The organism is Arthrobacter sp. E3, from assembly GCF_017353415.1.
Lineage (GTDB): Bacteria > Actinomycetota > Actinomycetes > Actinomycetales > Micrococcaceae > Specibacter.
The window spans coordinates 1-57,671 of sequence record NZ_JAFMPX010000014.1; the positions used below are offsets into that span (position 1 = coordinate 1).

Consider the following 57,671-nt stretch of genomic DNA (forward strand, 5'->3'; position numbering starts at 1 on the left):
CGACCGGAACCATGCCCGCAGTTCGGGCAATGATCCCGGAAAATCCCGGCCCTCCACTGGCACATCCATCATGAGCCACACAATACGCGCAGCCCCCGACATCACGGCAGTTACATGGATAGCCAATCTCTGTGATTTCCGGTTCCAAGGAGACCCGCTTGATCATTGTGGGTGCCCCGAGTTTCTCCTTGAACACGTCCAAGGTGTATCCCGCGTGAAGACTCTGGAGCGTGTCCGCCGCACGAACTCGAGGAAAGGCTGTGTTGAAGGCCATCGGTGCAAAGGCCAAAATGGCAGTAATTGCTGTGGTTATCGCGGCAACGCCCAGAATGAACTTGAACGCTGGGGATATTGTTTTCGCGTACGTATCTTTAGTCCCCTGGAAAAAACGAATATATGCGGGTCTGACCTCTCCAGCAACAGGAGCAGAGTTGCCGTCAACGACAGTCTCGGGAGAGGTCGAACCATCGATGTTGGGCCTGCTTGCTGGCGTATCTTGGTTGTGGGTCACCACGAACTCCTCCAATGGTCTGCATCTTGCGACTTGGTTGCGTTAAGACTGCAGGCGGCATACATCCGAATCCTAGCCTGGGTCTGCCCACTTTCACCTGCGCGTCAGAAAGTCACAAGTCAGATGTTGTGTCGTAGAACCACAAGCTTGCGAGAATCTCATAGCTGCCGTACGCGTCATCAGTGATTGGCTCAAGCTCACGGCAGAGCCGGGACTCGTTCATGTTCTGCATCGTCAAGCCGGGCTCCACCGGTCAGGAGGTAATGCTCAAGTCGAAACGGGAGAAGTATGGGAGCGAACTATCGCGCGCGATGCGTGGCGCCATGGTGAAGTTGGTGGCGCCGTACACAAGCGTGACGTTGCGCACTCTCCTCCTCTCAGCCGCCCACGAGTGCTCCCGTCCCTGCCGCAATGAATCCGAAGATCAAGATGTCTTGGCAGAAGTGAATGAACCACGCCCAGAATAGGCCTCCTGTTTCCAGCATCGACTTGCCGAGGAGCCAGCCCAGAACGCCGGCCATGAGTACCCCCACTATCCCGTAGGGCATCCCGTAGAAGTGAGCGAAGCCAAAGAAGGCCGCCACCAGCAGCAGCCCCTGCGTGCGCCCAGCGGGGCCCTCCAGAACCGACAGGAACGACGACTTAAAGGTCACCTCCTCGTTGAAGGCGTTAGACGCAGCAGTCAACACAATCACAGGAATGAGTGGAACCAAGCCTGGCAGCACATCAACCGAGGGTCGCCCCGCGATCAACAGAAATGCCAACGTACCAAGGCTGATGAAGATGGCAAGGTTTCGCCCAAAAACATTCCAGCGCAAGGTTGGCTTCGTTCCTAACAGTCGCACCGGAGTCACCGGCGCAGCGAGGTATCCCCGGGTGAGGTAGAAAGCTGAAGCCTTCATTTTTGAGGATGAACAAGAGGACGATGATGATGCCAGTGACCGTAAGCCTCATCGACTGATCCACAATCATCCGGACGGTGAACGACGTGTCTTCCATCCATGACTGCAGGAACGGCAACTGGGCGATTCTCGTGTAGACCCACCACTGACTCACGACCAGCACGAGCAGCAGGCCGAAAAACTCGCGCAATCTCCGTATCGATTTCCAAAGAAACGTCAGCGCTAGACCGGCAAAGGCAACTCCCACGGGGAACGCGATCCGCAATCCCTCAGAGGGAACGTAGTGGAACATCTCCCGCAGGATAATTTCGGGCAAGGAAACCGCAAGAATCGTTATCCAAGCGACAATGACCACGGTACGACTTTGGGAGTGGACCGCGCGTTCCATGTTCTCGGATCGGCTCATCGATTCATCCTAAAATGGTTTCGGTATCCACACCCGGAGCCCGAGGGGCGACGTTGGTGGCACCCGTAGAAGGCTTGGTCCGGCGGTGCCAGGTTTTTGAGTCAATCTCTAGCCGGCAAGTCGGGTTTCCTCCATGGGGTGGTCGAGGCATCCTAGCAGGCGCGGCTTACTGCCTTCAATACGACCGCACCATCACATGCGCAAGCAGTACGGTTTCGCAGGGGAGCGCTGGCCATCAACTGACCAGGAACGGACTTCGCAATGCCGCTGGTGTTTGAAGCGTCTATCCCGTCTGTGATCGATTGGACCTGAATCCCCCGTGCCCGGAAGTCTGCACGCTTCACGGTTTCTGGGCGGTCAAGTTCCTCATACTGCTCGTAGCGTGAACCAATCTGCTGTGAGGTTCAACCCGCTCCCAGTACCAAAGTGGCTAGATTCTGCTGTTTATTGTCTCGGGACACCGTGAGGCTGTAGGTTCCAATGCGTGGAGCCTACGCTCGCAACGGTCCGCTCCCCCATTCCTCCCTTCTCCTATCCGGTTCAGGGACAATTTCACCACGTTCTCCGTCGTCAGTGGCGAGGCAGCCCACCCCTGGCTGCTGGGCATCTCCACGGCGCGGGAGAACCAGCTGCCCAACCTGCGCGAGTCTGGCCTGGGGCCCAGGATTGCCTAGCAATGCACCAGCTTCGTGGCCGTGCGTGGCCGTGTGTGGCATGGTGGCCCGCGGTCTGGGCTGCCTGGGGTGCCGCTGGCCATCGAGGGGAAACCGACCAAAGCAACATCTGCTTCTTCACCCCAGCCGACCAAAAGACAAGCCCCGGAAACTAGTAGCCCGCTACCGGGTCTACCACCCCGGCCAGCTCCTGTCCGCTGGCAAACAGGCGGACATTTTCCGCCACACGGGCGGCCAGCAGTGAGGCCACCATTTCGAACGTGTCCGCGCTGTGGGGGGTGATCAGCGCCTTGGGCTCAGCCCACAGCGGGTGGCCGTCGGGCAGCGGCTCAGGGTACGTGACGTCCAGACCGGCCCCGGCCAACCGGTCGGCCGCCAACGCGGCGCACAGTGCATCCGTGTCGATCAGGCCACCCCGGGCAATGTTCACCACCACGGCGCTTGGCTTCAATAGAGCCAGCTCCGGTGCGCCCAACAGCCAGCGGGTGTTAGGCGTCAGCGCGGCCGCAAGGACCACCACATCCGCTTCAGGCAGCACCTGCACCAAGGCCTCCGAGGTGACGGTGCGGTCCGCGCCGGGAACGGTAATATTCTGTCGGCGGACCACCGTGACATTGGTGTTGAAGGCCTTCATCAGCCGCACAATTTCCATGCCGATGCCGCCCGCGCCGACCACCAGAACGTTCAGTCCGTGCAACGACGTTCCGGCCTGGGGGCCCCACGAGGTGGCCCGTACCCGCTCCGGCAGCTGGCGCAGCAGGGCCAGCGTCAGGGCAAGAGCGTGTTCGCCCACGGGTGGGGCATAGGCACCTTTGGCGCTGGTCCATATTTTTTCCGGGTACGCCGCAATTGTGTCCATGTAGGACTCAATCCCGGCGGATGGCAGCTGCACCCAGCGGATCGTCGGCCGCGTGTCCAGGATGGTTTTGAGTGCGGCCCGGTCCGGATTGAAGCCGACCACCAGCCCGTCGGGATTGTCAGCAAGATCGGTCAGCACGCCGCCACCGTCCGTGACGGCCGTGGCAAACAAGGGGTGGGAGTCGGGCAAAACGCTAATGCGGGGGGCAAACTGTGTCATGGTGGCAGCTTAACGCACGACGACGACGGCTGGGGAGCCGCCGCCGTCGCACGTTAACCTCGAGAGATCATGGCGTCCGTTTATAGTCCATATTTACTGTCGCGGTCGGACGCGTTTGTGGTCTGGAAAGAATCCGTGCTCAAGTCCCCAAAGGATGGCGTTGGAGCGGTCCGTTACGCCGATACGGCGGTAGCAGCTACGGATAAACGTCTTGACGGTGTTGATGGATAGCCGGGCCCTTTCTGCTATCTCCGCGTTACCCAGACCTTGGGTGATGAGGGCAAGAACTTCAGCTTCCCGTTGGGTCAGGCCTTCTTCGCGGCCGGGCCAATCACCGAGGGTAGATTTCGACTGGCCACTGGGCCCTTGGAAAACTTGGCTTTCACCCCGGTGGATATCGTGGAGGGCACTAACAAGGTGGGCCGCGGGAAGGCCTTTGGACAGGTACCCGCTGGCGCCGTTAGCCAGTGCAGCTTCGATCCGTGTTTCATCAAGGTCCCACGAATAGACAACCACCTTGCCGGCCAGCGGATTGCTTGCCAGTTCGTGCACATCCGCACCGTCTCCCGGCGTCGCCGCGAACGTGTCGTAGAGCGTGAGATCAACCGGTTCGGCCACATTTCGATTGAGGTCGAGTTCGATGACCTCAACGGTATCCCCATAGGACCGAAGCATCATCTCCAGCCCTCGAAGCACGATTTCATAGTCATCCACGAGGGCGACGCGCAGGTTTGCCATTTTCTCACCATACGGTAGGTGGGGGGCGCAAGAGTTCACCCCTTGGGGTGAAGACGTTACCCCCTTCGATAATTAGGCTTTGGGGATGAATTCAGCCCAAACCATGAACAGAAGCACGCCGGAGGACGACGATCTCCACCAGGCGACTGTTCGGGAGCTTATTGTTCAATTGGCTCTGGCCGAAGATGAACACCGGAACACCGACGATCCCAAACGCATCGCAGCCTTGACCCGACGCGAGCAAGCAATCGTCGCGGCCATACACCGCTATGGGCTCGGGCACACAGCCCCGGACAGCCCACAACCACTTGGGCCGTCACTAACCGCCTCCTCTGAAAACCTGGCGGTCAAATAGTGCCAACCAGGACCACGCAACAGGTAACTCCAAGTCAGGTTGAGCATCCTCAGACCCGATCATCGGCTGACTTGCAGGCAACGGCCGCGAGGGTGGTGGTCAGGGATGGCGGCATCGAGATCCACGGATACGTGGTTGCCCACGAGGGGAACCACGTCCGCGTCATGTGGGTTGTAGCGTCCGGCCGGCACCGCCAGCGCACGTTCTCAGCCGAGACGGTATTCCTGCCAGGGCACGACCACCGATGGGATGGGTACCTTATTCCTTTCGAAAAGCTCGCTGTCATCCGTCTGGCAGCCCGCTGAACGCGGCGGACGTGTGCGACATCATGTACTCGCACACTCAGCGGCCCAGAACTCCTCCGCTGTTCCGTGACTCCAATCCCGGAGATACGTTGCTGGAATCAATCTCCCGAACTCTCACACTCGGGCTTTCCCCTGACGGCATTCCCCTCTCGCCACAACCACCAAGGTTAGAGTCCGGGATGAGTGCTGATCAGTTGGTGCTTCAGTTCGTGGGGCTAGCCGACGCTCTCTCGCGCCGCTACAACGCCCCGGGGTGTGAGGCCGAAGACTTGCAGCAGGTAGCCCGGCTCGGACTAGTGAAGGCTGCCAAGAGGTACCGTGACTTGGGAAATCATGGGTTCATGGCCTTTGCAGTGCCGACCATCACTGGGGAGCTCAAACGACATCTCAGGGATCATTCCTGGGTGGTGAGGCCACCGAGGTCCCTCCAGGAAGCCAGGCTCAAGATCAGGCAGGTACGCCCCGAGCTGACTCAGCATCTGGGAAGGTATCCTTCAATCGCCGATCTGAGTTTGGCCGTTGGCATGTCAGTGACGGAAACGACGCTGGCATTGATAGCCGAGACGGCCATGGTCGCCCAACCGATCGAGCAAAATGATTCACCAACGAGCTTCGAGGACCGAGGGCACGACGTCCTTCTAGCTGCGGAGGACCCCGGCTATGAACGCGTTGAGCAGAAGCTGACCCTTGAAACGGCTCTCAGCGACACGAGCGAGCAAGACCGGCTGCTACTTCATCTGCGCTTTGTCCTGGAGTTGTCGCAGGGGCAGATCGCCCAGGAACTCGGTGTCAGTCAAATGCAGATTTCCCGACGCCTCAAACAGTTGCTCGACCGTCTCGGGCGTCGCCTGACCGAGCCCGCGGAAAAGTAAACGACAGCGCTGGATAAAACGCGAGGTGGCCCCGTCCCGCGTCCCCCTTGGAGGACGCGGGACGGGGCCACCTTAATTTCACGCTAGAAATAGCACTTGGCCGATGTGCTTGTCACAGGAATCCTTGTCCAACTCTTCGATCTATCGAGATCTGAATAGGGCCCGTGTGCTCGCCTCGTGTCAGGCGCGGCGCCGCACAATGGCGCCATAGATGCCCAAGACGACCAGTGAGCCCACGATGGCGACCAGCCAGGTTTGCAGGCTCCAGAAATTCTCAAGCCCGACGCCGAAGATCGCCCCACCGATCCATCCACCGATCAAGGCCCCCACGACTCCCAGGAGCATGGTGATAAGGATCCCACCACTCTGACGGCCGGGCAGAATGGCTTTCGCTATTGCACCAACGATGAGTCCCAATATCAGGAACGCGATAAAACTCATGAACTAACTCCTTTTGTTTCAACTTCTCAGATCGAGTGGGGGCGTACCCACTCTGGGCGTGCCCCGGTGACTCCGCGACGATTAGCGGCCAGTGACGTCCTTGGCAGCATCCTTGACGTGCTCACCAGCCTGCTTGATACCGGCCTTGGCCTGGTCCCCTTCGCCTTCCGCTTCAAGGCCCTGATCGTTCGTGGCTGCACCGATATGCTCCTTGGCCTTGCCCTTGAGCTCCTCGGCCTTATTTTCAAACTTGTCTGCGATACCCATGTGTGTCTCCTTCAGGGAACGATAAGCACGAGCGGCCGCCCGGCCGCTGCGCTTCGGTCCGTTTACCGGGCTACGCAGCAATGGCGCCACGAGCCTCACCCTTTACAATTCCCCCAACCGGGGAATTCAAACATTTTCGCTACCAGTTTCTTTTGCATAGAGTGCTTTTGTAATCGCAGGGCCGCGTCCACGGCCGCCCGGTACGGCAAAGAGCCGGAACAGCACCGTAACCTCGGCGGAATCGCCAGAGTACCCGTCTTCGACGTGTGCCGTGGTGTTAACGGGCAGGCGGCACAGCTGCTGCGCCAGTGCCGCGGTGGCCGCCTTGCTGGACCGGCCGCCGTCGGACAGACCTGCACTTGCTGCGATGCCAAATCTGGTGGCGCGAAGGGCACGAGGCTCAAAAGATTCCTTGTCCGTGTCAAGCCTCGTGCCTGACTTTTATGCACTGACTGCCCTTCGGATCATGGTGATCAGGCTGCTAACCAGTCCCGGCAGCGCGTCGTCGTCCGGCTGCTGTGCCATGAGCCAGATATCCATTGCCTGGCCCATTCCCATCACGACGGCGATCAGCAGGGACGGTGGCAGATCCTCGCGCACTGCCCCCACGCCTTGACCGGTAGCGAGGGCCTGCTCGATCCAGGGCAGTGAGGCCTGCTCAAGGTCAGCCTTTGCCGTCTCGAACGAGGGAGTTCTCGAAGCAGCAGTCCAACCGCGCAGCAATGCCGCCAGTTGAGGGGACGCAGCAAGCGCCCGCAACAAATTCAGGTAGTAGCCTTCCAGCACGGCCCAGAACTCATCTGCACCACCCACGTCCAGCTCCGGCAGCGGCCCCACACGGACAAAGAGCCCGGCCAAACCGGTGCGCGCAACATAGGCATAGAGATCCTCTTTGCCGTCGAAGTAGTAGTACATCGTGCCCTTGGAAATACCGGCCGCCTCGATCATCCGGTTCAGGGAAGCATCATGGAAGCCGTGGGCGGCAAATTCGTCCAAGGCCGCCTGCACAATGGCCTGCTGCTGCTTCAGCGGCAGTTTCGTAAATCGGGGCCTCACCATCCGCTTACAGCGCTGTCTTCGATGCGGGAAACGCAGGAAGCTCCACCGCGTCGTGGAAGCTTCTCCCCATGACGAGGTCGGCAATCTTGGGAAGGCCCATCAAGCGCATCACAGTGTTCCTTTCAAAAAGCTGGAGTCTGTTCTTCGGCGCGAACGCCAGCCCCAAACCAACGGCGGCATCCTGCTTGGATTGCAGCAGCGGGGCCAGTAGCGCCTGATAGCGAGCGAACGCGTCACCCGCATCACCGCCGGAGGCCAGCTCGGCACCAAGCGTGTAGGCCTCCACCATAGCCAAGGCGGACCCCTGCCCCGCCAAAAACGAGGGGCACGCCGCGGCATCGCCCACCAAAGCCACCCGCCCCGTCGTCCACGATGGCATCCGGATCTGGCTCACAGAATCGAAATAGAAGTCCTTGGCCTTGCCCATGAGATCGAGCATGCAGGGCACCTCCCACCCCTTGGCGGCGAGGGTAGCCCGCAACAACTCTTCCTGTGCTGCGCGATCAGCTGGTACTTCACCCTCATGCCGGACGCTAAACAGGAACAACGTCTTGTCGTCGCGCAGGGAAAGCCGAACAGCCTGAAAGCCGACGTCGGCGTACATCATCGCAACGAGTTCGTCCCGCTGCGGATATCCCGTCGTTTCGAACGCGGCGACAACCATGCCAAGGTACCGCTCGAATCCTTGATCCGGGCCGAAGGCGAGCTGCCTTACCTTGGAGTGGAGTCCATCGGCGCCGACGACCAAGTCGAAGTCTCCCGTCCTCCCGCTCTCAAAGGTGACCCGCACCCGATCGCCGTCGTCGGCAAGCTCTGCCACCGTGTCGCCCAGGATCAGCTCGGCAGCACCGCCAAGGGCTTCGTAGATCACCGCAGAGAGGTCGGAGCGGGCCAGACTCAAATAGGTCTCCACCGATTCCATGATGGCATCGGGCTTGAAGGACGCCACCTTTCGACCTTCGCGATTGACGGCCCTGGCTTCCGTCATGACGTACCCGCGCTCACGCAGTTTGGGCACGATGCCCATCTTCTCCGCCACTTCGAACCCTGCACCCCAAAAATCGATCAGGTATCCGCCGCTGCGCAATTCCTGTGCATGTTCGACGATGGTGACATGGTGCCCCGCCTTGTTCAGCCAGAACGCCAGCGTGGGGCCCGCAATACCTGCACCCACAATTAAGACCTTCATGATGGAACCTCGATCCAACCTTGCTTAGACCACCAGTATAAACCGGTGGTCTACAGATGTCACTGATGCATGTAAGCGGCTGGATTGCTGCTGATAGATGGTCTGGAATCCGCGCGAGAAGCCCTCTGTTTCATTAGGTCTCTCTGCCGACAATGCCTGAACCGCCAAGGTCCCAGACCACGAAAACCACGGGCCAGATGACACTTATGTCATAAATCGCCCAATCGGGACGTCGCGGGATGACACTCGTCACATAGAGCCTGTAATCCTGCACTCCGCCTGTGAGGGGAATCATCATGCGAACACCTGCCCACCACCCCTACCACCGGGCCCCGAGGCGCCGATTGAGCAGGCCGGCCGTCATTGTGACGCTCGCTTTGCTGCTCAGCAGCATCGGCCCGCTGGCAGGGATCAACAACTTCTCCGGACCCGATGCGGCACAGGCCGCAGTACCTGCGAGCGCCACCGACGCGACGAAAGTCCCCCACTACTTCGGTCCTTTCCCCAACTGGGCCAACAGCCCCCAGGTGCTGGCAGACGCCATGGTGAGCATCGGCGTCGGAACCCCCACACCGGTCCTGTACGGCAACCCGCTAACTGAGCGCCAGTACGCGACCGACTACGCCAAGCCGCCGGGTGAAATGGGCCCAGTGCTCATTGTCCTTGACCATGCGAAACTGCCAGCTGGCACCCTCCACGACTTCCAGAGCTGGAACCAAGGCACGACTGGAGGGAGTCCAACCACCTCAGCTGGCAACCTCTTCCACGCACTGGTGTTGCGACCCACAGCCACTGCTGGCGAATACACCGTCGTCTTCGCCAGCGACCAGCTAACAGTCCCGGTACCGGCAGTCGCCACCGGAGAGGTCACCACCTACACCGTGCCAGCCGTGACTGTGCAGAAAAACGACGTGATCGGCTTTTACGGCCAAGGGATTCCAGTTGACACAGGGGTTCCCGCCAATGGCGACACCTTGAGCACACCGGCTAGCGGCGATACGACAATGGCCGCCAACGTTGCCCCAGCCAAGGACTCCACTCTCAAGCTGGGAGCCACGAACTATCCGGACTTCTCACATGACCGCACCTACTCTTTTGGCGCTGACGTCACTCCGACCATCGCCGACCCGGGAACGGGCGCCGAGGCAACAGCCTCGGTGGACCCGAAGACGGGCGCAATCTCAGGTGTGACCGTAACCAGCCCAGGCGCCGGCTACGCAGTTCCGCCCGCGGTGACAATCACGACTGCCGGAGTCACCCCCACCACAGTGGCTAAAGCCACCGCCAAGATCGCCACCGGCGTCATCACCAGCATTGACGTCAACGAGACGGGCTACGGCTTCACCGCCCCCACCGTGACCCTGGCAGGCGGCAACCCTACTGCCGGTTCGGAGGCACAGGCACTGGCCAGCGGGACAGTCGATGACTTGAAACTAACCGATGGAGGCAAGGGCTACGCAGCCCAGCCGTTGGTTAACATCTCCAAGCCTGACCTGGCCGACGGCGTGCAGGCCACTGCCAGCGCAACCATGGACGCCAACGGTGTGGTCACCGGCGTCGAACTTGCGATCGCCGGCAGTGGCTACACGTCCGCTCCGACAGTGACCATCACCGATGCCAGCAAGACCAACCCCACCGTGTGGGCCAGCGTTGTCGCCACCATCGGCGTCACCCGGATCGACATGACCAGCGGTGGTGCGGGCTACCTCTCAGCACCCACAGTGACCATTGCGGACACCGTGGGCATTGCCGACAAGGGTGCCAGCGGAACTGCCAAAGTGGCTGTCAAAGGCTCCGTCACCGAAATTGTGGTGACCACCCCCGGAGCCGGATACCTCACCCCCGGCATCAAGAAGTTCGTCGACACGCTGCCCGGCCAAGGTGAGGCCAACGCCAACGACCTGGGCCAGTACATCCCGGTCGCGGTACCCGACACCACCACCTATCCAGGTACGGACTACTACGAAATCGCGGTGGTGCAATTCCGGATGAAGTTCCACCGGGACCTGCCGGCCACTCTCCTTCGCGGCTACGTCCAGCTCTCCACCAGCGTCGTCCCAGGCAAGAAGGTGGCCCTCGGCAACGCCAACATTGACCCGGCCATCCCCGACAGCCCCATCAGCTTCAACGGCGTGGACAACCCGCATTACCTCGGCCCGACCATCGTCGCCTCGAAGAACAAGCCCGTCCGCGTCCTGTTCCGCAACCTGCTGCCCACCGGTGTGGATGGCGACCTGTTCCTGCCGGTCGACACCTCGGTCATGGGTTCAGGCGCCGGCCCCGACATGATGACGCTCGATCCCGCAACGAAAGTTCCGGAAGACATGGCGCCGGACGAGGGAAGTGTCCTTGACGGCGTGCGCAACCCGATGTGTGGCGAAACGCCGAAGCCGGCCACCTGCTACTCGGAGAACCGCGCCACCTTGCACCTGCACGGCGGCATCACCCCGTGGATCAGTGACGGTACACCTCACCAGTGGGTCACCCCCGGCGGCGAAAACACCGCCTACCCCAAGGGCGTCAGCGTCAGCAACGTCCCGGACATGCCAGATCCCGGCCCCGGTGCCGAGACCTTCTTCTACACCAACCAGCAGAGCGCCCGCATGATGTTCTACCACGACCACGCGTGGGGCATCACCCGGCTCAACGTGTACGCCGGTGAAGTAGCCGGCTACATGATCACGGACGACGCCGAGCAGAAGCTGATGGCCCCCGGCGGAGCCCTTGAGGGGCTCGGCATGGGAACTGAGCTGATCATCCAGGACAAGACGTTCGTGCCTAGCACCACACGGATGGCCCAGCTTGACCCGACTTGGGATGCTAAGAAGTGGGGTGGCGAAGGCAACCTCTGGCAACCGCACGTGTACATGCCCGCGCAGAACCCTGGCGACTCCACCGGCATGAGCGCCTTCGGCCGCTGGTTCTACGGCCCGTGGTTCTGGCCGCCGGCCAAGGACGCCAAGTACCCGCCCATCGCCAACCCCTATTACGACCCCGCCTGCGATGCGAACGTTGCTGACTTCTGCGAGCCAGCCCTGATCCCGTCGACGCCGAACAACTCCGTGGGCATGGAAGCCTTCCATGACACCCCCGTGGTGAATGGCACCGCCTACCCGACGACGACCATGGATCCCAAGTCCTACCGGTTCAGGATCCTCAACGGTTCCGACGACCGGTTCTGGAACCTTTCCTGGTACGTCGCCGATCCAGCAACAGGCACCGAGGTTGCGCTGAAGGCCAGCGAACTCTCGCTGGCACAGACCGACCCGGTCGTCATGCCGACACCGGACACGGCCAAGAGCCCCAAGGGCCCTGACTGGATCCAGATCGGCAACGAGGGAGGCTTCCTGCCGACCCCGGCAGTGGTGCCCGCCCATGAGACAACGTTCATCACGGACGCAACCAGGTTCGACGTCGGCAACGTGGACCAGCACTCGCTGCTTCTCGCACCGGCTGAACGCGCCGACGTGATCGTGGACTTCTCCGCCTACCGAGGGAAGACGCTGATCCTCTACAACGATGCACCTGCGGCGTTCCCGGGCAGGATCCCCGGTTACGACTACTACACCGGCGGACCGGACATGTTCCCGGCCGGCGCACCCACCACGCTGCCCGGCTACGGGCCCGACACCCGCTCGGTCATGCAAGTCAAGGTATCCACCGCAGCACCTGCGCTGGCCTTCGACCGGCCAAACACCACCGCTGACCAAATGGGCAAGCTGATGGCCGCGTTCGACCACCACACCGACGCTGCCGGCAACCCCGCCGGAGTGTTTGAGTCCAGCCAAAACCCGATCGTGGTTGGCCAATCCGCGTACAACCAGGCCTACGGGACGAGCTTCGTCGGCAACGGGTATTGCAACGCGGCCGTCACCCCCGCAGCCAAGTGCGACGGGTTCGCGCGCATCGCCGAGCAAGGAGGCGAGCAGTTCAAATTCGACACCTTGGCGGGTCCCCAGCTCAGCGTTCCCATCGAGGGCAAGAGCGTCCACGATGAAATGAACGCAGCGAACTTTGACGAGTGGGGGCGCATGAGCGGCAACATCGGGTTGGAGGCGCCAGGAGCAACACCGCTGCTGCAAAACATCATCCTCTACCCGTACGTGAACCCGTCCACGGAAAACCTGGATGGCACCAAGGGGACCAACAGCCTCAATGTGACCCCCATATCCACCAACGCAGACGGCACGCAGATCTGGAAGATCACCCACAACGGTGTGGACACCCACCCGCTGCACTTCCACCTCAATGACGTGCAACTGTTGAACAGGGTCACCTGGGACAACATCATCATCCCGCCTGAACCTACAGAAATCGGCTGGAAGGACACGGTGCGTGTCAGTCCGCTGGAGGACACCATCGTGGCGGTCCGCCCCATCCTGCCGAAACTCCCGTTCGCCATCCCGGACAGCAACCGGCCGTTGAACCCGATGATGCCGCTAGGTGCCAAGGGCTCGATCACCGGTGTCAACGGGTACGAGGCCGGGTTCAACAACACCGACACCAACGGCAATCCGATCGCCCCGATTAGCAACGACATGACCAACTTCGGCTGGGAATACGTGTGGCACTGCCACATCCTCAGCCACGAGGAGATGGACATGATGCGGCCCATCGCGGTCAGCACACCCCGCACCCTGGCCGACGCCTCAGTATTGAGCTTCACCAGACCGGCGAGTGACGTGCTGCTGAGTTGGACTGACGGGACCCCGGTATCAATCACGGATCCCACCACTTGGGGCAATGCGAAGAACGAGCTCGGTTACAAGATTGAGCGTGCGCCGCTTGCCAACGGCACGCCCGGCACGTACGCCCCCCTTGCCACCACACTGGCGAACGTCACCACCTACACCGACAAGACTGCCGGTACCGGACAATACGCCTACAGGGTGACAGCATGGAACGCGGCCGGAAACACGGTCTCGGCGCCTGTCCTCACAGCCACCACGGTTGCCACCATCCCGAAGGTGACCAGCCAGAACCCCGCAGCCGGGGCGACCAGTGTGGCGACCAACGTTCGCCCAACCGTCACCTTCAACGAGGCCGTCACCGGAGTCAGCAACTCCACGTTCACGCTGAAGCAGGGCGCAACGTCCGTTGCCGCCTCGGTAAGCTACAACGCGGCGACGCGGACGGCAACCCTCACCCCGACGTCGGCCCTGGCAACTGACAAGACCTACACCCTCTCGTTGACCACGGCCATCAAGAGCGTGACAGGCGGTTCATTGGCAGCGACGAGCTGGACCTTCATCACCGGTCCCGCGCCGACGGTCACCAACACCAACCCCGCCGCCGGAGCCACCGGCGTCGGACTGGGAACGGCGACCACCCGGACCCCGCTGAGGGCAACCTTCAGCGAAGCAGTGACGGGCCTGCCCACCACCGCTGCCAGCACCCCCAACTTCACCCTGAAGCTGGGAACGGCAACCATCGCCTCCAAGGTCAGCTACAACGCCACCACCAGGGTTGCCACGCTGACCCCGAACGCACCACTGCTCAGCGACAGGACCTACACCCTGACCCTGAGCAACGCGGTCAAGGACGTGGCAGGCAACCCGCTCACCGCCAAGACGTGGACCTTCATCACCGGTCCCGCGCCTGTCGTGACGAATCGGACCCCGGCGGTCAATGCCACCAGGGTCAGCCGGACGGCGAATATCACCGCAAAGTTCAGCGAGGCAGTCACAGGCCTGCCCGCCACGGCCGCGGCAAACGGGAATTTCACCATCAAGCGGAGCTCCAACGGCGCCGCCTTCCCGTCAGTTGTCAGCTACTCCGGCACCACGAGGGTGGCGACACTGAACCCGACCGGCACCCTGCTGGCCAACACGAAGTACACGCTCACCCTGGGCAACGGGATCAAGGATGCTGCGGGCAATCCGCTGGCTCCCGTGACCTGGAGCTTCACGACAGGCAACTAGCACTATCCGCGATGTACACCGCCGCCCAACCCCGCACGTCGGGGTTGGGCGGCGGTGTACATTGCGTGTATGGGCCCAGTCCTACAGGATCAGGAGACGATCGTGTTGACAGAAACTTCCCGTCGCAACCGCTGGCAGCAGTCACGGGCCCGGAGGCCGCTGGCACGCCGGTTCCTCGTGTTGCTGTTCGCCACGCTGTACTTGCTGATGGTGGTGCTGCCAACCCCTGTCCTGGCACACGCCGCGCTGCTATACTCGACGCCCGTCGACGGCGCAGCACTGTCCAAGGCACCGAGCTCGGTGGAGCTTGTCTTTGGTGAGACCGTTGCCCCTGTCCCCGACGGGTTCCAGCTCTACGACGGCAGCGGCGTTCAGCGCACTGTGCATGTCGAGCAGTTGGATGCCACCGTCACGGCCACCTTGCCGCCGAACCTCGCCGACGGCAGCTACAAGCTCAGCTGGCGGGTCATTTCCGATGACGCCCACCCCATTGCGGGCGTGCTGTCGTTCAGTGTGGGAAAGACCGGCGCTGCAGTCCCGGCCATCGCCAAAAACGATACCGGCCCGGTGGACATTCTGTACGGAGCGCTGAACGCCTTCGGCTATCTGGGGTTGTTCGCTCTTGTGGGACTCACGGTTTTCAACCTCTTCGTCACCCGAACCACCGTGGCGGCTCGCCACCTGCGATGGGTGGCTGCGTTCCTCGCCATCAGTACCTACGTCCTGCTGGTGCCCCTCACCGCGGTTCGGGAGAGGGGTTTGGATCTCGGTGGGCTGGCCGACCCAGCCGTCTTCACTTCTGGATGGTCCGGTGGTGCAGCGGTGACGCTGCTGCTCGCCCTCGCCGGAGTGGTGTTGATGCTCCTGGCCGCTCGGATCCCGGGCCGGAGAGGTTTCTGGGCCGGAACGGCCGGGGCCGGGATGGCGCTGCTCTCGGTGCTGCCCGTCGGCCACACCCGGACCTTCGGACCCAGCTGGGTGGTGATGGGCTCAGATCTGGTCCATGCAGCGACAGCCGCAGTTTGGCTGGGCGGTCTGGTGGGTCTGGTTTTGTTCCTTGCCCGTGCCCGACGGCGGAAGGGTGACCCTACCGAGGCTGCCGTGGTTCTGGGCAGGTTCTCCACGCTGGCAGGAAGTCTCGTCGTTCTGCTGGGCATCACGGGCACCATCCTGGCCGTGGTCATGGTCGGCTCCGTGGCAACTCTTGTGGGCAGTTCCTACGGTCGCTTGCTGATGGTCAAGCTGGCCATCGTCGCAGTGATCGGCGCACTCGCGGCGTGGAACCGGTTCGGGCTCCTCCCCCGTCTGGCGAACGAGGAAATCAAGGGGAAGGCTTGGTCCCGCCTGACCTTCGCCGTCCGCCTCGAAGCCATCGGTGTGGTGGTGGTCCTTGCGCTCACCTCCGCACTGACGTTGCAGAATCCGCGGGCAACCGAAGTGCAAGCCCCGGTCGGAACCGAGGTGCAAGCGGAGCTGGGAACGGGTCACTTGAACGGCCGGTTCAGCCCCGGCACGACGGGGCTGAACGTCCTGACCTTCGACCTTGCCGACGTGGGGGATGATCCCATCGTCCCGATCAGCCTGCCGCAAGTCAGTGCTGCGGAACAGAACCAGGGGTTTGGACCCCTGGCTGCCAAAGTTACCCCTGGGGCCACGCCTGGAAACTACCGGGCCGAAGTGGTGCTGCCGGAGCCAGGCACCTGGAAGATCACCGTCGCCGTCCGCGTCAACGAGCTTGAGCAGCCGGCCGCCGTCGTCAATGTGGTAGTAGCGAAGTGAGCGAGTCAGCTGCGGACATCGACCGACTCATCAAGGGGCTCACGGTCAGTCGAATCGGTGGTGGGTTTTCCGGAGGGGGTGGGCGGCAACATCAGCAGCGGCAGCCGCAAAGTGAATGCGGCGCCGTGGCCGAGCGAACTGGCCACCGAGACGGTGCCGCCACGGGCCTCCGTGACGGCCTTGACGATGGCCAGGCCCAGCCCGCTCCCGGCCCGCTCACCTGCGGCCGACCCGGTTCGGAAGACCTCGAAAACGGTGTCAAGATCGGCGGCGGGGATGCCCGCTCCGGTGTCGCGGACGGTCAACACCAGCTCGCCGCCCTGAGCGTCAGCCGTCACGGCGATGGTGTCTCCTGGTTCGGTAAACCTGACCGCATTCTCGAGCAGACAGTCCAATATTGCCTCCAGCCGCTCGTTGTCTCCTTGGACGGTCCCAACCGCACTCTGGGCGCTCCAGTTCCGGTCCGCAGTGACGGACCAGCGGCGCAGGATCGCGGCCAGCATCAGGTCGACGTCAACCGGCTCGGTAGTGGGTGGCTCCACGACCCGGACCAGCGTGAGCAAGTTGGTGGCCAACGCGGAGGCCTTAATGAGTTCGGCCACCACCAGCTCAGCGTCCTCGCGCACCGTCGGCTCGGTTGATTGGTCGGCGATGAGCTGCGCGTAGCCACGGGCAATGGTCAGGCGGGTGCGGACCTCATGCGAACCGAACCGGGCGGCGTTCTCCCGCTGCTGACTGCGGCGGCGGTCAGCTTGCTGCAGTGCCTGTAGACGGGCTTGAGAGTTCCGCTGCCGGTTCACATGCCAGATCAACAGCGCCATAATACCGGCCATCAAAATGATCTCTGTGCATTCTTCCCATTCGATATTCCCCGCTATGGCGTGACCAACCAGAGCGGCACCGGTCACTGTCGTGACAACGACAAAGGCAACCATGGTGGCACGCCGGGGCCATGGACACAGTCCGTAGAGCAGCGCGAAACTTGCCCACACCAAGTGAAAGGGGATGGTCTCCTTGCCCGGCAGCACAAAGGTGAGGTAGCAATTCACACCCGCGAACACCACCCAGGCGACGGCGAGGACTGTCTTAGATCGCGATCCTATATCCAACATTGCGCACCGTTTCGATTTTGTCGTTCGAGAGTTTTGATCGCAGCCGGCGCACACAGACGTCGACAACGTTGGTGCCGGTGTCGTATTTCGTCCCCCAGACCCGCTCAAGCAGCTCTGCCCGGGTGCACGTCTCAGGTGCTCGCTGGAGGAGGTGTGTCAGAAGCACGAACTCCCGCTGGGTCAACGAGATACGGCGCCCATCAACCACGAGTTCGCGTTGCTGCACATCGATCTCGACGCCGGCCCTGCGGAGGTATCGGGGTACGGCCACGGGCGGCGCGGCCGTTCGGATGCGGGCATTCACCCGGGCCAGCAGTTCGGCATTGGCAAACGGTTTGGCGAGGAAATCCACCGCACCGCCCTCCAGAACACCCACCCTGGTGGCCACCTCGGTCATGGATGAGAGCACCAGAACCCGGCTCGACGGACGGAATCGCATCAGTTCGGCCAGAATATCCTCGCCGCGACCGTCCGGAAGGATGAGATCCAGGAGAATCAGTTCCGGGTCGACAGTGCGGATCGCAGCCAGTGCTCCAACCACGGTGCCAGCTACCGTGACCGTGTGACCGGCACCGCTGAGGATCCGATCCAGGAGACGGGCAAGATTGGGCTCGTCTTCGACGACCACAATGCGGTTCACACCGGCACCAGATAAGTTCCAGAAGGCGGAATACGATTTCTCATGCGATGTTCCCCAATTCATTGCTGTAGGTATTCCACAACAACATGGATGGGCCGGTCACTGGTGTATCCGGGTGCGCTTATTTTACTTCGCCACCACGGCCGTCAACAAGCGAATGAGTCAACGAAAGTGCTCGCGAAAAACAGCGCAGACGTCGAAGAAGGCCAAAAGCGGTACCCATGACGAACTTTCATTGCCGACCCTAGACTTTCCCCAACTGCCCACGCCTCGCCGCCGCATCCAGAAACTTGATCACCTTCTCCTCACTCGTCGGGGAGAAATCCCGGTAATAGGAACCTACAGGAAAGAAATTTGACGGAGTCACGACGCAGATCACCTCGTCAGCGTCCACGAAGTGTTCCACGGTGTCGCGAGGCCCGACAGGCACCGCAAGCACCACCCGTGCGGCACCCAGCTGGCGGGCAACCTGGCAGGCCGCCCGCGCCGTCGACCCCGTAGCGATACCGTCGTCGACAATGACGACCACACAGCCCTTAAGATCGATCCGCGGCCTGCCGCGGCGCAACCGCACGCTACGTGCCTCAAGGGCCGCCCACTCCCGGTTCTCCACTTCGCGCTGCTCCGCCTCCGACACCTGCGCCGCCGCGAGCACCGTGTCATCGAGAACGCGCACGCCGCCCTCAGCGATCGCGCCCATCGCCACTTCTGGCTGGAACGGCACCCCAAGTTTGCGCACAACGATCACATCAAGCGGGGCATCGAGGGCCTTCGCAACCTCGGCGGCGACGGGAACACCGCCTCTAGGCAGTCCGAGCACGACGACGTCGGAACCCTTGAGCGCGTCAAGCTGCGCGGCCAGCTGTTGGCCGGCATCGGTTCGATGTTCGAAAACGTACATGGCGAACCTCCTTGGGGTTCAGGGGTCCTGACCCAAGCCAGCCTGATCAGGGTACGGCGGGTTCGTGGCCTCAGTCAGCGCTGGGCGTCAACGGTGATTGGGAAGAAGTTTCCTCGGTACTTGCCGGGTTAGGCTGCCAGGTCACGGTGATCGACTTACCGCCGGGTAGGCCGGTAATGTGCAGGGACAAGTCCAATCCACCCGGTTCGCGGCAGGGGTCGATCCCGGTGGTGTCGATGATCTGCTCGACCAGCTGGCTGATGGCGGTGGCCAAGGCCCTGCCCCAGTCAGCAGGATGCTGACTGGAGGCCTCCACGCACACGCTCATCCCGGCAGCGGGAGTCCGCTCCGGCGGGCGATTTTCTCCTGAAGGAACCATGGATTGAGATTTAGGCGTCATTGCCTTTTCTCCTTCGACAAGGCGTGCCCGCGGAATACGGGCATGTGATCTATATCCCACTATAGAGACCTTCCTGCCGCACGTCACCGGAACGTCACGGCCGGAAACTACTTCTTCTGCAACCCCATCCATTTCCGGGCCTCAATCCCGGCCACGCTCTGGTACAAAGTGGCCCGGGACACGCCCAAGTCCTTAGCCCCTGGATGTCGGTGAAGTGTCCCCGGCGTGCGTTCGGCCCTTCCTTCGTGACGGTTCGTTGCGACTGACCTATGATGAATTTATGGGTGATCATACGGGCAGAGAATTCATTGGGACTGGTCAACCAATATCCAGCTTGTGGCGGCGATCGAATATACAGAGTAGAACACACTACTCCCGCCGCTGTGCATGAACGTGAATGGCGGTTCGCAGCGGCCCTGAACGCAGCTGCAGGAACAGATCCACCCGTACCCCGATGACAACTTGGTAAGTCGAGACGGGGAGCTTGCTCCTCGAGGTTGCTGTCACCCCAGTTGCGGCTATCCTTGCCGGCCACTCAGCGGCGTAGGGGAATTTTGCCGAACCCGCCTTAACTTTGTTCGCATGAGGATTTTGCGGATCTCGTCGTACCAGAGCACAGCCGATCCGAGTGCCACACAGGCGCCCCAGTGCGTGAGGTCCAATGGTGCCGTTCCGAACGCCACTTGAAGGAACGGGACTTCGACGACGAGGATCTGAAGCGCCACGCTGAGGGCGATGGCACCCCAGAGCCACCTATTCGCGAACAGCATCCGGAACGCGCTGGTCGTCTCCGAACGGGCATTCAACGCGTTGAATAGTTGGGCGAATACCAGTGTGGTAAAGCCGGCCGTGCGTGCAACGGTGAGTGTGTCATTGCCATCGACGAGACCTCCTGGTAGGAAAAGATCGATGGTAAACAGCGTTGCCAGTGCCATCACCAGACCGATGGACAGAATCCCGCGCCACATGCGCGCGTCGATCGTCCGGTCAGTCAGCTTGCGCGGTTTCCGCGCCATCACGTCGTCTACCTCCGGGTCGAGTCCCATCGCAAGGGCGGGAGTTGAGTCGGTGATCAGATTGATCCACAGGATCTGGGTTGCGAGCAGCGGGAGGACGAGTGCATCGCCGCTGGCGTCGGTGAGGCCGATCACACCGGCGAAAATGACGCCCAAAAATACCGTGAGCACCTCGCCGAGATTCGATGACAACAGGTAGCGGAGAAACTTCTTGATGTTCTCGAAGATCACCCGTCCTTGTCGAACCGCCGCGACGATGGTGGCAAAGTTGTCGTCGGCGAGGATCATGCGCGCGGCCCCTTTGGTGACTTCGGTTCCGGTGATGCCCATCGCGACGCCAATGTCCGCGGACTTGATTGCGGGGGCGTCGTTAACACCGTCACCGGTCATCGACACAATTTGCTGGTCGGCTTGCAGCGCATCGACGAGGCGAAGCTTGTGCTGGGGCGACACCCGGGCGTAGACGGATACTTCGCGTGTGAGATTGCGTAGTTCGCGGTCGTTGAGAGTGTCGAGTTCGGCTCCGGTCACCGCGCGTGCCGCCGGCTCGATAATTCCGAGTTCGGCTGCGATCCTTGCCGCAGTCGTTGGATGGTCGCCGGTGATCATGATGACGCGAATGCCCGCGCGGTGCGCTTCGGAGATCGCCTTGGCGGCTTCAGGTCTGGGCGGATCGACGATTCCGACTAAACCAGCGTAGACGAGGTCTTGTTCGAACGACGGGTCGACCGCGTTGGCAGAGGCTGCGGTATCGAGCACCCGGTAGGCAACGCCAAGGGTGCGGAACGCCTGCGCCGACAGTGCCTCAATTTCCTCGAGCGCTTCCTGCCGGAGGGTTTCGGTCAGAGGGACTGTTGTACCACCCATTTGAAGTCGAGTGCAGCTGCCCAGCAGCACATCGGGGGCGCCCTTGCAAAACAGCAGAAGAGCCCCATCGGCCTTGTCCTGATGCACTGTCGACATCAGCTTCCGCTCCGAGGTGAATGGAATCTCTGCCCGCCGTTCGAAACGGACCATCCGCGCCGTGGTGCCCTCAAGTTTGCGGGCTGCCACAAGGAACGCGGCCTCGGTTGGATCGCCCTGAATATGCCACTCACCATTGTCTTCGGAGAGCTGGGCATTGTTTGCAAGGGATCCTGCACCGAGCACCAGCTGCACCTCGGCGCGCAGGTCGCCGGAGAGCTCCTCACCAACGCTGAGCACCGAACCACGGGGCCTATATCCGGCACCGGTGAGGCAAGCCCGCCCGGACGCGGTGACCACGCGTTGGATCGTCATCTCATTGCGCGTCAAAGTCCCTGTCTTATCAGTGCAGATCACCGACGCCGAGCCGAGCGCCTCAACCGAGCTGAGCTTTTTCACCACCGCGTTGCGCTTTGCCATGCGCTGAACGCCAATCGCGAGTATTACCGACAGCAGTGCGGGGAGACCCTCTGGTACTGCGGCCACGGCGAGGGAAACTCCGAGCAGCAATACGCCAACGAGATCGCTCGGAGCCGTGATGCCCTCCACCAGAACGACGGTGATCATGACCACCAGCGCGATTATGACGACGATGATGCCGAGCAACTTCCCGATACGGTTGATCTCGACTTGCAGAGGCGTTGGCTCTTCAACGGTTGAATCAACCATTCCGGCGATCGCCCCGACTTCCGTCGACATCCCTACCGCCGTAACAGTGGCGCGTCCAACGCCTTGGGCGACGGAAGTGCCCCTGTAGACCATGTTCAACCGATCACCGAGGGATGCGGGCCCAATCAGTGTCGCCGGGTCCTTGGATACCGCTTCACTCTCTCCCGTCAGGGAGGCCTCTTGGATATGCAAAGAACTCGCAGTCAGCAGCCGGGCATCGGCGCCGACTTCGTCTCCTTCCCCGAGGACCAGCACGTCGCCTCGCACCAAATCGGCGGACGGAACGGTTTTGAGCTCACTACTCCGCCATACCGTTGATGTTGCGGCAGTCATCCTGCTCAGCGCGGCGACGGCGTCTTCGGCCTTTGCTTCCTGTGTGTATCCAAGGATTGCGTTGAGAACGATAATCGTGGCTATCACGACGGCGTCGACGGGGACACCCTCGGCACCTTCCACTACCCACACGACAAGCGAGATCGCGACCGCTGCGAGCAGCAGATAAATCAACGCATCTTGAAACTGTGCCATGACTTTTCGCCAGGCTGGCACCGGAGCCTTGCCACGCAATGCGTTGGGGCCGTCCGCTAGGAGCCTCCGGGCAGCTTCTTCCTCCGAAAGTCCTGTCACCGGATCCACGCCCACCCGAGCCGCCACCGCATCAGCGTCAAGAAGGAACGCATCGTCCGGTGGCGTGGGCACGGCGACAACGTCTGACATTCCATCTCCTTGCATCCTGAAGCGGTGTCTTTGCATATCGGCGAGGCAACAAGAATTCGAGCCTATGCCGCGCTCCCAGCGCCACTGTATCCGTTTCCCTCACGGGCAGCGTAATGTTCTGGTTCGGAGCCCGTCAGTGCAGGGATATGGTGGCTTGTTCGGCTGTACGGAAAGTCTCGGATTGTGCACGCGCCGACTTGAATCAAGACCTCTGATACCAGCGCCTTGCGAGGGCCCCAGTCACCAGCCGCAGGCCTGCGCCCCAGGCAATGCCGGCAACCGCTTTGACGAGCTCGATCAGATGCCTTATCGGGCGCTATTGGCGTGATGGAGACACGGGTGGGCCTTGCACGCCTGCGTGAGCATGGAAGCACCCCCACTTCGGCAAACTTTCCCGGCCGAAGTTCTTCAGCCAGTAGCAGTTTAGGAGTGGTGGAAGATGCTCTACCCATGGATGCCCTATACGGAAACCGACCCCTATGACCGCGGTTGGGACAGGCACAATGAATTGTTCCTGGGCGTCCATGTTTACCGCCCTCTGCGCCGGCATCAGCCTGGTAGAGATGACAATTCTGGCTGTGGTGATAACCGTGGTCCCGTGTGCTCCGCTGGTGTTGTTTCACCAATGCGAAGACAGCGTCCTTTCGCTGGTGCTGTTTGGCCTGGTCCTCGCACTGGGAACACTACTTTGCCGGCTGGGGAGGGAAGGCTGGAAGATACTGGCCTACATCGCGAACGGCATGCTTGCCTAGGCCCTGATTGCGTTGTTGACGTACGCGATCAGCTAGTAACGCGAGCGGTAAAATGGGTACGCGGGTTTGAGAATATTCGGATCCGGTGCCATATCCACCACGCCAGGTAAGAGCGGGGTCAAGATGATGTTCGCAAGTCGAGATGTGCCATGGCGGCGGCCGGGCCGGGCAGCCTACGCCCTCCAGCGCATCCGCAACGCCATCCGCCCACCAGTGACCGTGCTACCAGCGTCGGCACAGGTGCTGCGAGAACATGATGTGGCGGTACCGATGCGTGACGGCGTCGTCCTGCGCGTCAATGTCTACCGTCCAAGGGGTTCCGGGCCCTTCCCCGTGATCTTGTCCGTTCATCCGTATGGCAAGAACGCCGTGCCGACGAAGACGCGCCGCGGCTGGAAGCTGAACGTGCAGTTTCGCATCATGAATCAATCAGAGCAGATCCAGATCTCGGACCTGACCGGGTGGGAAGCACCGGATCCTGTCTGGTGGGTCGCTCAGGGATACGCCGTGATCAATGCGGATGAGCGCGGTGCAGGCACCTCCGATGGCACCGGTTCACTGTTCACGGATGCAGAAGCCACAGACAGCTACGACCTGATCCAAAGGGCGGGGGCCCAACCCTGGTCCAACGGCAATGTCGGCATGCTGGGTGTGTCCTATCTGGCCATCTCGCAATACAAGGCGGCGGCGTTGCATCCGCCGAGCCTGAAGGCAATCTGCCCATGGGAGGGCTTCAGCGACATCTACCGCGATTTCATGACCCCCGGCGGCGTCGCCGAGAAAGGATTCAGTCGAATCTGGCAGGCAGCCAGCAAGCGTGTGGCCCGGATCAGTACCGACTTCCGGCTCGAACGGCGTCGCCGCCCGCTGCGCGACTCGTGGTGGGATTCCTTGACCCCGTCGCTTGATGAGATCACAGTGCCGATGCTGGTGTGTGCCAGTTTCTCTGATGCGAATTTGCACACCGTAGGATCGTTTCGCGCCCTCCAGAGAGTCGGCTCGGCCGAACGGTTCGCGTATCTGCATCGCGGACCGAAGTGGTCCACGTTCTACAGCGCTGAGGCCAAGGCGGCACAACTGGCTTTCTTCGACCGTTATCTGCGCGAATCCGATACCCCAACATCTCCGCGGGTAAGGCTGGAAGTGCGCGAAAGCCATGACCGGGTGGTGGAGGTCCGCACGGAGAATGAATGGCCACTGGCCCGCACGGAGTGGACTGAGCTGCACCTGGCCGACGACGGACGGCTGACGGAAGCGCCCGGCCCGGCTGGCAAGATCGAATTCGACCTGCGCCGCGATGCAGCCGCCTTTACGTTCACCTTCACCGGAGACACCGAACTCACAGGCCCCATGAATCTGAAGCTGTGGGCATCTCTGGACGGCCACAAACGAGGTGGCGTGCAGGACGGGCGAACCCCACGGGACGCAAACCTGTTCATCGGCGTCGAAAAGTGGAGCGACGGCCGTTGCGTGCCGTTCGAGGGCTCTTATGGCTACGGCCGCGACCGTGTGGCGACCGGGCGGCTGCGCATGTCGATGCGCGAACTCGACCCCGCCACAACCTTCCCGCACCAACCGGAACATGCGTTCCTGACACAGCAGCTGCTCGCTCAGGGCGAGATCGTCCAACTGGACATCCCGCTCTCGCCATCATCGACGCTGTTCCGTGCCGGTGATTCACTTCGCCTGCTCGTAGCCGGCCGGTACCTGGAACCACTCAATCCACTCTTCGGCCATTTCCCGGCGCGCTATGCCTCCAGCCCCCGCGGCCGGTGCACCCTGCACTGGGATGCCGAACACCCTGCACGGCTGGAGATACCGGTCATTCCAAAGGCTCCGCGCATATCGAAATAGCCAATTTCATCCTTGTGACGTCCGTCAATATATTGATATAGTCAGTGGATGAGCTGTCCCAACATGCAAACACCTGAAGGCGTCCGCGATATCGAAAGTACGATGCACACTGACTTCCACAACACCATGTCCTATGGAAGCTATCTGTATCTGGATCGCCTGCTCTCTTCACAGCACCCTGTGAGCTCTCCCGAGCACCACGATGAGATGCTCTTCATCATCCAGCACCAGACCAGTGAACTCTGGCTCAAGCTCATCCTCCACGAGCTCAACGAATGCCGCCGTTTGATGGACCATGACGAAATCGGCAAGGCCCTGAAGTGCCTTGCCCGGGTCAAGCACATCCAGAAGACCCTCACCGAGCAGTGGTCGGTACTGGCCACACTCACCCCACGTGAGTACGCCCAATTCCGCGGAGTACTCGGCTCGGCCTCCGGATTCCAGTCCTTCCAATACCGGGCGGTGGAGTTCATCTTGGGCAACAAGCATCGCGGCATGCTCAAGGTCTTTGAATCAGATCCCGAAGCCCACACACTGCTTTCCACACTCCTGGATGAGCCCACCGTCTACGACGCATTCCTGCACGCACTGGCCCGTGCTGGCTACTCCATTCCGGCCAGCATTCTTGAGCGGGACGTCAGCGAAGCGTGGGTTTTCCACGAATCGCTCATCCCTGTGTTCATGGAAATCTATGAGTCGGACACCACCCCCTGGAGCTTCTACCAAGCCTGTGAGGATCTGGTGGACCTTGAAGACAACTTCCAAGCCTGGCGGTTCCGCCACATGAGCGTCGTCAAGCGGATCATCGGTTTCAAAACCGGCACCGGCGGCTCCTCGGGCGTGGCTTTCCTCAAGCGAGCCCTGGACCTGACGTTCTTTCCCGAACTTTTCGCGGTCCGCACCGAAATCGGCAAATAGCCTCACACCCCGCCACACCACGCACGGCACACGTCACAAGAAGGACACCTACGATGACCAGCAACACGGAACTTTCCCCACCAACCAGCGAACTACTTGATGCCAATGACCAGCTGGCCGCTTACCGCGAGCGCTTTGTCGAACCCAAGGACGGTTCCGTTATTGCCTATCTTGACGGCAACTCACTGGGGCGGCCATTGCGGGTGACGGCCGCCAGTCTTGCCACTTTTATCCAGGGCGATTGGGGCACCGGTCTCATCAGATCATGGGACGAGAAGTGGATGGACGAGCCCACGGTGGTCGGCGACCTGCTTGGCAAAGTTGTATTGGGCGCAGCTCCCGGGCAGACCTTCATCGGCGATTCGACGTCCGTGCTGCTCTACAAGTTGCTGCGCGCGGGACTGGAAGGACAGCAGGGTCGCAACCAGATCGTCATTGACCGGGACAACTTCCCCACCGACCGATTCATTGTCGAGGGCATCGCCGCCGAGCGCAACGCGGAGATCGTGTGGATTGATCCGGATCCGACGGCGGGTGTCACACCAGCGGATGTTGTGGCCGCCGTCGGGCCCCGCACTGCCGTGGTCCTGCTCAGCCATGTTGCCTACCGCTCGGGATCCCTGGCCGATGCCCCGGCGATCACCCGCCTGGTCAAGGACGCTGGTGGGTTGATGATGTGGGACCTGAGCCATTCCGTGGGCTCCGTCCCCTTGGAACTTGATGCCTGGGGTGTGGACCTTGCCGTGGGTTGCACGTACAAGTACCTCAACGGTGGTCCCGGCGCCCCCGCACTGGCGTACATCAACAGCTCTCTGGTTTCCCGGCTGCGGCAACCGATCTGGGGCTGGATGGGCGCGGCGGATCCTTTCCAGATGTCCGCCAACTTCGAGCCAGCTGCCAACGTGCGGCGCTTCATCACCGGCACTCCGCCTATCCTGGCCATGCAGCCGCTGAAGGACATGGCCGGGCTGATTGCCGACGTCGGAATGGCCGCAATACGGGAGAAATCGATCGCACTGACCGAGCACGCCATTGCCCTGGCGGAGGAGCTGCTGGTACCACTCGGCGTGGAAATCGCCAGTCCCCGCGATCCATCGCAACGCGGATCCCATGTAAGTGTGAACCACCCGCTGTTCGCCGATGTCACAGCCCGACTGTGGGAGCAAGGCGTGATTCCTGACTTCCGCCCGCCACATGGACTGCGCATTGGCCTCTCACCACTAAGCACCAGCTTTGCCGAGGTGCAGCGGGGCATTGAGGCAATCCGGAACGTGCTGGTATCCCTGCAGTGACAGCGGTTCTGGATGACATGGACTCCAGGCCCGGCAGCACCACTTCCATTTTGCGCACAGTCATAGGTTTGTACCTGAGGGAGGCCGGTGGGTGGATGGCATCCACTGCCTTGGTTGAGCTGATGCAGGCCGTAGAGATCCCAGCAACTCTGACACGCACCGCTCTGACGCGGCTGCGGAAGAAGGGCGTGGTGGTTGCTGCGGTGCGCGGTGGGACGGCTGGGTATGAGCTGGATTCACGAGCGGGACGAATGTTGGAGCGTGGAGACAGGCGCATCCACAACCCCCGGTCCATGGATGCCCAGGATCCATGGTGCCTGATCTCCTTTTCACTACCAGAGTCCGAACGAGAACGCCGGCATCAGTTGCGCCGGCAATTGCATTGGATCGGGTGCGGCATGGTCTCCCCGGGCCTGTGGGTGGCCCCGGACTACCTGCGCAGGGAGGTCGAAGAGATCCTGGAGTCTTTGAGCTTGGGCGGGCGGGCGGTGTTGTTCACCACCTCGCGGCCGCACGTCGTGGGAGAGCTGCGCGATGTGGTCGCTGGTTGGTGGGATCTTGACGCTGTTGCAGCCCTGTATCGAGACTTCATCAAGTTCCACGAACACATCCCCACGGGTGAGGTGGGAGCCAACCCCCACACGTTCGCCGCCTACGTGAACTTGATTGACCGCTGGCGCATGATTCCCTACCTAGACCCCGGGCTGCCCACCGACTGCCTCCCCTCCGATTGGCCAGGTGGTCAAGGCGTTGCGATATTCCAGCAGATCAGCGAATCCCACGCACTGGCCAGCAAGACCTTCGTCAATTCCGTAGTCGGTTCCCGCTAGATCCGGGCTTGACTTAATGCTCGACGGCGGCGCTCAAGGCGGCGCCCAAGTCAGTGCGGCGCCCAAGTTAGGTCAGCGCTGCTCCATCCAACGTACCGTGCCTTCCCAATGCGGTGCCGCCGGGTCTATCGCATCCATGTGATCCAACCCCCGGACCTGCCTGAAGTCGACAACGTCTCCCGCCGCGAGCGCGGCGGCAACGAAGTCCTTCGAGTGCCCTTCCGGGACCCAAACATCAACATCCCCTTGGACAACGTGCATCGGCCTCTCAATCGGTAGCTGGCAGATCGGCGAGGCCAGCTCATAGGCGGTTGGCATGTCAGCATAGTGCCCACCCATGAAGCCGAGGGCTGCGTTGTCATCCAGCTCTTCGGCGTCGACACGCCGCACGTCGGTCACCGGTGCCAGGGCCACGACGGCATCGGCAAGGTGGGCACCCAGCAAGGCCAGCTGGCCACCCACGGAATGACCCACAGTGACGACGGCACCCGAGGCACACCACTGCGGGCGCGCGTCCTTGGCACAGCGGATGCCAGCCACGACGTCGTCGAGCGTGGTGGGCCAGCCACCGCCATTGCCAACACTGCGGTACTCGATGTTCGCCACGGCCCAGCCGCGGGCCAGCAGATCCTGGGCAAGGGGGTGCATAAGCGTCGCGTCCCACCTTGCCCGCCAGTAGCCGCCGTGGATGAGGATGGCGTACCCTCTCGGGGTTTCTACCTGCGGGGCCCACAGCTCAACGAACTGCGGGTCCGCTGCCCCGTACCTCACCAGTTCCGGCTGAACAATCTCCTGGGACGTGTTTTCCATGCACCCACCCTACCGACTAGCGCCGCATGGCCTGCCCGGACAACACTCTGCAGTAACGTGGTTCACAATGCCCGGTTGAAAGCCTGCCGTGCGCAGATCCTTGGAAGGCGGGACATTGCTGATCACCATCACCCTCGAGCCGGAGGCTGACTCCCCCATCGACGCCACGGCACTGTCCCATCTGCTGCGCAAGCACCCCGGGCGTCTGCAAACCTTTGAGCTGCCCGTTGGCAGTGCGCACGTGTTCTACCCGGAGTATTCACCGCAGCGAACCACCGCGGCCCTGCTGTTGGAGGTCGACGCCATCGGCTTGGTCCGCAACAAGCGCTTCCGCGGCGACAACGGCGTACTCGACTACTACATCAATGACAGGCCCTACACGGCCTCCAGCCTGCTGTCCGTCGCCATGGGCAGGGTGCTGCGAAACGCCATGACACCCACCAGCGAGGCCCACCCGGAGCTGGCCGACACGCCGCTGCCGCTGCAACTTTCCGTGCCGGTGATCTCCACCCGAGGCCGTGACGGGAACGATCTGGCCGAGCGTTTGTTCTCCCCCGTGGGCTGGACAGTTGAGCAGCAGCCCATCGCGCTGGATCCGGACTACCCCTTGTGGGAGGACTCCCGCTACAGCTCCCTGGCGCTCACCGGCACGGTCCCTTTGCATCTGGCCCTGCGCCAGCTCTATGTCCTGCTGCCGGTGCTGGATGACAGCAAACATTACTGGGTCAGTGATGACGAGGCTGAGAAGTTGGTGCGCCAAGGCGAGGGCTGGCTGCCCGGGCACCCCGAACGGGGCCTGATCTCCCGTCGGTATCTCGCCCACCAGCAGGACCTGGTGGCCGTAGCCGATGCACTCATTGCAGAAGAAGGCACTACACCCGTAGAAAGTACGACGGCGCTGCCTCCTTCCCCGAGTGCCTCAGCTGGCGCTTCATCACAGCCGTTGCGCGTGCAGCGGGCGGAGGCGGTCATGGCGGCGCTGAAGGATTGCGGTGCCCGGCAGGTAGTGGATGTTGGTGCGGGGTCGGGCGCATTGCTGCGCCGGATGCAAAAGGACGGCTTCTTCACCCGGATCCTCGGCACGGATGTATCCGCCCGGTCGCTGGAACAAGCAGCCCGCATCATGAAGGTGGATGAACTCGCGGACACCGACAAGGCCCGCATCACGTTGCTGCACAGCTCCGTACTCTACCGCGACGAACGGCTTGAGGGCTTTGATGCGGCCGTGTTGATGGAGGTCATTGAACACCTCGAACCTGGCAGGCTTACCGCGCTGGAGGACTCGATCTTCGCCGGGGCTGCTCCACCCACCGTGATCGTGACGACCCCGAACTCCGAGTGCAACCACTTGTACCCGGCGTTGGCCCATGGAGGCATGCGCAATGACGACCACCGCTTCGAATGGACGCGGGCCGAGTTCGCGCACTGGGCACAAGCGCTCGCAGAACGCCATGGCTATGGAGTCGAGTACCGTCCCGTGGGCGAAACTTCCGCGGGCGCCGGCTCCCCCACCCAGATGGCCATCTTCCGAAAGGCAGCCGCATGAGTGAGATTCAGATCCCCCAAGTTGGGCTGGTGCTGCTGGTCGGTGCTTCCGGTTCAGGCAAGTCCAGCTTCGCGGCAAAGCACTTTGGTGATTTCGAGGTGCTTTCCAGCGACTACTTCCGGGGGCTGGTGGGCAACGACGTCACTGACCAGTCGGTGACCCCGGCAGCTTTTGAGGCCTTGAACTTCGTGGCCACCAAGCGTTTGGAAGCCGGGCTGCTGACGGTTGTGGATGCCACCAATGTCCAGCCCTCCTCCCGACAGAGCTTGGTGGAGGTGGCCAGGGCGCAGGACGTCCTGGTTTCGGCGATTGTGCTGGATGTGCCGCTGAAGCTGTGTCTGGAACGCAATGCGGGCCGTGGCGCCCGGACGGTCGCACCAACCGTGATTGACCGCCAACACCGGCAGCTGAGCAAGTCCCTGCGTGGAATGCGCCGGGAAGGTTTCCTCCGTGTGCATGTGCTGTCTTCGCAGGAGGAAATCGACGGCGCGACAATCCACCGTCATAAGCTGCTCAATGACTTCCGCGACGAGCATGGGCCGTTCGACGTGATCGGGGATGTCCACGGCTGCCTGGCTGAGCTGTTGTTACTGCTTGAGGAACTCGGTTACACCGTTGGCCGTGATGACGCTGGCCGGGCAACAGATGCGGTACATCCACAAGGACGCAGGGCTATTTTCGTGGGAGACCTGGTGGATCGCGGCCCGGATTCGGCCGGTGTTCTCCGGTTGGTCATGGGCATGACCGGCAACGGCCACGCGTTATGCGTGCCGGGCAACCATGAGGACAAGCTGGTGCGCGCGTTGCGCGGGCGCAAGGTTGCCCTGACCCACGGGCTGGATGCAACACTGGCTCAGTTGGCGGAACAGGAGGAAGGATTTGGCCGCAAGGTTGCTGACTTCTGCGACCGGCTGGTTTCCCACTTGGTGCTCGATGACGGCAAGCTGGTGATCGCCCATGCAGGGCTGATCGAGCAGTACCATGGCCGGGCCTCAAAACGTGTGCGTGCCTTTGCCCTGTATGGGCAGGTCACCGGAGAAATCGACGAGTACGGCCTGCCGGTGCGCCACCCTTGGGCCAATGAGTACCGCGGGGATGCGATGGTGATGTATGGGCATACCCCGGTCACCGAGGTGGCGTGGATCAATAACACCGCCTGTTTGGATACTGGTTGCGTCTTTGGCGGTGAGCTCAGTGCCGTGCGCTATCCCGAACGCGACGTCGTCCAAGTCCAGGCCCTGAAGCAGTACTGCGAACCGGGAAGGCCGCTTGAATCCCCGCGCGGTCCGGAGCGCAAGCCCGGTGTTCTGTCTATGGAGGACGTCACCGGCCCGCTGCACTTGAGGTCCGAGGGTCTGGGAACAGTGCGGATCAACGAGGCCCAGGCCGCGGGTGCATTGGAAGCCATGAGCCGGTTTGCCATCGACCCGCGGTGGCTGTGCTACCTGCCGCCAACTATGTCCCCGTCGGAATCCTCGTCCCGGGCTGGTTACTTGGAGCACCCGGACGAAGCGCTTGGCTACTTCTTGCGACAGGGTGTGACGCAGGTGGTCTGCGAGGAGAAGCACATGGGCTCCCGCGCCGTGATGCTGCTGTCTCGAAACCCTGGACGGTTCGATGCGCCCGAGGACTGGCTGGGTGCACTGCATACCCGCACGGGGCGCCAATTTCTGGACGCTGAGGGCGAACACCGGGTCCTGCTGCAGGCCCATGAAGCCATGGACCGCGCCGGGCTCTGGGACGAGCTGGGCACAGATTGGGTGATGCTCGACGGCGAGTTGATGCCGTGGTCGCTGAAGGCAGAACCATTGATCAAGGACACCTACGCTTCGGTGGGAGCAGCAGCCATTGCGGCGACGGATGCCGCCGTGGCCGTGTTGGAACGCACTGCCGGCACCGGCCTTGACGTCCACGACTTGCTCGCACGTACCCGAACCCGCCAGTCGAACGCCAAGGCCTTTCGGGAATCCTACAGGCGCTATGTAGGTTCCGCCGAGGACCTGCGTTTCGCCGCTTTTCAAGTGCTGGCTGCCGAGGGCCAAACCTTTGAGACTCGGGACCACGGGTGGCACTTGGGGATCAGCGACAGGCTCGCTGCGGCAGGGCCCGACTTATTTGCCACGACCCGGCACCTGCGTGTGGATCTGAGCCAAGAACACGAGGTGGAGGCTGCCATCCGCTGGTGGGAGGAGGCGACGGCGGCTGGCTCCGAAGGCATGGTGGTCAAGCCGTGGCAGAACCTGACCAAGGCGAAGCGAGGCTGGGTGCAACCAGGCATCAAGGTTCGCGGCAGGGAGTACTTGCGGTTGATTTATGGCCCGGACTACCTGGCCGAAGCCAACCTGGAGCGACTGCGTCAACGCGCCACCAACACGAAGCGCAATCGTGCCCTGCATGAATACATTCTGGGTCTTGAAGCCTTGCGGCTAACTGCCGCGGGAGCGCCCCTGTGGAAGATTCATCAGATGGTCTTCGGAGTACTTGCGCTGGAATCCGAATCCTTGGACCCTCGGTTGTAGTTGGATCAGGGGCCCGGCTCGTTGCCCTGTGACATCCAGTAGTCGTTGCTGGCCTGCACAGCTTGCTCCTTTGTCATCGAGGCAACGATATTTTCGGCAATGCCGGCGGTATGGGTGAGCTGCCAGACCAGTGCCAGGGGAAGTATCGATGCAGCCAAAGGAAGGCGCACTAAAAGGAGAATTACGACAGTTGGAATAATCCTGCATGGTGCGGTGTTCCCTCGAAGCGAAGACCATACAACGCAGTGAAAGAGTGCCAGTGCCCCAAAATAACGCGTCCACGCTTGATATCGAAGACTCCGCAGCGCACACAGGAGCCGCAGTGGAGGAGCAGCTGATCCTTGACGAGGCCTTCGCCCGCCGCGACGGAATCCTTGACTATCTGGAGAACGAGCTCGCAATCCCGGCGGAGGACGCGGTTGAGCAGGCCCGGATGCGCATGCTGATCCGCCGCCGTGCGGAACTGACGCACGCTGAGCAAGGCTTGATTTTTGGCCGGCTCGACGCGCTCGATCAAACAGTCCGGCATCTGGGGCGCGTGGGCATCCCCAGTTCCGGAAACGACGGCGATCCTCTGGTCATCGATTGGCGCGCTCCTGCAGCGCGGGCCTTCTACACCGCCACGCCGGTGGACCCCCAAGGGCAGGCCCGGCGTCGGCACATACGCACCCAGGGCCGCGAGGTCATCAGTTTTGATGACGAGCCGCTGGATGGTTCCAGGGCGAGTGCGCTGGTTGGCGAAGGGGCCCTGCTCGCCGCCCTGGGGGAACGGCGCACCGGCCATATGAGTACCGCCGCGGCAACCCTTCAACGTGAGCAGGACGATGTGGTTCGCGCCGATTCCAGGGGTCCGCTGGTTGTCCAAGGTGGTCCAGGCACGGGGAAAACTGTCGTGGCACTCCACCGGGTTGCCTACCTGCTTTTCACCTACCCCAAGCTGGCGGCGCAGGGCGTCCTGGCGCTCGGGCCGTCGCCGCGTTTTCTGGACTACATTGCCCAGGTGCTGCCGGCACTCGGTGAGACCGCAATAGTGTCGGCGACCTGCGACACCCTTATTCCCGGCATCACTGTGGAACGCACCGAGCAGCGCAACGTCGCGGAAATCAAGGGCCGGGCGCTGTGGCAACAGGCGCTGTCGCGCTATTGCGCCTCGCTGGTACCGCGCCCAACCGACGTCGAACTCGTGTGGGAAGGGGAACGGTACACGATTGACGAACGGCGGATCGCGCGGGCCGTGGCATCAGCAACCTCGGGCCGCTCCTTCCATGCAGCACGCGCAGTTTTCCTCCAGCACGTTCACGATCTGCTGACCGACGCAATAGTCGAACGCAGCGAGGCAACGCTGGCGCAGGTGGAGGAGGGGCTTGAGGACCTGCTCAGCAACTTCGACGCCGCATTCACCCACACCGACAATCGGGCCGCAACCAGCGGGGCGACCGGCGCCGACGTCGACGGGGTGCTCACGGAGGAAGAGATCGAGCTGTTGCGCGAGAAGATCGCAACCGACACCGGTGTGGCCGGAACGCTTCAGGCGTGGTGGCCACTGCTCGATCCGACGCTAGAGCTGCACCGGCTCCTTGGCGACGAGGACCTGTTGCAGCAGTGGGTCCCGGAGCTCACCGACATCGAAAGAAAAGCAATCGTCGGCGAACCGCGCACGTGGGCGAGCAGCGACCTGCCGTTGTTCGACGCGTTGGCTGACTTGTTGGGCGATGACCTCCCGCACAGCGCGCAGGGCGAATTTTTGGTTGATCGTGCGGCAAAGCAACGAGACTGGGTTTACGGGCACGTGGTCATCGACGAAGCCCAGGAGCTGTCCGAGATGCAGTGGCACATGGTCATGCGCCGCTGTCCTGCCCGCTCGATCACTGCCGTTGGTGACATCGATCAGGCGGAGGCGCCCCACCGGCACACGACGTGGGGAGAGGCTGTGGGCGCAGCTTTCGGCGAAAGATGGACCCAAGCGCAGTTGACCATCTGCTACCGCACCCCGTTGGAAGTCATGGCCCTCACCGTGCCCGTGCTGCACAATGCAGGCAGCCAGAACGAACCGCCGCGGGCAGTTCGGGCTTCGGGCATTGAACCCTGGGAGCGGACGGTCGGAGAAGGCGAGCTTGCCGCCGAAGCTGCCCGCGCCGTCGAGCAATTATCAGCACGGTGGAGCGGCGGGATGGTCGGCGTCATCGCTCCCCTGGAGCGCGTGTCCGCGTTGCAGGCTGCCTTGCCCGGGACGCCGGTTCTGTCCGCGACCGATGCCAAGGGCCTGGAATGGGATGCCACCCTGCTCATCGACGCACCGGGCATCGTGGCTCAGCCGCGCGGTTGGAACGGACTCTATGTTGCGCTCACCCGCTGCACCCAGGAGCTGGGGCAACTGCTGGTCACGTAAATCAACGTACGACGCCGGCCACCCAGACTTTGTGGCTCCCGCGCATGACGAGGTCGTTGCGGCGCGCCACCCCGCGCTCTGATTCCGGATCCAGGAGTTGCTCAAGCGTAGCGAGATCCTCACCCGTCAACCCGTCGAGCAGATGGGCGCGCAGCCGGGCAAGGGACAGCACGGCGCTGCGTGCGAGCAGGTCCTGGTCAGTGGACTGAAAATAGTCAAATGTTCGTTGCGCCAATCCCCTGAAGTCCGCCGCCTCCAGGGTCGAGCTCCAATCAGGGTGGGCGTTGAAACTGGCCCTGTCCGTCGCCGAATGGCAGCGTTCCTCGAAGCCTGGGACTCCGAAACCAAGATCCACCGGCAGATAGCGGGGCAGTGCCACCATTTCCACCACAACCAGCACCCCAGAATGAGCCAGTGACTTGCGGATGTTGCTAAATATCGTCGCGGGGTCCTTGAAGTGGTGCATCGAGGTGGCCGCCCACATGAGATCAACTTTGCCCAGCACCGGCCATTCCTCATCAAGGTCGGCCCGAACGGTGGAGACCCGGCTGCTCAGCTGGTGGTGTTCAGCGTTCTCCCGCAACCGGCCAAGCATTCTTCCCGATTGATCCACTGCCACCACGGTGGCCTCCGGGAAGGTCCGCGCCAAGCCAAGGGTGCCCCCGCCGGTGCCGGCACCCAGATCCACGATGCTGTGTGGATCCCCGCACAGTTCCTTGATCCAGCCAAAAATCCGATGGAAGTGATCGTCCAACAACAACGCATCGAGATCAAGGGTCTCGGCCATGTCGAACCAGTCGCCGTGGCCGCGGCTGTGGCTGTGTCCATGCTGGTTCCTCATGGCTCAAGCTTAAGCCGGGGTCTTCATGACGTGAAGGTTTCAGGCCGTCATCGGGCCCCAGACCACCGTCCTCCATCCGCCGTGATGATTGTGACGGGTATAACAGCGTATGCGACTTCCCCAACCCGGGCCGGTCCTCCACTTCAATAGACTTCTCCCATGACTGAGACTGCCACCAATTCGGTGACCCTTCGTTTCCTTGCAGCCCCCACCGACGTCGGCCACAGCGGCTCGGTGGATGCCGGCACCGTGCTGGAGTGGGTGGACAAGGAGGCGTACGCGGCCGCCGTCGGCTGGTCCAAGTCCTATTGTGTGACTGCCTATGTGGGCAACATCCGCTTTGCCGACCCTGTCAACGTCGGGGACATGGTGGAGGTGAAGGCGACCATCGTTTACACCGGCCGCTCATCAATGCACATCCGCACTGTGGTGTCCTCCGGCGACCCAAAGGGCGGCACCCCCACGATGCGCAGCCAGTGCACCGTGATATTCGTCGCCGTCGGCGAAGACGGCAAACCCATCCCGGTGGCGCCCGTTGAGCCCGCCACGGCCGAGGAGATTGAGCAGCACCAGGACGCAGTGGCCCGGATCAAGGTTCGGGAACAGATCGTTGCTGCCATGAAGGACCAGGAGTACACGGATGCCGGAACAGCCGAGCGCGTGGTCCTGAGGTTCATGGCAGCACCCACGGATGTGAACTGGGGTGGCAAGGTGCACGGCGGGATCGTTATGAAATGGATCGATGAAGCCGCCTATGTCTGCGCTTCACGGTACTGCGGCAGCGACACCGTGGCGGTGTTCTCCGGCGGCGTCAGGTTCTACCGACCGCTGCTGATCGGCCACGTGGTGGAAGTGGAGGCCCGGCTGGTCTACACGGGAATTAAAGGAATGCACATTGCAGTCCACGTGCGATCGGGAGATCCGAAGGGCCGTGAGATGAACCTGACCACTTACTGTCTGACCGTGATGGTGGCGCGTGACGACGACGGCAACTCAGTGCCGATCCAGCCCTGGATTCCAGTAACAGAAGAAGACAGACGCTTGCGTGACCATGCCCGGGAGCTACTGGAAATCCGCGCCAAGATGCCACGAAACATGATCGCCAATCATCTGATGAAGACTCTCAGTCCCGCGGCAAAGCAGCCCTGACGAACCCGCGCCCACCCGACGAGGCCCCGGCAGGCCGCCGTCGGACAGGCGCTGGTTGGAGAGAGCTGATTGGCGAGAGCTGGTTGCCTACCGCTCAGGGATCCACGAAGGAGCATTTGTCCCTGCGCCGGTGAGAGCATCGCAACGGACCAACTCTGTTCCGATGCGGTTAAGCGGGCAGTGCATGTTGGTGTGGGATGGCCCTACCCCGCCCGAGGTTCCGGGATCCTGTACGGAAAACACCGGGGCCGGCGCTGCCAATGCCACGAGCAGGGCGGCAACGGCAATGCCCGCCGACCTCCATGCCCAATGTGTGGTTTGCATGATCTTGCCTTCCATTGAGTGCGAATCCGATACCTCTACATTCCTCCCCGGACCAGCCTCCGCACATCGGGAAATTCACCTGATCCATCTACGGGAAAGCCCTTGCGGTGCCGTGCCCATCTGGAACTCAAAGCCCCGGGCCATGTACCCGGACCCGCCCGCGGCCTATGGTGGAAACAGCACCGATGACCCCGGTCAAGCCGGCCCGGGTCCGGACGAGTTCACCACTTATGGAACGGAGAGAATCATGGAATACCGCACATTGGGCAACAGTGGCGCCGTGGTTTCCAACTACGCGCTGGGCACCATGACGTTTGGGGCCGAGGCCTCCGAGGACGACTCCCATGCCATCTTGGACAACTACCTTGCCGCCGGCGGAAACTTCATTGACACGGCGGATGTCTACAGCGCCGGGACGTCGGAGGAAATCATTGGCCGCTGGCTGGCCAAGCGGAAGGATGCGCACCACCAGGTGGTCATCGCCACCAAGGGGCGATTTCCCATGGGAACCTCACCTAACGACGTCGGAACGTCCCGCCGCCACTTGACCCGCGCCTTGGACAGTTCCCTGCGGCGCCTCGGCGTGGAGCAGATCGATCTTTACCAGATGCACGCGTGGGACCCCATCACGCCGATCGAGGAGACGCTGCGTTTCCTGCACGACGCCGTCACCAGCGGCAAGATCGGCTACTACGGGTTCTCCAACTTCCTAGGCTGGCAGCTGACCAAGGCCGTCCACATTGCGAAGGCCCACGGCTGGAACGCACCCGTGACGCTGCAGCCCCAGTACAGTCTGCTCGTGCGCGAAATCGAGTCGGAGATTGTGCCCGCCTCGCTGGACGCCGGGATCGGGCTACTGCCATGGTCCCCGCTGGGCGGGGGCTGGCTCAGCGGCAAATACAAGCGCGACGAAGCGCCTGCCAGTGACACTCGCGTGGGCGACAACCCGACGCGGGGCATGGAGGCGTGGCAGGAACGCAACGACAATCCGCACACGTGGGAGATCATCAGCGCCGTGGAGGACATTGCCACGACCCACGGCACCAGCCCGGCGCAGGTGGCACTGGCGTGGTTGGCCAACCGCCCCGCCGTCACCTCGGTGATCCTCGGCGCCCGGACCGCCGAACAGCTTGCGGACAACCTTGCGGCGGCCCAGCTGGAACTCAGCGACGAGGAAACCCGACGGCTCACGGACGTCAGCCAGCCTCGCGTGGGCGTCTACCCCTATGGCCCCAAGGCACAGGAACAGCGCAGCCGGAAGGTGGAAGGCGGCCGGTGATCCACGCACGACGGCGGCCGTTGGGTTTGGGGCGGGCGGTGCCGGTGTGAAGCGCGGGTCTGCCCGAACGGCGCGGGCCTGCACGAGTGGTTGTGGGCTGTGGTCTTGCTGGCGGCGGTGCACAGCAACGGTCTAGGGTTGGACGATGCCTCTTGATTGGGAACAGATAGTTGTTGATTCAAAGGATCCGCAGGCCCTTGGACGCTGGTGGGCCGCTGCCCTGGGCTGGATTGTCACTCTCGACAGCCATGAAGAGTTCGAGATTCGTCCAACCGTGGATTCAACGCCGGGGATGGTCTTCGTCCCCGTGAAGGAAAGCAAGACGGCAAAGAATCGGGTGCATCCTGATTTCAGGCCAGACAACCAGCAGGTCGAGGTAGCGAGGCTGTTGTCGATGGGTGCCCGGCGCGTAGACATCGGGCAGGGCGAACAGCCTTGGGTTGTTCTCCTCGACCCCGAAGGCAATGAGTTCTGCATTCTGAACACGCCCGGAAATGACAAATACCGTGCTGGGGAAGCGGTAGCGTAGCTGGAAGTCCAATTTAGAACCTCAGCCTGAAGAGCTGAGAACAGAGGAGATTGTTATGAGTATTGGTGCTGGAATCCTGCTTGTTGTCATTGGCGCAATTTTGAGATTTGCGCTCAACATCCAGTTGGCATGGATAGATTTGAATTTGGTGGGCAACATCCTGATGGCCGCCGGAGCCCTCGTCTTTGTTCTTGGTTTGATTTTCACTTTCCGTCGGCGCCGTTCAACAACAACTCGTCGCACCACTGTGGGTCGCCCCGACGGCGAGAACGTGGTCCGCCGCACTGACAGGACCGACGACACCGAACTCTAGGCACATGTGCCGCCCTGACTGGTTCAGGACGACGGCGGAGGCGGCTCACTTTCGAATTGTTTCGCGACAAGCACATCCGTTGACGAGTGGGCCAAAATGGAGAGCACAATGACCAGCGCCACCAGATGGAAGATCTCGTTCGAGTATTCCCCTCCGGCTTGGAGCACCAAGAGTCCGTAGACAACTGAGGCAAATCCCTTGGGCCCGAACCACATGGCTGCGAGCTGCTCCCTGCGCGGCAATTGCGTGCCCATAAAGGAAACCAACAGGGCCAGCGGACGGGCCACCACAATGGCAAGCACGGCGAAAACCCATCCGGTCCAGGAAATCTGACCAAAGAGAAATGCCGGGGTGATGAGCGCACCGAACACTAAGACGGCGGCAAGCTTGAGCAGTTCCGAAACGAGCTCGCCGAACTGCTCGAATTCAGCCCGGAAACCCGGGCCGGCGGTGGCCACCGTAATCCCGGCAGAAAATGCGGCCAGGAAGAGATTTGCCCCCGTCACCAGACAGATTGAAAGCACCAGCAAGCCGATGGATACCGCGACCAGCGGTTGCAGCCCCTTGGTTGCGTTTAAGAACGGCTGCCGTTCCAGCCAAACAACCACCAGCGGAACCAGCACCCCAACCAACAGACCCAGGGCGATTTCTTCCGCCAGCACTCCGATTCCGACGTCCTTGCCTCCGCTGACGGCCAACAGGACTAGGACGACCGGTAAGGCAAGCCCGTCGTTGAGGCCAGACTCAACGTTGAGAAGGTGGCTGAGACGCCGGGGCACATTCCTGTGTCCCACCAGGGCGGCTGCGAACACTGGATCTGTGGGCGCAAGCACTGCGCCGAGCAGGAAGCACTCGAGCCACGGCAGCCCCACGATGTAGTGGGCCAGAACAGCCGTGATGATGAGTGTCAGCGGCAGCCCCAGCAAGAGTGCCCTGCCCGGCAGCCGCCACGCGTTGCGAAGGTCAGCCAATCCGATTTTCATTCCATCGGTAAACAGGATCGAAAAGAGTGCCAGCTGGGCCAAAATCCCCACCACAGGATCATTGGAGTCCATGGGGATGACTCCAAGCACGCCGTTGCCCAAAACAAATCCGCCCACCAGAAACAACACCGCAGTGGACAACACTGTTCTGCTGGCACGTTCAGAAATCAGCACACCGACAAGCAGCAGCCCGGCAAAGGCAAGCGTCAAGATCGGAACCACGGCTATCTCCCTACCGGCCCGCCACGCACATTCCGTGGGACATCACCAACGCAAAGCCTGACCAATCGCATTCCTGATTCTATGGGAGCAACCCTGCCAGCAACACCCTTCAACCGCCCGGAACGGCAGGGCCAAGGGGTGTCACTTCAGGCCATAACTGCCAAGAGTGCCATAGTGTTCAACACAGAGTGTTTTCCCAAGACGATGACTTCAATGACGAAGCAATACCTCAGAACACCAACAAAGGACACCCAATGCGCGCCAAATTCGTAATTCCCGCACTGACCGCCGCCGCAGCCTTGATGCTGACGGGTTGTGTGGACAACAGCGCCACCGCCCCGGGCGGCAGCGAGTCCGCCTCGGCAGACGCCGTCGTGGTCAAGAAGGACGATGCGATCGCCGCGTCTCTTCCGGCCAAGATCAAGGAAGCCGGTGTGCTCAACGTGGGCATGGCCAACAACTACCCGCCCAATGAGTTCAAGGATGCCAACGGGAAGCCTGCCGGCTGGTCTGTGGATCTGACCAATGCGCTGGGCCAAGTCATGGGTCTGAAGGTCAACTTCGACATCGGCACATTCGACAACATCCTTCCGGCCATCAATGGCGGCAAGGACGACATGGGCATGTCCTCGTTCACGGACACGCTGGAGCGCGAAAAGCAGGTGGACTTCGTCAACTACTACCTGGCTGGCATCCAGTGGGCCGCACCTGTGGGCAAGACCGTGGATCCTGACAATGCCTGCGGGTTGAAGGTTGCCGTGCAGGCAACCACGTACGAGGACACCCATGAAGTTCCAGCCAAGTCCAAGGCCTGCACGGATGCAGGCAAGGCCGCCATCACCATCTTCAAATTTGACACCCAGGACCAGGCGACGAATGCCTTGGTGATTGGCCAGGTCGACGCGATGAGCGCCGATTCACCCGTCACGCTGTACGCAATCTCCAAGACAGACAAAAAGCTCCAAACGGCCGGCGACGCCTTCGAAGTTGCTCCCTATGGAATGCCCGTGGCCAAGGACAGTGAATTCGCCCCCGTACTCCAAAAGGCTCTTCAGGCCTTGATCGATGACGGTTCCTACGGCAAGATCCTGAGCAAGTGGGGCGTAGAAAGTGGCGGCGTCAAGACCGCCACCATCAACATGGCTGCGAAGGGCTAACAGCCCATGTCCACTTCGAGCCATAACCCCATTTCATCGGCGGCACCTGGACCACCGGATAATACCGAAGACGGTGAGGTGGTCAAGGCGATCCCCCTGCGCCATCCTTGGCGGGTCCTCATCGCAGTTGTCCTGGTCGCCATGTTGGCCGTCTTCATCATCGATGCCGCCCAGCGCAAGGACTTTGGCTGGGCCGAAGTGGGCAAGTACATCTTCGACAAGCGGATCAGCCAGGCAGCACTGGTCACCCTCCAGTTGACGGTCTACTCAATGGTCCTCGCCATTGCGCTGGGTTTGCTGCTGGCCATCATGCGACTCTCGCCCAACCCTGTGGTGAAGAGTGTGGCGTGGCTCTACATCTGGATCTTCCGTGGCACCCCCGTCTACGTGCAACTGGTGTTCTGGGGAATCGTTGCCCTGATCTACCCCGTGCTGACGGTGGGAATTCCATTCATGACTCCATGGATTTCCTTCGACAACTCAATCTTCACCAACCTGTTCGTCACCGCCATCATCGGACTGGCCCTCAACGAGGCCGCGTACATGTCCGAAATTGTCAGGGCGGGGCTCCTCTCCGTTGATGAAGGACAGGAAGAGGCATCGCGGGCACTGGCCATGTCCTGGGGTCAGACCATGCGCCACATTGTGGTGCCACAAGCCATGCGCATCATCATTCCGCCCACCGGCAATGAGGTGATCTCGATGCTGAAGACCACCTCGCTTGTTACGGCCATCCCGTTGAGCATTGATCTTTACGGGGTGTCCCGGGGCATTTCCGCTGTCACGTTCACTCCGGTGCCGCTGCTGATCGTGGCGTGTATTTGGTACTTGCTGTTTACCTCTATCTTGATGGTTGGCCAGCACTTTATCGAAAAGCGGTTCTCCCGCGGTTCCGGCCAGCGCAAGGCAGACAAAGTTTCCGGCCCCCACGGGCCAACAACGACGGCGGCGCTCACCAACCCGGCGGCCGGCAATGACATTGGAGGCAAGGGATGAGCGAAATACCCATGGTGCTCGCCGACCGCGTTTCAAAGAGCTTTGGTTCCAACCGGGTGCTCAGGAGCATCAGCTTGAAGGTTGATCGCGGGGAGGTGTTGTGCATTGTTGGGCCCAGCGGCTCCGGCAAGTCAACGTTTCTGCGCTGCATCAACCACTTGGAACGGGTTGACGCGGGCAGGCTGTCCGTGGAGGGACAACTCGTGGGATACCGGCAAAAAGGTGACAAGCTCTACGAACTCCGGCCCAAGGAAGCTGCCTTCCAGCGCCGTGAAATTGGCATGGTCTTCCAGCGGTTTAACCTCTTTCCCCACCTGACCGCGCTGGAGAACATCATCCAAGCGCCCATGCGGGTCAAGCACATGTCCAAGTCCAAGGCCACCGCACGGGCCAAGGAACTCATGGAGCGCGTTGGGCTGGGTGACAAGGCTGACTACTACCCGGCCCATCTCTCCGGTGGGCAGCAGCAGCGTGTTGCCATTGCCAGGGCCCTGGCCATGGATCCCAAACTGATGCTGTTTGACGAGCCAACCAGTGCGCTGGACCCCGAACTGGTGGGTGAGGTCCTGGACGTGATGAAGGAGCTCGCCAGCAGCGGCATGACCATGATTGTGGTTACCCATGAGATGGGTTTTGCGCGGGAAGTCGCAGATTCATTGGTCTTCATGGACGACGGCGTCGTGGTGGAGGCGGGCAATCCGCGCCAGGTCCTCAACGATCCGCAACATGAGCGGACCAAGATGTTCCTTTCAAAGGTTCTGTAGACACTATGAGTTGGGAAGATCCGGTCGCCACAAGTGGTGGCCGGACCTTCCCTTTTTCGTGCCCGATGTAGGTCTCCACGACTCGGGGCATTGACACCCTCAAGGGCCCACGCTAATGTACAACCTTATGGTTGTACATTCAGAATTGAGCGATGCCGAGGTAGACCGGATCTTCCGTGCTCTGGCCGACGCCACCCGACGTGACATCCTTCGCCGCACCTTGGTCGGCGAGGCTTCTGTGTCAGCGTTGAGCGCCGCGTACAACATGTCCTTCGCGGCCGTTCAAAAACACGTGGCTGTCCTGGAACGGGCAGGGCTCGTGACAAAGAAGCCGAAAGGTCGTGAACGTGTGGTCAGCGGCAACCCGGAGGCCATCGCCAGGGCTCGCGATCTCCTGAACCAGTACGAACAGATCTGGCAAGCGCGCATCGACCAGCTCGATGCACTGCTCTCCGAAGACTGAAGGGAACCAGTCATGCCTGTCACCTCCATCACCCACAATCCCGCAACACTGACCATCACCGTCGTTGCCGATTTTCCCGTTCCCGTGCAGCGCCTCTGGAATGCTTATGTGGACCCGCGCCAGTTGGAACGTTTCTGGGGCCCGCCTGGCTATCCGGCGGAGTTCACCCGACACGATGCCGCCGAGGGAGGCCGGTCTGACTACACCATGACCGGACCCGAAGGCGACGTCTCGCACTGCTACTGGCAGTGGTTGGCTGTTGAGCCGCGTACGTCATTTGAGGTGTTGGAGAGCTTTGCAACTGCCGACAGCTCACCAGACGCGCAGATGCCGTCGATGAGGATGACCGTCGCTTTCGAAACAACACAGGCAGGCTCACGCACAACGACGACGACGCACTTCAACAATGTGGACGAACTTGCCACGCTCGTGGACATGGGCATGGAAGAGGGCATGAGGCACTCCATGGCACAGATGGGCGAGGTGCTCGCAGACCTGCGTTCCTTTTCAGCGGACCTCCCCGTCACAGCGCAGATTCTCAGCGACACCAAAGTGCGCATCAGCCGGCTCATCAACGGCTCCGTCGATACGGTCTGGCGAGCCCACCACGAGAAGGAACTGCTTCAGCAATGGCTGCTCGGCCCCGAAGGCTGGTCCATGCCGGGGGAAAGCATCATCAACGAGACGACCTTCACCCCCGTCGCGAAAGCCACACTCCTTACCATCCTGATCACCTACCCGAACATCGAACTGCGTGACATGGTTCTGGCCACCGGGATGACGGACGGGATGGAAGCCAGCTACGTCCGCTTGGAGACCAAGGTTCTCCTACCCGCCTAGTACTGTGTCGTGTCTAATGTTCTGGGTATAGGTGGCGGAGTTTGGTCCTGGCATCATCCGTGGTGAATTGCCAGTTGACGGTCCGCTCATCGGCGTTGACGTCGTTTTGCCAGTGGCCGAGTTGGTGGTTCAGTGTTTCGATGTCCGGGATCCGCCGGGAGAGGCATTGGCGCGAGAGCGCGGAGAGCCCGATTTCGGCGACATTGAGCCAGGATCCGTGTTTGGGTGTGTAATGGATCTCCAGGCGGGAGGCTAGTTCCCGGGTCTTGGCCGGGGTAAAAGCTTCGTAGAGTGAGCCGATGGTGTGGGTGTTGAGGTTGTCCATCACCAGAACGACCTTCGGGGCGTCGGGGTAATCTTTGGTGAGCAGCGTGTCGACCTCATGGGCCCAGTCCACACGGGTGCGCCGCGGTCTGGCGATCACCCGGCGCTTGCCTGCCAGCGGTTGGACCCACACGAAAATGGAGCACACTCCCCGCCGGGAATATTCATAATCTTCCTTGCGCGTGCGTCCGGGCTTCGCCTCGATGGACGGTCGGGTGTATTCCAGTAGCTGGTATGGTTTTTCATCCATACACACCACCGGAATATTTTCGTCGTAGGGGCGTGCGTAGACCTCCAGGACGTCTTCCATGCGGGCGAGGAATTCCCCGTTGGCCTTGGGCGGGATCGCCCAATACTCTTTCAGGTGAGGCTGAAGTTTCGTTTTTTTAAAACCCGGCCGATCGTTGAATGATCCAAGGGTGGAATCCCCTCGGTGAGCAGTACGTGCTTCTCCAACAGTCTCAGGCTCCATGTGGCGTGACCTTCGGGTGGTTTGGTGCAGGCCAGTGCGATCAGGCGAGCCTCGACGTCTCCGGTGACTTTCGCTTCCACCGGCGGGGTCAGGCGCTTCTTGCGCGTAACGGTATCGATGGCGTCACCCCCACGCTCGACGTACACCTTACAGACCTTCACGACCGTATCCGCGCAGACTCCGGCGCGCTCGGCGACCACGACATGAGTCGGCGAGGGCCCTTCCCTCTCCGGGCGGTTCTCATCGAGCTCGAGCAGGATCCGCGCACGGCGCACCTGCTGCGCGGGCGAGGAACCAGTCCGCACGATCCGCGTGAGCCGGTCCCGGTCCGCATCACTGAGCGCTACCGGACGCAATTTCGCTCTTCCCATGGCCCGTCCCACTTCCCTGCAGGTGATAGACGAAAACCCGCATAACCAAGAATGGCACCATTTCACTCGAACATTAGCAACGACACAGTACTAGCCAGGAGCTTTGCATGGGCTCGCCCGGGTCATTTCCACGGACCGGATCCCAGAAGGAATATCTCCTCGAAAACGAAGTGCCCACTGTTAGTCTTGCTCTATGTTCCGTTTCCGTGGTTGATGGACAACCTGCTCTACGCACGTCATCAGATTGTCCATCACCGCACACAAAAACTTGTGCCCTTCAACGGAGCTTTCCCTTGCCTACCAACGCGCCCCCGGCGACGTATGCGGCCATTTTTCGACTGCCGCACGTCCCCTTCGTTTTCTCAACAGCCCTGGCCGGACGATTCGCCTACCCGCTCGTCACACTGCCATTACTGCTCGCTGTTCAAGCGGCTACTGGATCCTTCTCCGCAGCCGGACTGGCTGCTGGCACCTACGGCGCCACGGCTGGTTTCTTGGCCCCTTTGCGAGCCCGCGCGATCGACCGGTACGGCCGCCGTCGTGCCTTATCCACGTTTGCCTCACTCTTCGCAATGAGCCTTGCAGCGCTCGCCCTCGTCACCAGTTTGGGCGCATCGGCCATCCTTTGCACCAGCGTTGCCGCGTTGGCAGGGGCGGTTGCGCCGCCGATCGGCCCAGCCATGCGAGTGTTGTGGGCCTCCCTGACTCCCACTAATGTGCTGCTGAAAAAGGCGCTGAGCGTTGATGCTGTGTTCGAGGAAGTTCTGTACTTGGCCGGGCCGGCACTGGCAGGATTCCTGCTGCTGGGCATGAGTCCAAGCGCCGTGCTGCTCCTGCCCGCCGCGCTCGTGCTGATGGGCACACTGCTGATGATTTCCTCGCCAGCTGCACAGGAGCGAGGCTGGCCCAACGCCTCCAAGGACTCCCCCGCAGCTGAACCATCACTGTTGAAGCAGCGAAATTTCCTCGCACTTCTGCTTCCGGTTGTTGCGACGGGATTTGTTGTCGGTACCGTCTACGTAACCATTCCCGCCGTCATGCACGGCCCACACACCGAGGCCGCTATTGGCCTCGTCCTGGCAGCGTTCGCCGCTGGGAGCGCAGTGGGCGGGTTGCTGTACGGCGCATTGCAGCTGAAGGTTTCCCCGCACAAGCAGCTTCTGCTACTCACCATCTTCCTCACCTCAGCGACGGCTGCCATCATGACCACCTCGACGGCGCTCGGTCTGGGGCTGGTGCTGTTGGTGGCCGGCCTTTTCCTCTCACCGATCATGATCGTTGCGTACTTCGCGGCGAACGGCTTCGGCGGCGTGGAACGGCAAAATACGGCCACGACTTGGGTGAACACCTCACACAACATTGGAGCCGCGGGCGGCAGCGTCCTCGCGGGCCTGGTGATTGACATGGCGGGCACGAATGGAGCGATGATCGCAGCAATGTGCGGATCGGCCGCAATCCTTTTGATCAGCATGCGGCTTGTTTTCCGCCCTCGGTCTCGGTACGCCCTGATGAGGGGCGTCTCAGGGGACCCTATTGAGCGGCCCGCTGACGACGGCGCTGCCTCCTGAGTTGCAGGATACGGACAGCCCCAGCCACAGCAACCAGCACCCCTCCCCCGACGGCAGCTATGAAAAGTGCCATGCCCAAGGACAGGTCGCCAACGGCGCCAAAGTACTTTACTGTCACCCCGTCCTGGTTTTGCAGAATGAAGGTAATGAGCAGTATCAAGACAACGAGACCGGCGCTCACGGCAACCCAAACCATCCCAGCCCGAGTGACGTCGGCATTGCCCTCTGGCTGGGGGTTCTGTGGCACCGGCGTTCGAGCCTGTTCGGGTTCGATCACTGGAGTGTCGGATGGTTCCAGCGGCTCCAATGGTTCAAGAGACTCCGGCCCTGTGTACGGCTCCGGTGTTGGCTCGACTGTCATTATGTCCGCTCCCTGACTGTCTGTGTGGTCAATGCTGTTTTGCATGTGACTGCTTCAGTTAGGCCCATGGTAGCCCAGCCAGGCTCCACCGTCGCGTGCTGTTATCTGTCTGCAACTCCCGGCAATGGAACGACCCGAAAACTAATGGGGTGATCCAGCAATTTTTACGGCTCCTCCGGACCCAAAGAGCCGCCGGTCACTTGGTCCTGATTCCGGGCTGGCTCCTTAAGCTCAACAAAGAAAGCATGGGTATCCGTTTCCCCTATGTTTTCGCCAGAATGATCTTGGGAAGCCATCCAGCGCGCGACGCCGGAGGGCAATTCCACATCTATGCTTTGCCCGTTGGACGACAGACGACGACGGAACGTGCTGGCCGTAATCATCACACTGTCAGGATGGTGATGCTCGGTGGTCGAGCGTCCCCGGAATTTTTCAAGTCGGGCGGTACCAGCGGGAGTTAGGCTGCTTGTTTTTCGGGTGTTTCCTTGGGTTGGTTTATCCAGGCAGGGCCGGGTAGGTCAAGAATTTTGGGGTCGGCGTTTTTGTTGAAACGGTTCGGGTTTTTTGCCCGTGCTGCGGCGAGTGTTTCCGAGCGTTGTGCAGCGACTTCCTCGGCCAGCCCGTAGTGGACATTTGCGGGTGTGTGGAAGCCGATTCCTGAGTGCTGGTGGTGATGGTTGTACCAGTCGACGAACTCGCTCAGGAAGGCTCTGGCTTCGGAGAGACTAGAGAAACGCTCGGGGAACAAAGGACCATATTTCATGGTCTTGAACAAGCTTTCGCTATACGGATTATCGTTGCTGACTCTGGGTCGTGAGTGAGACTGGGTGACCTCCAAATCCGCCAGCAGCGCAGCAATAGTTTTAGACGTCATCGAGGTCCCGCGATCGGCGTGCAGCACGTGCGGGACACCGTGGATACCGAACATTTCCTTCATCATTTCCACGGCCAGTTCCCCGGATTCGGTGGCGTGCACGTGGGCACCGACAATGAACCGTGAGTGGATATCCACGGCCATGTAGCAGTCGTAGTACTTTCCCTTGACCGGTCCGGGAAATTTGGTGATATCCCACGTGATGACCTCGCCCGGGCCGGAGGCCATCAGTTCGGGCACAGCCCTGGCCGGGTGCTTGGCCAGCCGGCGGCGTTCCTTGACTTGTTTGTTCTCCTCCAACACCCGGTAAAACGTTGACAACGAGCCCAGATAAGTGCCCAGATCAAGGAGTTTGGCATAGACCTGCATCGGTGCCAGATCAACGTATTCCGGGGCGTTCAACGCGGCCAGGACCGCGGCACGCTCAACCGGGCTGAGCTTGTTCGCCGGCTCCACCCTCACTGCTCGTAGGGGTGCGGACGGCTTGCGGTAGACGGTGGTGCGTGAAACACCGGTCAGCACTGCTGCCCGGCGTGTGGGAACTTCCTGGCCGCGTAGGCGCTGATAGGCGTCCATCATTTCTTCTTGGGCTTCGGCCCGTCCTGTGATTCCTCGATGGCGTTCTCGAAGAACGCCGAGAGTTTTCCCATGATGTCCAAGGCAGCCTCGGAGCGTGTCAACCGGGCCTCACTCACCTCTAACTGGCGGCGCAAACGCGCGATCGCTGCCTGGTCCTTGGAGAGCTTCCCGATCGATTCACCGGGCTTCTTGCCCGCCAGAACGCCGGCATCACGCTGACGGCGCCATTCAGTCATCTGCGAGGAATACAAGCCCTCACGACGCAGGAACGCCCCTGCTTCCTGGCTCGCTAATGCGGCCTCGTACAAGGCCAAGAATTCGAGCTTCTGCGCGGGGGTAAACGACCTTCGAGGGGTCGGGCCACCGGCACGCGGTCCGGGACTACTCATACGACCATTGTGGTCTACCGGAGACAAAACTGGACTAGACATAATTACTGGTTTCCTGGTTCTCGCCCCACGCGATCAAACGGACTTGCTCTTTCCCCGTGGTACCGTCCCAGCCTGACACGTAGGGCCCGGAGAGTCCCTATACTCGAGCACACGAACACGGTCGTTCTCGAATACCACACTGTAGTTCTGCAGATTTTCCTCTACTGGATCCATTTCCATGACCAGAGCCTGACCCGACGACACTTCCCGCGATAGAGGACAGACGAAATTCGACTTTTATTCCTTACCACCGCCACAAGACTGAGGATAATTTAGGATTCAAGGAATTGAGATTCAAGGCCAAGCCACTGTAGCCATTGACCGGGCAGTGGACAGGGATCGGTGTTGGGGCTGGCGGTGGTGGGAAGGTCACCATGCTGTGGTAGGCGAACACGCGGGTGTTGGCATTAGCCGGGGCGGACGTTGTGCTGTTATTGATGTGTGCTTGCAGCGCTCCCCCTCCCGGTGCCGTGACGCCGTCGGCGTCCTCCGCTGCTGTACCCGGGCAGGCCGTGTCCGAGATCAGCGTCGGCCCCAGCGGCGATGAGCCTGCGAGGGGCAGCGGGGCGAACAACGACGGATCGCTCGCTTGGGTACCTCCGGGGCCAGTTGACCCCGCTGATCCACCGCAAGCCCAGTGGCATGTGTTGTTGCAGACCAAGGACTGTGCCGGTTTAGGCGCAGTCGTCAGCCCACGCAAGGCCAGCAGTGCTGATGGATTCACCCTGTGGAGTGCCGTAACAGCAATCTGCCGTGCCGTCGATGAAGGCGACGCCTCTGGGTGGAGGGACGCTGTGTCCATGCTGTCAACACTGGTCCAGCCTGGTCCCGAACGGTGCCTCGACAGGACCGCCTACAACCTTGTGGCGGCATTTATCGCCGTCCACACACAAAACCCCACAGCCACCCCACCGCCACGGTCCGGGTCTCATACCGCCTGCCCGTTGAGCCTGACCGGACTGGACGCCCTCCACGGATTAGGACCCACACGTACGCCGTCGAGTGGACTGGCGGGAGGCCGATTCCAGCTGGCAAGGCGCTTTCTCGACGTAGTCACGGTGATGGTTGGCGGGCAGCCGGTGGGCGTCGAGGCGGACCCCGTACTCCCGGGACGCTGGATTGTCGTGATTCCGCCGGCCGCCGAGGCTGGCCAGGTCCAGGTGACGGCCGTAGCATCTGACGGACCAATCCCCGGCTCCCTGACATTCACATACCTCCGGGATACGGCGGTAACCAACGCAGACGGTGAATGAGGGGCACCGGCCGACGGGACAGCCATGCACCGCTGCGAAACGTTCAGGTGATGGGTTCATCCATCGGTCCGTCCGCCACCGTCGCCACAGCAGTGGCCTTGTATTTTGGCTGAGCCCCTCCCGATGTGATGGCTCGGCCGACAGGACTCTGTCCATAGGCCTGAACGCCAGTTTGTTTGGCTAAACCCCGGAGAAGTACTGCCTTCGACGAATCGGCTCCCTCATTCTTTCCCGAGGTGTGCATCGTTCGGCTCAACCTCTTGAGGCAGGCCAGCCACCTCTTAGGCGGCGAGACTTCCCCTACATTAACGACGGCGCAGGACCTGCCGGTCCAGGAACTCCCCGGAGTAATCTAGTGAGCTCTGGGGCGTCACTGCCACTCCCGTGGATGGCGGCCTGCAAGTAATGGGCAAGTGAACCCATTTCCTCTGATGACCCCCGTGTGGGGCCTGCGAACCACAACTCCCCCTTCGGACTGGCCAATACCCGTCTCCAGTAGGCAATGGCGAACGCCGCCGGCAAACGTAGGTAGAGGGCCCTCAGATTGGCAGGGATCGGGTTGTTTCCGCCAGCTTGTAGGGCTCGGAAGGCCTGCGCTGTGGCATGCACCATCAAGCGCAGAGTTTCCCTGTCGGCAGCCAACCGGGGCGCATCGGTGCCGACCTTGTACAGAGCGTAGGCCATGGGAACAATGAAGGCGGCGTGAGCCAGGAGCCAGCCGGGCATGTCGGTGGTGATCGCGGCCGGAAACCCGGCTTCTTCCATCACTTTTTTCAGGCGCAGCGTGCGTGGCGAAATCATTCCACCAGGCTCACCCAGCATTGTCTTTTGCTGTTTGATCAGGACGTATCGGGTGGTTGCCCCGTCCTGCACACCGCCAGCGGCTGGAAAGCCCAGCAAGACACGCCCGCCCAGCGCCTGGACAAGCTGGCCTTCGAGCCCGGCGGTGTTACCCATAAACACCACGTCGGATCCGTCGTCCATGCTGCCCAGCACCGGCAAGGTGCTTGTCAGCTGCCCGGCCCGGACGGCGACCACGACGACGTCGTACCTGTCTTCAGCGCCAACGGCGCCTATTGCCCTGATTGGCAATGACGTTTGTTTCCCAGACTCCGAGTCAGCCATAATCAGCCCGGCATCTTTCAGCTCGGCCAGCCTTTTGCCGCGAGCCAGCATCACCACGTCGTGTCCGGAGCCCATCAGCTTGCCCGCGTACACACTGCCGATCACGCCGGCTCCCAGAACAAGAATCCGCATGATCTGTCCCTTCCCTCAAGCTGCACTGCCAAAACTACAGGCGGCCCGCCTCCCGGCATCGTTTCCACTGCCAGGCCCCGCCGGGCCCGCAGGCGTCAAGCTGTTAAGTGCCACGGTATGCCCCTCGGGCGCGGAGTTCCACCATCAATTCCGACCCGATCGACGTCTCGTTAGAGTGGCGGGCAAACTCCCGCCCCTCCCCTTGACAATGTGTCGGGCGGCAGCACCCTGACAGCAGCAGTCGCAGCAACGGATAGCCTTTGCGCTGCGGCCAACCGCTTCGATGCAAGGCCTATAAATCAGGGTTATTAGACGGAGAAGCCTTGGTTGAAGGCCATGAGTTGCGCTTGCACCTCCCAGTAGGAGGTGGCTTCCGGTAGTTGCAGACCGTCGCGTAAGGCTGTGACCGTTTTGAGAGCTGAGTCCACCGCTGCGCGGTAAGGCAACGAACCGGAACTTACTCGTCGAACCCCCAACGCTCCCAACTCAGCAACAGTGAGGAAGGGGTGGGCCAATACGTTCACTGGCAGCCCGGTTCCGTCGGTGATGGCCCGAATTTCATCGGGATCAGCCAGTCCTGGGACGAATATGCCGTCAGCACCAGCCTCTGCGTATGCGCGGGCACGCAGCAGTACGGCATCCGCGGTTGCTTGCTCAGCAAACCATAAATTGTCCACCCGTGCGTTGATAAAAATGGTTGGGGTTCGTCGTTTGACCTCAATGACTTTCATGGCAAAAGCCGCTGGATCCACTAAGTGTCCAGAGGTACTGTCTTCGATGTTCACCCCGACGACACCATGGTCTGCCAGTTCAGCCACAAAATCCGCAACCTCGCCGGGGTCATCTGAGTAGCCATCCTCAATGTCCGCAGTGATGTGCACGGGCAAGGAGCCCAACATCGCCACCAGAGCAGCAGTCGCCTGCTGGCTGGACCGGCCGCCGTCGGGCTGGCCAGCGCTGACTGCTATGCCGAAGCTCGTGGTACCGATGGCAGAGAACCCTGCTGCGGCGAAGGCCAAGGCCGAACCCACATCCCAGGCGTTAGGGAGGACCAGCGGAGTCTCAGCTTGATGGAGATCATGAAACGAAACCATAGTCATTCCCATCTCGAGCAACCGCAGAGGCCGAATCCTCTCCAGACTACTAGAGACAGCTCAGTGCACAAGGTGTCTCAGCTCTAAAGCCTGAACGGGCAGGATTGCTGCCATCGTGTAAACATGTTTGTTCGTGTCTGCGCGGTTTACCGGGTTGCTATGCCATACGACTATCCGAGTCCGCCTTACCCAGCTGAGCTCCTCAGGGGAAAGTCACTAATCTGTGGAGGACCATGCTCGAGACGTACCAGTTGCAGTGATTTTATGTTCGCCCACTACGAGCTTTAGAGAATGTAGACCACCGATGGGCCCCTGACTGATTCGAACCCACGACCCCGCTTTGCCAATCCTTCCTTGGAGCCTGAGCCGCCACCATACGAGCACGGTTCCCAAGGCGGCCAGCGCCGTCGTCACCAGCAGGACAGCCAACTGGATTCCCAAAACTCCGCTGCCCACAAAGTTCTACGCCGCCCACAGCCCTGGCACGGCGTAGGGAAACCAACCGCCCACGCCCAGGAGCACGGAGACTTGGGAGAGCACCAAAATCACGATCGCGGAGCCTATCCCGGCCAGCATGCTGCGGCAGATGCTGGCACTCAAGCCACAGACGACAGCGAGCGAGCCGGTGAGCAGCGTGGCGGCTGCAAGTTTGGCGACCAGCGCGAAGCTGCCGGCCGTAGGTACATATCCGAGCACCCACCCCAGCAGGGTGGTCACCCCAGTCAGAATCGCCGTAGCGCCGATCGACCAGAGACAGAGAACAATGAGCTTGGCACCGGCGATCATGGTGCGGCTGGTTGGCAATGCGAACAGTCCCGTTATGGTTCCCTGACTGAACTCCCGTCCAAAGCTCCATGCTTACACGACGCCGAACGCCAGCAACCCGACGGCCGAGGAAGCCGCGGTGGTGACAGAGAGCAGGCCGTCCCAGCCGCCGTCGCCCGCGAAAGAAGCAGCCTTTGCAGCGGCGGTACCTTTGCCTGCAGGAGCGGCCAAGGAGGCGGCAGCGGGCCGCCTTCATGACTTCCCCACCATCAAGTTCGCTTCCACGTCTGCGTTGACAAGATCAAAGAAGCGGCGTTCCAAATTAACGCCAGCAGGGGCCAGCTCGCCGATGATCCGCCCTGCATTGATCACGGTGATCTGATCGGTAATTCGCGCCACTTCGTCGAGATGGTGGCTTGACACCAACACCGAAGCACCAGTTTCGTGTACGCGCTCCAGTAGTATCCGCCGCACCACAACCGTGCCCGCAGGGTCCGGTGCATTCGTTGGCTCATCGAGCACCAAGACCTCGGGATCGGCGACCAGTGCGGCGGCGATCCCGAGTCGCTGGCGGTTCCCCAGGGACAAAGTCCGCACCCTCCGCGTCCACCACTTCGACAGGAGCAGTTCCTCGCCCAGCCGTGACGCTGCAGCGTGGGCATCGGCCCGGTTGAGCCCTGCCAGGCGCCCGGCGATCTGCAGATTCGCTTTGACGGTGAGCTCCGGATAGGCCAGCGGCGTGTCTATGAGGTGCCCCACGCCGACCCATCCGGAAGACCTCATCTGAGCAACATCAAAACCGCGCACCAGCACCCTCCCTGCAGTGGGGGCGGCGATGCCCAGCACCAGATTGGTCGGCTACAAGGCGCGTCCCTCCCTGCACGCCTTCGCTGCGCCAACGAGCTCGACGACGGCCGGTTCAGTCGGCATCGGAACTCTCCTCGAGCACTAGCGCAAGATGTGCCAGTGCGGCACGCAGCTGACAACCGAGCGGGGTGGCGCCCGCGCCGCCGTCGTGCGACAGTGCCGCCGTCAACGCGCCAAGGCACGCCCCCGTGGCAACTTCCGCTTCCAACCGCTGCACGCCAGTGGACACCAGCGCATCCACAATCGCCAACTGCGTCGCCTGCGTGCGCTCCCACGTCTTGGCCCGCAGGCCCGGGTGTGCAGCGGCAATGCGAATCCTGCGGCGGGTGGCCTCGTCCTCCCCTGCGTCCAGCTGGGCAAGAGCAATGCTGAAGGCTGTGCACACCCGTTGTAAAGGCGAGAGCTCCGCCGGCTGTGCTGACACGATAGTGGCAATGATCGGGTCGTAGGGGTCGTCGATGATCAACGCATCCTTCGTCGGGAAGTACCGGAAGAACGTCATGGACGTCACCCCGGGCTCCGTAGCCAGGGCGGTCCACGGCGGGTACGCTACCGGGATGGAAACCAATCAGCTTTTTCTCCTCTCGGACGCCGCCCTTCGCAGCGTCATCGACCGCCTCACGCCCGAAGACTTGGGCAAGTCTGCCCCTGATGAATGGTCGCAAAGTCCGGACCCGACCATCCTCGACATCCTGCGGGCGCACGCCTACGACGAAGCATGGGTCCCGGATGTCCTCGCCGGGGTCTCTACCGCCGACGGCGACAAATGGCACGAGCTCGACCTGCTCGGCGATGATCCGATCGCAGCCTACGACGCGCTGAACGACACGGCCACGGCCGCTGTCCGGGACGGGGTTGCCCCGGATACCATGTTCCACTTCCAGTACGGCGACTATCCGGCACAGGAGGGTCTTGTTCATTTGTCGCTCTACCGCGGGTTCCAGGCCTGGATGATCGCCAAGCACCTCAACATCCCGTTCCATCTCTCCGCTGAACTGATCGCAGGCTTGACGGAGCATGTACTTCCCAACGCTGAGGAGTGGCGCGGCTTCGGCGTCTTCCCTACAGCCATTGAACCTCCAGCCGACGCCGACGACGAGACGCAACTGCTCTGCGCCGTCGGCTATTGGGTGCCCTGACGTGGGCATATCGGCCGGCGCGTAACTCTGAGCCGAAGTACTCCCCTGCACGGCGGTTCATCTCATCGACAGAGACCTTCTCGAGGCGTTGGCACAGCATCCACTGGTGGCCGAAGGGGTCGCGCACGCGGCCACCCTATCGCCGGGAGTTTCCTCGGTGATCATGACAATCCACTTGCCGATGCGCACTTCGGCGTGGATGGCCATCCCCGACGGATCGGCAAATCGTTCGCCTATTTCCTCCGCCGCGAAGGCAGCTCGGTAGAAGTCGATCGCTTCGGGTCCTCCGCGGACCACCAGCCGGGGTGCTGAATGAGGCAGAACGGGTGCCCGGCTGGGTCAGCGAACACGCCTTCGCCATCTAGTTTGCTCGCACCCAGGGCAAGGACGCCAAGTGTTGCCTCGCCGATGTCCTCCACCATGATGTCAAGATGCATTTGTTGCGGAACGGCGGGACTGGGCCACGTTGGCCGGCGGTGGCCGGGTGCGCGTTGAAATGCCAACCCGGATGACGTCTCGTTCTCCGCAACCACGACGAAGTCATCGCTGTCATAAGTGATGGGCTGGCCCAACAAGCGCGCATAGAACCCCGCTAAGTTGCGTGGATCCGGACAGTCAAGAACAAGGTGGT

The 57,671-nt window shown here is 61.7% G+C and carries 55 protein-coding genes and 1 pseudogene (1 of these 56 running past the window's edge); 25 read left to right on the forward strand and 31 right to left on the reverse strand.

The window, feature by feature from the left end:
• From JMA46_RS07920 to JMA46_RS07940, 5 genes are all read right to left on the reverse strand, one after another.
• The coding region (locus JMA46_RS07920) for a hypothetical protein (RefSeq protein ID WP_207344801.1) at window positions 1-511 on the reverse strand (511 nt) is incomplete at its 3' end.
• Window positions 512-888: 377 nt separating this feature from the next.
• Entirely contained in the window at window positions 889-1,206 is a 318-nt protein-coding gene (locus JMA46_RS07925) for a CPBP family intramembrane glutamic endopeptidase (RefSeq protein ID WP_207344802.1), read from the reverse strand.
• A 31-nt stretch (window positions 1,207-1,237) separates the two neighbouring features.
• On the reverse strand, window positions 1,238-1,819 hold the full coding sequence (locus JMA46_RS07930) for a hypothetical protein (RefSeq protein WP_207344803.1): 582 nt from the start codon (window positions 1,817-1,819) through the stop codon (window positions 1,238-1,240).
• 825 nt (window positions 1,820-2,644) lie between these two features.
• The gene (locus JMA46_RS07935; RefSeq protein ID WP_207344804.1) at window positions 2,645-3,571 is read right to left on the reverse strand and encodes an NAD(P)-dependent oxidoreductase; all 927 of its coding nucleotides are present in this window, start codon (window positions 3,569-3,571) and stop codon (window positions 2,645-2,647) included.
• 93 nt (window positions 3,572-3,664) lie between these two features.
• Complete coding sequence (locus JMA46_RS07940; RefSeq protein WP_207344805.1) at window positions 3,665-4,309, reverse strand: response regulator transcription factor; 645 nt, start codon at window positions 4,307-4,309, stop codon at window positions 3,665-3,667.
• 85 nt (window positions 4,310-4,394) lie between these two features.
• On the opposite strand from JMA46_RS07940, the gene JMA46_RS07945 reads away from it, so the two are divergent.
• The 3 genes from JMA46_RS07945 (at window position 4,395) to JMA46_RS07955 (ending at window position 5,841) form a co-directional block, all read left to right on the forward strand.
• Window positions 4,395-4,664, forward strand: coding sequence for a hypothetical protein (locus JMA46_RS07945; RefSeq protein WP_207344806.1), 270 nt, complete (start codon window positions 4,395-4,397; stop codon window positions 4,662-4,664).
• 71 nt (window positions 4,665-4,735) lie between these two features.
• The gene (locus tag JMA46_RS07950; RefSeq protein WP_207344807.1) at window positions 4,736-4,969 is read left to right on the forward strand and encodes a hypothetical protein; all 234 of its coding nucleotides are present in this window, start codon (window positions 4,736-4,738) and stop codon (window positions 4,967-4,969) included.
• A gap of 179 nt (window positions 4,970-5,148) precedes the next feature.
• On the forward strand, window positions 5,149-5,841 hold the full coding sequence (locus JMA46_RS07955) for a sigma-70 family RNA polymerase sigma factor (protein ID WP_207344808.1): 693 nt from the start codon (window positions 5,149-5,151) through the stop codon (window positions 5,839-5,841).
• Window positions 5,842-6,021: 180 nt separating this feature from the next.
• Here the strand turns inward: JMA46_RS07955 and JMA46_RS07960 are convergent, their stop codons facing one another.
• From JMA46_RS07960 to JMA46_RS07980, 5 genes are all read right to left on the reverse strand, one after another.
• A complete protein-coding gene (locus tag JMA46_RS07960; protein ID WP_207344809.1) occupies window positions 6,022-6,282 on the reverse strand; it encodes a GlsB/YeaQ/YmgE family stress response membrane protein in 261 nt (86 codons plus the stop codon).
• 81 nt (window positions 6,283-6,363) lie between these two features.
• Window positions 6,364-6,549, reverse strand: a complete 186-nt coding sequence (locus JMA46_RS07965) for a CsbD family protein (RefSeq protein WP_207344810.1) — start codon at window positions 6,547-6,549, stop codon at window positions 6,364-6,366.
• Window positions 6,550-6,990: 441 nt separating this feature from the next.
• Window positions 6,991-7,608, reverse strand: coding sequence for a TetR/AcrR family transcriptional regulator (locus tag JMA46_RS07970; RefSeq protein WP_207344811.1), 618 nt, complete (start codon window positions 7,606-7,608; stop codon window positions 6,991-6,993).
• 4 nt (window positions 7,609-7,612) lie between these two features.
• Entirely contained in the window at window positions 7,613-8,797 is a 1,185-nt protein-coding gene (locus JMA46_RS07975) for an FAD-binding domain (protein ID WP_207344812.1), read from the reverse strand.
• A gap of 133 nt (window positions 8,798-8,930) precedes the next feature.
• Window positions 8,931-9,095 (reverse strand): hypothetical protein, encoded by a 165-nt coding sequence (locus JMA46_RS07980; protein ID WP_207344813.1) that lies wholly within the window; start codon window positions 9,093-9,095, stop codon window positions 8,931-8,933.
• Between JMA46_RS07980 and JMA46_RS07985 the strand changes: the two genes are divergently transcribed.
• Together JMA46_RS07985 and JMA46_RS07990 are read left to right on the forward strand one after the other, a co-directional pair.
• Complete coding sequence (locus JMA46_RS07985) at window positions 9,094-14,718, forward strand: Ig-like domain-containing protein (protein WP_207344814.1); 5,625 nt, start codon at window positions 9,094-9,096, stop codon at window positions 14,716-14,718. The genes JMA46_RS07980 and JMA46_RS07985 overlap by 2 nt on opposite strands.
• Window positions 14,719-14,820: 102 nt before the next feature.
• Window positions 14,821-16,497, forward strand: a complete 1,677-nt coding sequence (locus JMA46_RS07990; RefSeq protein ID WP_207344815.1) for a copper resistance protein CopC — start codon at window positions 14,821-14,823, stop codon at window positions 16,495-16,497.
• Between the two features lie 5 nt (window positions 16,498-16,502).
• Here the strand turns inward: JMA46_RS07990 and JMA46_RS07995 are convergent, their stop codons facing one another.
• From JMA46_RS07995 to JMA46_RS08015, 5 genes are all read right to left on the reverse strand, one after another.
• A complete protein-coding gene (locus JMA46_RS07995) occupies window positions 16,503-17,609 on the reverse strand; it encodes a HAMP domain-containing sensor histidine kinase (protein ID WP_207344816.1) in 1,107 nt (368 codons plus the stop codon).
• Complete coding sequence (locus tag JMA46_RS08000) at window positions 17,584-18,249, reverse strand: response regulator transcription factor (protein ID WP_207344817.1); 666 nt, start codon at window positions 18,247-18,249, stop codon at window positions 17,584-17,586. Before JMA46_RS08000 ends, JMA46_RS07995 begins: the two co-directional genes overlap by 26 nt.
• Before the next feature lie 244 nt (window positions 18,250-18,493).
• Window positions 18,494-19,150 carry a phosphoribosyltransferase gene (locus tag JMA46_RS08005; protein ID WP_207344818.1) on the reverse strand — a complete coding sequence of 219 codons (657 nt, stop codon included), beginning with the start codon at window positions 19,148-19,150 and terminating at the stop codon, window positions 18,494-18,496.
• A gap of 70 nt (window positions 19,151-19,220) precedes the next feature.
• A complete protein-coding gene (locus JMA46_RS08010; protein ID WP_207344819.1) occupies window positions 19,221-19,550 on the reverse strand; it encodes a hypothetical protein in 330 nt (109 codons plus the stop codon).
• Window positions 19,551-20,068: 518 nt separating this feature from the next.
• The gene (locus JMA46_RS08015; RefSeq protein WP_207344820.1) at window positions 20,069-22,915 is read right to left on the reverse strand and encodes a cation-translocating P-type ATPase; all 2,847 of its coding nucleotides are present in this window, start codon (window positions 22,913-22,915) and stop codon (window positions 20,069-20,071) included.
• Window positions 22,916-23,478: 563 nt separating this feature from the next.
• Here JMA46_RS08015 and JMA46_RS08020 point away from each other — a divergent pair.
• The 5 genes from JMA46_RS08020 (at window position 23,479) to JMA46_RS08040 (ending at window position 28,561) form a co-directional block, all read left to right on the forward strand.
• Complete coding sequence (locus tag JMA46_RS08020; RefSeq protein WP_207344821.1) at window positions 23,479-23,667, forward strand: hypothetical protein; 189 nt, start codon at window positions 23,479-23,481, stop codon at window positions 23,665-23,667.
• A 270-nt stretch (window positions 23,668-23,937) separates the two neighbouring features.
• Window positions 23,938-25,521, forward strand: coding sequence for a CocE/NonD family hydrolase (locus JMA46_RS08025; RefSeq protein WP_207344822.1), 1,584 nt, complete (start codon window positions 23,938-23,940; stop codon window positions 25,519-25,521).
• Window positions 25,522-25,569: 48 nt separating this feature from the next.
• Entirely contained in the window at window positions 25,570-26,439 is an 870-nt protein-coding gene (gene kynA / locus JMA46_RS08030) for a tryptophan 2,3-dioxygenase (RefSeq protein WP_207344823.1), read from the forward strand.
• Window positions 26,440-26,492: 53 nt separating this feature from the next.
• A complete protein-coding gene (locus tag JMA46_RS08035; protein ID WP_207344824.1) occupies window positions 26,493-27,731 on the forward strand; it encodes an aminotransferase class V-fold PLP-dependent enzyme in 1,239 nt (412 codons plus the stop codon).
• Between the two features lie 17 nt (window positions 27,732-27,748).
• Window positions 27,749-28,561, forward strand: a complete 813-nt coding sequence (locus tag JMA46_RS08040; RefSeq protein WP_210768639.1) for a PaaX family transcriptional regulator C-terminal domain-containing protein — start codon at window positions 27,749-27,751, stop codon at window positions 28,559-28,561.
• Window positions 28,562-28,633: 72 nt separating this feature from the next.
• Here the strand turns inward: JMA46_RS08040 and JMA46_RS08045 are convergent, their stop codons facing one another.
• The gene (locus JMA46_RS08045; protein WP_210768638.1) at window positions 28,634-29,371 is read right to left on the reverse strand and encodes an alpha/beta hydrolase; all 738 of its coding nucleotides are present in this window, start codon (window positions 29,369-29,371) and stop codon (window positions 28,634-28,636) included.
• Window positions 29,372-29,459: 88 nt separating this feature from the next.
• Here JMA46_RS08045 and JMA46_RS08050 point away from each other — a divergent pair, with 88 nt between their 5' ends.
• Complete coding sequence (locus JMA46_RS08050; protein WP_348770091.1) at window positions 29,460-30,917, forward strand: 3' terminal RNA ribose 2'-O-methyltransferase Hen1; 1,458 nt, start codon at window positions 29,460-29,462, stop codon at window positions 30,915-30,917.
• Entirely contained in the window at window positions 30,914-33,436 is a 2,523-nt protein-coding gene (locus tag JMA46_RS08055) for a polynucleotide kinase-phosphatase (protein WP_207344826.1), read from the forward strand. Before JMA46_RS08050 ends, JMA46_RS08055 begins: the two co-directional genes overlap by 4 nt.
• A gap of 5 nt (window positions 33,437-33,441) precedes the next feature.
• Here JMA46_RS08055 and JMA46_RS08060 read toward each other — a convergent pair whose 3' ends face one another.
• Complete coding sequence (locus JMA46_RS08060) at window positions 33,442-33,606, reverse strand: hypothetical protein (protein WP_207344827.1); 165 nt, start codon at window positions 33,604-33,606, stop codon at window positions 33,442-33,444.
• Between the two features lie 89 nt (window positions 33,607-33,695).
• Here JMA46_RS08060 and JMA46_RS08065 point away from each other — a divergent pair, with 89 nt between their 5' ends.
• Window positions 33,696-35,825 carry a UvrD-helicase domain-containing protein gene (locus JMA46_RS08065; protein ID WP_348770092.1) on the forward strand — a complete coding sequence of 710 codons (2,130 nt, stop codon included), beginning with the start codon at window positions 33,696-33,698 and terminating at the stop codon, window positions 35,823-35,825.
• Between the two features lies 1 nt (window position 35,826).
• Here the strand turns inward: JMA46_RS08065 and JMA46_RS08070 are convergent, their stop codons facing one another.
• Complete coding sequence (locus JMA46_RS08070; protein WP_207344829.1) at window positions 35,827-36,666, reverse strand: class I SAM-dependent methyltransferase; 840 nt, start codon at window positions 36,664-36,666, stop codon at window positions 35,827-35,829.
• 159 nt (window positions 36,667-36,825) lie between these two features.
• Between JMA46_RS08070 and JMA46_RS08075 the strand changes: the two genes are divergently transcribed.
• Complete coding sequence (locus tag JMA46_RS08075) at window positions 36,826-37,815, forward strand: acyl-CoA thioesterase (protein ID WP_207344830.1); 990 nt, start codon at window positions 36,826-36,828, stop codon at window positions 37,813-37,815.
• Between the two features lie 87 nt (window positions 37,816-37,902).
• Here JMA46_RS08075 and JMA46_RS08080 read toward each other — a convergent pair whose 3' ends face one another.
• Complete coding sequence (locus JMA46_RS08080) at window positions 37,903-38,139, reverse strand: hypothetical protein (RefSeq protein WP_207344831.1); 237 nt, start codon at window positions 38,137-38,139, stop codon at window positions 37,903-37,905.
• A 247-nt stretch (window positions 38,140-38,386) separates the two neighbouring features.
• On the opposite strand from JMA46_RS08080, the gene JMA46_RS08085 reads away from it, so the two are divergent.
• The 3 genes from JMA46_RS08085 (at window position 38,387) to JMA46_RS08095 (ending at window position 40,260) form a co-directional block, all read left to right on the forward strand.
• Window positions 38,387-39,418: an aldo/keto reductase gene (locus tag JMA46_RS08085; RefSeq protein WP_207344869.1), complete on the forward strand. Its 1,032-nt coding sequence runs from the start codon at window positions 38,387-38,389 to the stop codon at window positions 39,416-39,418.
• Window positions 39,419-39,563: 145 nt separating this feature from the next.
• Complete coding sequence (locus tag JMA46_RS08090; RefSeq protein ID WP_207344832.1) at window positions 39,564-39,947, forward strand: VOC family protein; 384 nt, start codon at window positions 39,564-39,566, stop codon at window positions 39,945-39,947.
• A gap of 55 nt (window positions 39,948-40,002) precedes the next feature.
• Window positions 40,003-40,260, forward strand: coding sequence for a DUF6458 family protein (locus tag JMA46_RS08095; protein ID WP_207344833.1), 258 nt, complete (start codon window positions 40,003-40,005; stop codon window positions 40,258-40,260).
• 23 nt (window positions 40,261-40,283) lie between these two features.
• On the opposite strand, the gene JMA46_RS08100 is transcribed toward JMA46_RS08095, so the two are convergent.
• Window positions 40,284-41,465 (reverse strand): cation:proton antiporter, encoded by a 1,182-nt coding sequence (locus JMA46_RS08100; RefSeq protein WP_207344834.1) that lies wholly within the window; start codon window positions 41,463-41,465, stop codon window positions 40,284-40,286.
• A gap of 254 nt (window positions 41,466-41,719) precedes the next feature.
• On the opposite strand from JMA46_RS08100, the gene JMA46_RS08105 reads away from it, so the two are divergent.
• From JMA46_RS08105 to JMA46_RS08125, 5 genes are all read left to right on the forward strand, one after another.
• Window positions 41,720-42,622, forward strand: coding sequence for an ABC transporter substrate-binding protein (locus JMA46_RS08105; RefSeq protein ID WP_207344835.1), 903 nt, complete (start codon window positions 41,720-41,722; stop codon window positions 42,620-42,622).
• A gap of 6 nt (window positions 42,623-42,628) precedes the next feature.
• The gene (locus tag JMA46_RS08110; protein ID WP_207344836.1) at window positions 42,629-43,618 is read left to right on the forward strand and encodes an amino acid ABC transporter permease; all 990 of its coding nucleotides are present in this window, start codon (window positions 42,629-42,631) and stop codon (window positions 43,616-43,618) included.
• Window positions 43,615-44,382 carry an amino acid ABC transporter ATP-binding protein gene (locus JMA46_RS08115; RefSeq protein ID WP_282099573.1) on the forward strand — a complete coding sequence of 256 codons (768 nt, stop codon included), beginning with the start codon at window positions 43,615-43,617 and terminating at the stop codon, window positions 44,380-44,382. Before JMA46_RS08110 ends, JMA46_RS08115 begins: the two co-directional genes overlap by 4 nt.
• A gap of 127 nt (window positions 44,383-44,509) precedes the next feature.
• Window positions 44,510-44,845, forward strand: coding sequence for a metalloregulator ArsR/SmtB family transcription factor (locus JMA46_RS08120; protein WP_207344837.1), 336 nt, complete (start codon window positions 44,510-44,512; stop codon window positions 44,843-44,845).
• Window positions 44,846-44,857: 12 nt separating this feature from the next.
• Window positions 44,858-45,685 (forward strand): SRPBCC family protein, encoded by an 828-nt coding sequence (locus tag JMA46_RS08125; protein ID WP_207344838.1) that lies wholly within the window; start codon window positions 44,858-44,860, stop codon window positions 45,683-45,685.
• A 13-nt stretch (window positions 45,686-45,698) separates the two neighbouring features.
• Here the strand turns inward: JMA46_RS08125 and JMA46_RS08130 are convergent, their stop codons facing one another.
• Together JMA46_RS08130 and JMA46_RS08135 are read right to left on the reverse strand one after the other, a co-directional pair.
• Window positions 45,699-46,481, reverse strand: a complete 783-nt coding sequence (locus JMA46_RS08130; protein ID WP_207344839.1) for an IS630 family transposase — start codon at window positions 46,479-46,481, stop codon at window positions 45,699-45,701.
• Entirely contained in the window at window positions 46,370-46,852 is a 483-nt protein-coding gene (locus JMA46_RS08135) for a helix-turn-helix domain-containing protein (RefSeq protein WP_207344311.1), read from the reverse strand. The genes JMA46_RS08130 and JMA46_RS08135 overlap by 112 nt, the downstream gene beginning before the upstream one ends.
• Window positions 46,853-47,145: 293 nt before the next feature.
• Here JMA46_RS08135 and JMA46_RS08140 point away from each other — a divergent pair, with 293 nt between their 5' ends.
• Window positions 47,146-48,420: an MFS transporter gene (locus tag JMA46_RS08140; RefSeq protein ID WP_207344840.1), complete on the forward strand. Its 1,275-nt coding sequence runs from the start codon at window positions 47,146-47,148 to the stop codon at window positions 48,418-48,420.
• Here the strand turns inward: JMA46_RS08140 and JMA46_RS08145 are convergent.
• Entirely contained in the window at window positions 48,383-48,781 is a 399-nt protein-coding gene (locus tag JMA46_RS08145; RefSeq protein WP_247647162.1) for a lipopolysaccharide assembly protein LapA domain-containing protein, read from the reverse strand. The genes JMA46_RS08140 and JMA46_RS08145 overlap by 38 nt on opposite strands.
• A 457-nt stretch (window positions 48,782-49,238) precedes the next feature.
• A protein-coding gene (locus JMA46_RS08150; protein ID WP_207344842.1) for an IS3 family transposase occupies window positions 49,239-50,623 on the reverse strand; the annotation gives its coding sequence in 2 pieces (ribosomal slippage) (window positions 49,239-50,305 and window positions 50,305-50,623; 1,386 coding nt in all).
• Between the two features lie 440 nt (window positions 50,624-51,063).
• Between JMA46_RS08150 and JMA46_RS08155 the strand changes: the two genes are divergently transcribed.
• Entirely contained in the window at window positions 51,064-51,918 is an 855-nt protein-coding gene (locus JMA46_RS08155; protein WP_207344843.1) for a hypothetical protein, read from the forward strand.
• A 300-nt stretch (window positions 51,919-52,218) separates the two neighbouring features.
• Here the strand turns inward: JMA46_RS08155 and JMA46_RS08160 are convergent, their stop codons facing one another.
• The 6 genes and pseudogenes from JMA46_RS08160 to JMA46_RS08185 form a co-directional block, all read right to left on the reverse strand.
• Window positions 52,219-53,175 carry a 2-dehydropantoate 2-reductase N-terminal domain-containing protein gene (locus tag JMA46_RS08160; RefSeq protein ID WP_207344844.1) on the reverse strand — a complete coding sequence of 319 codons (957 nt, stop codon included), beginning with the start codon at window positions 53,173-53,175 and terminating at the stop codon, window positions 52,219-52,221.
• Window positions 53,176-53,483: 308 nt separating this feature from the next.
• Window positions 53,484-54,269: an isocitrate lyase/phosphoenolpyruvate mutase family protein gene (locus JMA46_RS08165; RefSeq protein ID WP_207344845.1), complete on the reverse strand. Its 786-nt coding sequence runs from the start codon at window positions 54,267-54,269 to the stop codon at window positions 53,484-53,486.
• Window positions 54,270-54,731: 462 nt separating this feature from the next.
• Window positions 54,732-55,109: pseudogene (locus JMA46_RS08170) on the reverse strand (ABC transporter permease); the annotation flags it as partial.
• A gap of 18 nt (window positions 55,110-55,127) precedes the next feature.
• Entirely contained in the window at window positions 55,128-55,265 is a 138-nt protein-coding gene (locus JMA46_RS08175) for a hypothetical protein (RefSeq protein WP_207344846.1), read from the reverse strand.
• Between the two features lie 21 nt (window positions 55,266-55,286).
• On the reverse strand, window positions 55,287-55,880 hold the full coding sequence (locus JMA46_RS08180) for an ABC transporter ATP-binding protein (protein ID WP_207344847.1): 594 nt from the start codon (window positions 55,878-55,880) through the stop codon (window positions 55,287-55,289).
• Between the two features lie 73 nt (window positions 55,881-55,953).
• Window positions 55,954-56,469: a TetR family transcriptional regulator gene (locus tag JMA46_RS08185; protein WP_207344848.1), complete on the reverse strand. Its 516-nt coding sequence runs from the start codon at window positions 56,467-56,469 to the stop codon at window positions 55,954-55,956.
• Here JMA46_RS08185 and JMA46_RS08190 point away from each other — a divergent pair.
• Window positions 56,459-57,040 (forward strand): hypothetical protein, encoded by a 582-nt coding sequence (locus JMA46_RS08190; protein ID WP_207344849.1) that lies wholly within the window; start codon window positions 56,459-56,461, stop codon window positions 57,038-57,040. The genes JMA46_RS08185 and JMA46_RS08190 overlap by 11 nt on opposite strands.
• 233 nt (window positions 57,041-57,273) lie before the next feature.
• Here JMA46_RS08190 and JMA46_RS08195 read toward each other — a convergent pair whose 3' ends face one another.
• Window positions 57,274-57,671, reverse strand: the 3' portion of a protein-coding gene (locus JMA46_RS08195; RefSeq protein ID WP_207344850.1) for a VOC family protein. The gene runs 16 nt beyond the window's last position; the window shows 398 of its 414 coding nt (coding positions 17-414); its start codon lies beyond the right edge, outside the window; the stop codon is at window positions 57,274-57,276.

Coding starts and splice junctions, on each gene's coding strand:
- JMA46_RS07930 (WP_207344803.1), bottom strand. CDS start 1,819: ATGAGCCGATCCGAGAACATGGAACGCGCGGTCCACTCCCAAAGTCGT.
- JMA46_RS07935 (WP_207344804.1), bottom strand. CDS start 3,571: ATGACACAGTTTGCCCCCCGCATTAGCGTTTTGCCCGACTCCCACCCC.
- JMA46_RS07940 (WP_207344805.1), bottom strand. CDS start 4,309: ATGGCAAACCTGCGCGTCGCCCTCGTGGATGACTATGAAATCGTGCTT.
- JMA46_RS07945 (WP_207344806.1), top strand. CDS start 4,395: ATGAATTCAGCCCAAACCATGAACAGAAGCACGCCGGAGGACGACGAT.
- JMA46_RS07955 (WP_207344808.1), top strand. CDS start 5,149: ATGAGTGCTGATCAGTTGGTGCTTCAGTTCGTGGGGCTAGCCGACGCT.
- JMA46_RS07960 (WP_207344809.1), bottom strand. CDS start 6,282: ATGAGTTTTATCGCGTTCCTGATATTGGGACTCATCGTTGGTGCAATA.
- JMA46_RS07965 (WP_207344810.1), bottom strand. CDS start 6,549: ATGGGTATCGCAGACAAGTTTGAAAATAAGGCCGAGGAGCTCAAGGGC.
- JMA46_RS07970 (WP_207344811.1), bottom strand. CDS start 7,608: ATGGTGAGGCCCCGATTTACGAAACTGCCGCTGAAGCAGCAGCAGGCC.
- JMA46_RS07975 (WP_207344812.1), bottom strand. CDS start 8,797: ATGAAGGTCTTAATTGTGGGTGCAGGTATTGCGGGCCCCACGCTGGCG.
- JMA46_RS07985 (WP_207344814.1), top strand. CDS start 9,094: ATGCGAACACCTGCCCACCACCCCTACCACCGGGCCCCGAGGCGCCGA.
- JMA46_RS07980 (WP_207344813.1), bottom strand. CDS start 9,095: ATGATGATTCCCCTCACAGGCGGAGTGCAGGATTACAGGCTCTATGTG.
- JMA46_RS07995 (WP_207344816.1), bottom strand. CDS start 17,609: ATGTTGGATATAGGATCGCGATCTAAGACAGTCCTCGCCGTCGCCTGG.
- JMA46_RS08005 (WP_207344818.1), bottom strand. CDS start 19,150: ATGTACGTTTTCGAACATCGAACCGATGCCGGCCAACAGCTGGCCGCG.
- JMA46_RS08010 (WP_207344819.1), bottom strand. CDS start 19,550: ATGACGCCTAAATCTCAATCCATGGTTCCTTCAGGAGAAAATCGCCCG.
- JMA46_RS08015 (WP_207344820.1), bottom strand. CDS start 22,915: ATGTCAGACGTTGTCGCCGTGCCCACGCCACCGGACGATGCGTTCCTT.
- JMA46_RS08020 (WP_207344821.1), top strand. CDS start 23,479: ATGACAATTCTGGCTGTGGTGATAACCGTGGTCCCGTGTGCTCCGCTG.
- JMA46_RS08025 (WP_207344822.1), top strand. CDS start 23,938: ATGCGTGACGGCGTCGTCCTGCGCGTCAATGTCTACCGTCCAAGGGGT.
- kynA (WP_207344823.1), top strand. CDS start 25,570: ATGAGCTGTCCCAACATGCAAACACCTGAAGGCGTCCGCGATATCGAA.
- JMA46_RS08035 (WP_207344824.1), top strand. CDS start 26,493: ATGACCAGCAACACGGAACTTTCCCCACCAACCAGCGAACTACTTGAT.
- JMA46_RS08040 (WP_210768639.1), top strand. CDS start 27,749: ATGGACTCCAGGCCCGGCAGCACCACTTCCATTTTGCGCACAGTCATA.
- JMA46_RS08045 (WP_210768638.1), bottom strand. CDS start 29,371: ATGGAAAACACGTCCCAGGAGATTGTTCAGCCGGAACTGGTGAGGTAC.
- JMA46_RS08055 (WP_207344826.1), top strand. CDS start 30,914: ATGAGTGAGATTCAGATCCCCCAAGTTGGGCTGGTGCTGCTGGTCGGT.
- JMA46_RS08070 (WP_207344829.1), bottom strand. CDS start 36,666: ATGAGGAACCAGCATGGACACAGCCACAGCCGCGGCCACGGCGACTGG.
- JMA46_RS08075 (WP_207344830.1), top strand. CDS start 36,826: ATGACTGAGACTGCCACCAATTCGGTGACCCTTCGTTTCCTTGCAGCC.
- JMA46_RS08080 (WP_207344831.1), bottom strand. CDS start 38,139: ATGCAAACCACACATTGGGCATGGAGGTCGGCGGGCATTGCCGTTGCC.
- JMA46_RS08085 (WP_207344869.1), top strand. CDS start 38,387: ATGGAATACCGCACATTGGGCAACAGTGGCGCCGTGGTTTCCAACTAC.
- JMA46_RS08090 (WP_207344832.1), top strand. CDS start 39,564: ATGCCTCTTGATTGGGAACAGATAGTTGTTGATTCAAAGGATCCGCAG.
- JMA46_RS08095 (WP_207344833.1), top strand. CDS start 40,003: ATGAGTATTGGTGCTGGAATCCTGCTTGTTGTCATTGGCGCAATTTTG.
- JMA46_RS08105 (WP_207344835.1), top strand. CDS start 41,720: ATGCGCGCCAAATTCGTAATTCCCGCACTGACCGCCGCCGCAGCCTTG.
- JMA46_RS08110 (WP_207344836.1), top strand. CDS start 42,629: ATGTCCACTTCGAGCCATAACCCCATTTCATCGGCGGCACCTGGACCA.
- JMA46_RS08115 (WP_282099573.1), top strand. CDS start 43,615: ATGAGCGAAATACCCATGGTGCTCGCCGACCGCGTTTCAAAGAGCTTT.
- JMA46_RS08120 (WP_207344837.1), top strand. CDS start 44,510: ATGGTTGTACATTCAGAATTGAGCGATGCCGAGGTAGACCGGATCTTC.
- JMA46_RS08125 (WP_207344838.1), top strand. CDS start 44,858: ATGCCTGTCACCTCCATCACCCACAATCCCGCAACACTGACCATCACC.
- JMA46_RS08130 (WP_207344839.1), bottom strand. CDS start 46,481: ATGGAGCCTGAGACTGTTGGAGAAGCACGTACTGCTCACCGAGGGGAT.
- JMA46_RS08135 (WP_207344311.1), bottom strand. CDS start 46,852: ATGGGAAGAGCGAAATTGCGTCCGGTAGCGCTCAGTGATGCGGACCGG.
- JMA46_RS08145 (WP_247647162.1), bottom strand. CDS start 48,781: ATGACAGTCGAGCCAACACCGGAGCCGTACACAGGGCCGGAGTCTCTT.
- JMA46_RS08160 (WP_207344844.1), bottom strand. CDS start 53,175: ATGCGGATTCTTGTTCTGGGAGCCGGCGTGATCGGCAGTGTGTACGCG.
- JMA46_RS08165 (WP_207344845.1), bottom strand. CDS start 54,269: ATGGTTTCGTTTCATGATCTCCATCAAGCTGAGACTCCGCTGGTCCTC.
- JMA46_RS08190 (WP_207344849.1), top strand. CDS start 56,459: ATGGAAACCAATCAGCTTTTTCTCCTCTCGGACGCCGCCCTTCGCAGC.